Origin of the sequence: Actinosynnema sp. NPDC049800, from assembly GCF_040656635.1 — a bacterium.
In the GTDB taxonomy this organism is placed as follows: Bacteria; Actinomycetota; Actinomycetes; order Mycobacteriales; family Pseudonocardiaceae; genus Actinosynnema.
In genome coordinates this window covers 57,672-115,342 of sequence record NZ_JBFAMT010000014.1, presented here as the reverse complement: position 1 = coordinate 115,342, position 57,671 = coordinate 57,672, and the positions used below count along the sequence as shown (strand labels likewise).

Sequence of the window (57,671 nt, the reverse complement as noted above, 5' to 3'; positions counted from 1 at the left end):
CACGTTCCCCGGCGGCGACGGCGCCTCCGTGTACGGGGAGAGCGCCTTCGTCGGCTACCGGTACTTCGACACGCTCGACCGGCCGGTCGCGTTTCCGTTCGGGCACGGCCTCACCTACACCCGGTTCGAGTACTCCGACCTGCGGGTGGCCGAGGTGGCCGAGAACGCGTGGGAGGTGACCTTCTCGGTGACCAACGCCGGAGACCGGGACGGGCAGGAGGTCGTCCAGCTGTACGCCGGACCGGTCGAGGAACACCCCACCCGGCCCCGCTCGGAGCTGCGCGGGTTCGCCAAGCTCGACCTGCGACCCGGCGAGACGACGGCCGTCACGCTCCCGCTGACGGCCGCCGACCTGCGGACGTGGGACGTGCGCGGTCAGCGCTGGGCCCTGGCCGCCGGTGACTACGCCCTCCGCGTGGGCGCCTCCTCGCAGGACGTGCGGCTGCGGGCCACGGTCCACAGCGACGGCGACCGCGTGCTGACGCCGCTCACCGCGCAGTCCACCATCGCCGAGTGGCGCGCCGACCCGGCCGGCCGGGAAGTGCTGGCCGCTCTGCTCGGACAGACGGCCTTGGGCGCCGCCCAGTCCTCCGTCGCGCCGGAACTGGTCCGGATGTTCCTGTCCATCCCGCTCGACAAGCTCCGGTCGTTCGGCCTCGGTGTCACGGCGGAGACCGTGGCGCGACTGGTCGAGCAGGCGCGGACAGGGCAGGAGCAGCTGCTCGCCGCCGGCGCGTACCGGCGTCCGTGAGCGTTCGACAACACCAGGAGACACCGTGAACGCCACCTTCCCCCGCGACTTCCTGTGGGGAGCCGCGACCGCCGCGCACCAGGTCGAGGGCAACAACACCGCCAGCGACCTGTGGGCGTTCGAGAACGCGCCCGACTCGTTCCTGCCGGAGCGCAGCGGCGACGCGTGCGACAGCTACCACCGGTGGCGCGAAGACCTCGACATCGTCCGCGACCTCGGGCTCACCGGCTACCGGTTCAGCATCGAGTGGGCGCGCGTCGAGCCCGCGCCCGGCCACGTCTCGCGGGCGCACCTCGCGCACTACCGGCGGATGGTCGAAGGCTGCCTCGAACGCGGCTTGACGCCCGTGGTCACCCTGCACCACTTCACGACACCGTTGTGGTTCCGCGCGGCGGGCGGCTGGACCGGGGCCGACGCCGTCGCCCGCTTCCGCGCCTACGTCCGCGCGGTGCTGCCGGTCCTCGACGGCGTCGAGTGGGTGTGCACCATCAACGAGCCCAACATGGTGGCCATGATGAGCGCGATGATGAAGCGCGGCGAGCGGCGGGAGAACGTGGCCGGCGCGATGCCCCCGCCGGACCAGGACGTCGCCGACGCGCTGGTCGCGGCGCACCACGTCGCCCGCGAGGAACTCGCCGCGTTGCCACGCGTCCGGTCTGGCTGGACGGTCGCGAACCAGAACTTCCAGGCCGTGGACGGCGCCGACGACCTCGCCGCCGAGTGGGCTTACTCCCGCGAGGACCAGTTCCTCGACGTCTCGAAAGACGACGACTTCATCGGCGTCCAGGCCTACACCCGGGTCGTCATCGGTCCCGACGGCCCGATCGAGCCCGCCGCCGACGCGCGCAGGACCCTCACCGGGTGGGAGTTCCACCCCGCCGCGCTGGAGGGCGCCGTCCGCCACACCGCCGACCGCGTCGGACCTTCGGTGCCGATCCTGGTCACCGAGAACGGCATCGCCACGGCCGACGACGCGGACCGGGTCGACTACACCCGCCGCGCCCTGACGGGTCTGGCCCACGTCATCGCCGACGGCGTCGACGTGCGGGGTTACCTGCACTGGTCGCTGCTCGACAACTACGAGTGGGGCTCGTGGACGCCGACGTTCGGCCTGGTGTCGGTCGACCGGGAATCCTTCACCAGGACGATCAAACCCAGCGCGCGCTGGTACGGCGAAGTCGCCCGCACCGGGACCGTCTGACACTTCACCCGCACCCTGCTCTTTCACCACAACGAAGTGGATTGACCCGTCGGGCGGATTGTCAACCACCTCCGCGACGCGGATCGTTGCAGCGAACCTGGCGAAGCGCGAACTCGGTACCCGCAGGATTGCGGATTTCCTATTCCGGCTTGAGTTTTCCGCGACGAGTGCTGCCGCGGATGACCCATGCCCGACTCGCCCGTCCCGAGGGGAGCTGCGGATGATCCGCTGATCGCGCCGCCCGTACGCCTGCCGTCCGCGTGGTGTCGGCAGAAGTTGCGAGGTCCCGTGGTGATTGCCGGAAGGCCGCAGCGCACGGCCACCTCGCGGGAAGGGAGCACATTTTGAGACGTACCGGTTATCGGATTCTGTCCGCGAGTCTGGCGGGTCTGCTGTTGTGTTCCACGACGTCCGTCGCGGAGGCTGACGGCGACGTCGTCTATTACGACTCGTTGCCGCCGGCCGCCGATGTCCAATCGTCCTACGTCCTCGATCCCGGGAAGTGGCCCGGGAGCACGATCACCTACTCGTTCGCGAACACCACGGGCGATCTGCCGATCGCGGCGCAGCGTGCGGCGGTCCGTGCCGCCCTCAAGATGTGGGCGGACGTGGCGCCATTGCGGTTCCAAGAGGTGACCGGGGCGGCCGACATCGAGTTCTCGTGGCAGACGGGCAATCACGGCGACCCCCTCGACCCGTTCGACGGCCCGGGCGGCGTCCTCGCCCACGCGTTCTTCCCTCCGCCCACCTACTCGAACCCGATCGCCGGCGACGTGCACTTCGACGACGCGGAGACCTGGACCGACGCACCCCGTGGCGACGACGGACAACCCTTCGACCTCGTCACGGTCGCGGCGCACGAAATCGGGCACGCGCTGGGCCTGCGGCACTCCGGCGACTCGTCGGCGCTGATGGCGCCGTTCTACCTCGGTTCGCACCGCTTCCTGGCTCAGGACGACATCGCAGGTATCCGGGCGAAGTACGCGCCGCCCACGAAGTGGTCGGACTACATGTGCCCCGGCACCGAAGTGTGCGCGATCGCCGACGTGAACGGCGACAACCGGGACGACGCGATCGCCGTGATCAAGGGGACCAGCAACGACATCTGGGTGGCGTTGTCGAACGGCACGACGTTCGGTCCGCCCACGATGTGGTCGGAGTACATGTGTCCTGGCGCCGAGGTGTGCGCGATGGCGGATGTGAACGGCGACAACCGGAGTGACGCGGTCGCCTTCACCAAGGGCACGACCAACGACGTCGCGGTCGCTCTCTCCAACGGCGCCGCGTTCGGTGCGCCGCAGAAGTGGTCGGACTACATGTGTCCCGGCAACGAGGTGTGCGCGATCGCCGACGTGAACGGCGACAACCGTGACGACGTCATCGCCGTCATCAAGAGCGCCCAGGGCGAACCGAACGCCAACGACATCTGGGTCGCGCTGTCCAACGGCACCTCGTTCGGCGTGCCGACACGCTGGTCGGACTACATGTGCCCCGGCGCGGAGCTCTGCAAGTTCGCCGACGTGAACGGTGACAACCGGGACGACGCGATCGCCGTCATCAAGGGGACCAGCAACGACATCTGGGTGGCGTTGTCGAACGGCACGACGTTCGGTCCGCCCACGATGTGGTCGGACTACATGTGTCCTGGTGTCGAGGTGTGCGCGATGGCGGACGTTAACGGTGACAACCGGAGTGACGCACTCGCCTTCACCAAGGGCACGACCAACGACGTCTGGGTCGCACTGTCGAGCGGCGCCGCGTTCGGTACGCCGCTGAAGTGGTCCGAGTACATGTGCCCCGGCAACGAGGTGTGCGCGGTCGGCGACACCAACGGCGACGGCCGGCACGACACCGCGGCCTTCATCAAGAGCACCCAGGCGGAGCCTGACGCGCACGACATCTGGGTCACGCTCAGCTGAGCCCGGCCCTTGGTCGGCGGCGGCGCGGGAACGCCGCCGGCCAAGGGCCTCTGCAGTTCCCGCACCTGTCACCAGTCTCTTGTAGACAGTGGCGAGATCGGTCGCCACCAGACGAGGCGCAGCCGATCGCGGATCCACGTCGCAAGCCGGCGCCGGGATCGGCCCGGCTCGTCGTCGATCACATCACGCGCGGCCCTGCTCGTCGGCGATCAGTTCGGTCAGCTCGGTGACGGTCAGCGGGGAGCGGTTCTCCAGCAGGGTGATCACCCGGTCCAGGCGATCCGTCCCCGTTGCGGGGTCGACCAGGGCGCGCAGGTTCCGGCACGCCGTGATGGCGTAGTGCAGGTTGCCCACCCGGTAGTGCAGCTCGGCGGCCGTGCGCAGGTGAGCGGCCGCCGAACGGGCGTCACCTGCCGCGAGTTCCAGGTCGGCCAGGCAGTCGGCCGTGTGCGCCAAGCCGTACAGGTTGCCGCACTCCAGGTACCAGCGTTGCGCCTGCCGGTGGTGGCGCACCGCGTCGGTCCGTCGTCCGGCGGCCTGGCCCACCCTGCCGAGGAGCCCGTGGGTGCTTGCCTGACCTGCCTCGTCACCGAGGGACGTGTAGAGGTCGAGCGCGTGTTCGGCCGTCTCCCGGGCTTCCCGGTGCGCGCCGCTGCGCAGCAGGACGCCGCCGAGCCCGTTCAGCGCGTTCGCCTGCCCGGGCAGGTCTCCGAACTCCTGAAGGATGTCCAGCGCCGCCCGGTAGTGCCGCAGGGAATCGGCGTGGGCGCCGGTTTCGCTCTGCGCGCGGGCCAGGGTCTGGAGCAGCCTCGCCTCGACTGGTCGGTCGCCGAGGTGCCGTGCGGCGGCCACGGCGTCGACGTGGGTGTCGGCCCAGTCCTGCCACCGCGCGGTCAGGTAGGCGTAGTTCGAGAGCACCCAGGGCAGTTGCCAGGTGTAGGGGTGGATTCCCTCGGCCGCCGCCGTCCTGGCCGCGGCCAGCAGGTCGTCGTACTCGGCGTCGAACCACGTCATGGCCGTCGCGCGGTCGGCGAGGTCGGGCAGCAGGTCGGGCCGCGCGCACGGTTCGAGGTCGACCGGGCGGCGGTGGCCGTTGACCAGCCGGTCGGCGCGGTTGGCCGCGTGGAGATGGTGGTTGAGCAGCGCCCGCAGGGCCGAGGACCGTCGCTCCGGCGGGTCGGCGCGCGCCTGCTCCCGGGCGAACGCGAGCGTGAGGTTGTGCGACGCGTAACGCCCGGCCGAGATCCGCGACACCAGGTGACGGCGGTCGAGCTCGGCGAGCGCACGGCGGGCGTCGTCCGGCCCGGTGCCGGTCATCGCGGCGACTGCCGGCGCGCTGACGCTCGTGCCTGGGTTCACGGCCAAGGTCCGGAACGCGGTCGCCGGCGACTCGGGGAGGTGGTGGTAGGACAGGGCGAACACCGCGCGGAAGTCGGCCGCGTCGGTCATCGTCAGTGCGTCCAGCGCGGCGTTGCGGTCCGCCAGCTCCCGCAGGATCGCGGCCAGCGAGTCGTCGGTGTCGACCGCGGAGCGCGCGGCGACGATGCTCAACGCCAGCGGGTGGCCCGCGCACGCGGCGACGACCTGCCGCACGGCCTGGCGTTCCACCTCGGCCCGCCTGCCGAGGTGACGCTCGACCAGGAGGGTGGCCTCCGCGTCGGTGAGCGGCGCCAGGGTGACGCGGTCCGCGCCGTGGTGCAGGTGCAGCCCGTCCAACCTGTGCCGGGCGGTCACCACCGTGAAGCTGCCGGGGGACCGCGGCAGCAGCGGGCGCACCTGCTCGCTCTCCCGCGCGTTGTCGAAGACGAACAGCAACCTGCGGTCGCTCACCAGGCTGCGGAACAGGGCGAGCCGTCCGTCCGGGTCGGCGGGCATGGTCGAGGGCGGCACGTGCAGCGCGTCCAGCAGCACCCGGACCGCGGACTCGGGGGTCATCGGCGGGCGTCGTGGGTCGAAACCGCGCAGGTCCAGGTAGACCTGCCCGTGCGGGTACAGCTCGTGCGCCGCCTCACCCCAGTGGACCGCGAAGGAGGTCTTGCCGATGCCGGGTGCGCCGTCGACCACGCAGAGCCGGCTGCCCTGCTCCGTGCGCGCGAGTCGGGTCAACTCCTCCGACTCCCGGACGCGGCCGGTGAACCGTGGCGTCGTCGGCGGCAGGTTGCGCGGGACGTGGCGGGGCGCCGGGTGGTCGTGCAGGTGCACGCCACCAGCGATCAGGCCGGCCTGCACCGCCACCGAGATGGTCTCCCCGGAGACCGAGTTCTCCGCGTTCACCCGGGCTCCCCTCGTCGACCACGAGCGCCGTCGACCCCCGGCAGGACGGGGGTGGCGAAGTGGACGGCGCCGGACTCGCTCCCGGCGGCGACCCAGCTCCCGTCGCGGGCCATCGCCGCCGCGGTCAGGCCCGTGTCGACGGTCAGGCGTGCCACCTCGGCGCCTTCCCGCACGTCCCACAGCCGCACGGTGTGGTCCAGGGACACCGACACCGCGAACCGGTCGTCCCCGCGCAGCGCGACGTCACCGATCCGGTCCGCGTGGCCGGTCAGGTGCTGCCGCCACTCCCACGTCCGCAGGTCCAGCACGCCCAGCCATCTGCGCCACGTGTCGTCGAGCACGCAAAGCGCGATGTCGCCCGAACCGGTCACGACCTGGTCGACCGCGCTGAACGGCCCGGCCGCGCTCGGGCGCGAGGACAGCGTCCGGAGGTCCCAGACCCGCACGCACTCGTCGGCGTTGCCCCCGGAGAGCAACGTCCTGCCGTCCGGGCCGATGGCCAGGGTCGCGATGCCTTCGGGGTGCTCCTCCCAAATCCTGAGCGCCTCACCGGTCCCCGCGTCCCACACCCGCACGGTCCGGTCCATCCCGGCCGAGACCGCGATGCGCCCGTCGGGGGTGATGGCCACGGCCGTGACCAGGCTCGTGTGGCCGCGCAGGACGTGCCGCCGGCCTTCCCGCAGGTCCCAGATAATGGCGGCCTCGTCGTACGCGCCCGAGACCGCGCGGGTGCCGTCGGCGCTGAGCGCCAGCGCGCAGACCCTCTCCCGGTGCCCTTCGAGGGTGTGGAGCAGCCGGCCGGTCCCCGCGTCCCACAATCGCAGGGTGTGGTCGGCGGAACCCGACAGCACCCGGCGCCCGTCCGGTGACGCGGCCACCGCCCAGACCGCGGCGTCGTGCCCGACCAGGCTTCGCACCCGGTGCCCCGACCGCGGCTCCCACACGTGCAGCGCGTGATCGTCGGACGCCGACACCACGAGCCCGCCGCGCGGCACCTCGGCGAGGGCGTGGACGGGTCCGGTGCGCCCGTCCGGCGTGGTCCGCGTGTTCGGCCGGTCGAGGGCCCAGACGCGCACGGTGCGGTCGATGCCGCTGGACACCGCCGTGGTGCAGTCGCGGGACAGCGCCAGCGCACCCACTCCGTTGGAGTGCCCGGTCGACACGTTCCCGCACTCGCCGGAGGGCACGTCCCACACCCGGACCGTGCCGTCCTGCGACCCCGTGACGGCGACGTTCCCGTCGGGGGAGAGGGCGACCGCGTTGACCCGGTCGCTGATGTCGGCGTCGATGTGGAGGCTGCGGTGCACCGCGCGGCGGCCGAAGTCCCACACGTGCGCGCTGCCGTACAGGTCGGGCACCAGCGCCAGCGAGCCGTCGGCGGTGAGGGCGACCGCCTGCCCGGACACGTCGGGCAGGTGCACCACGTCCGCGGGACGGCCCTCCGGGAGCTCCCACAGCCGAAGGGTCCGGTCCCACGACACGGAGGCCAGTCGGCGTCCGTCGGCGGACACGTCCAAGCCGCGGACGTAGCGGGTGTGGCCGCGCAAGGTGCCGGCCAGTGCGCCCGTGTCGAGGTTCCGGATCTCCAGCGGGTGATCTTCGCAGGTGACGAGGAGCGACAGCGGTGACGGCCCGGCCGGTGCGGGTGACCCCGGTGCGGACACCCCCGCGGCGACCGCCACGACCCCTCCGGTGATCGCCGGGTCGCCGAACCTGGCGAGCCTCGCGCCGGACGCCAGGTCGTACACGCCGACGTGCTCGTCGTCGAGGCAGACGAGGCGGTCGTCGCCGATCACGGCGACGGACCGCGCGGTCCCCGCGTCCGGACCGGGCACGGACGTCCCGCGCGTCAGGTCCCAGTACTTCAGCACCCCTCCGCCGTCGGTGGACACGGCCAGCCGCGCGTCGGCGGTGACCGCCATCGACGTGACCGCGTTGTCGTGGCGCCCCAACGTCGCCAGCAGTTCCCCGTTGTCCAGGGACCACACCCGCAGTTGCCGGTCGGCGGTGACCACGTGGGGCCTACCGGGCACCAGGCAGAGCGCACCGATTTCCTCTGCGTGGCCCCGCAGGCGCATCGACACCTCACCCGAGCCGATCTCCCACACCAGCACGAGCCGGTCCCGCCCGGCGGACACCAGCCGTCCGTCGGCGGTGAACGCGAGGCAGCGGATCAAGGACGTGTGCCCCGGTCGGGTCGTCGTGACGGCGCCGGAACCCAGGTCCCACGAGGCGATCGAGCCGTCGTCCAGCCCGAAGGCGGCGTGCCGCCCGTCCGGGGACAACGCCGTGCTCTCACCGACCAGGTCGTCGCGGTGCAGTGCCCGCACCTGCCGTCCCGTGGCCAGGTCCCACAGCCGTGCCGTGTGGTCCCAGCCGACCGACACCGCCCGTCGCCCGTCCCCGGTGACCGCGATGGCGCGGACGAGCCGGTCGTGGCCCGCGAGGGTCGCCGTGCGCCGGCCCGTGGCCGCGTCCACCACGGCGATCGGGTGGCGTTCACCGGCCACCACCGCCTGTCGCCCGTTCGGTGTCAGCGCCAGCGCGAGTGGGGACAGGGAGTGCGGTGCCCAGGTGTGCAGCAGGCTCCCGGTCCGCAGGTCCCAGACCCGCAGCGTGCCGTCCTCGGACGCGGAGACCGCCCGCGCCCCGTCGGCGGTGACCGCGACCGCGCGGACCAAGCCCGTGTGACCGGTCAGCCGCTGGAGCGTCTTCCCCGTCCGGGTGTCCCACACCCCGAGGGTGTCGCGGGCCACGGGTGCGACGACCCCGCTCCCGTCGGGGGTGAGCGCCAAGCACTCCCCACCGCCGTCGCCGGTGGACAGGGTGCGCACCAACGACGAGGAGCGGCGCAGGCTCGCGCGCGACGGTTTCAGCCACGGCCTCCCGTCGTCCGCGGCAGCCGCGGTGAGCAGGACGCCCAAGCCGTCCGGCGAGCCCTCTGCCGCGTCCAACCGCAGCAGGAGTTGCGCGGCGAACTGGCCCGGGTCACGGGCGAGGACGTGGGCGCTCGCGTTGACCGTCGCGCCGATCGCCGAGAGGTCGGCCAACCGAGGGCCGGTGCGGCCGTCGATTGCGGTGCCGTCCATGTCCGTCGACGCTAGCATCGGGAGCGGTCCATCGGGATGACCTTTCCGGAGCAAGTCGATGCCCAGGGCAACATCACTCTTTCGAGTGTTCGTCAGTTCCACGTTCGGTGATCTGGAGGATGAACGAACGGCGTTGCACGAACGGGTATTCCCGAGGCTCGGCGCTTTGTGCGCCAGCCGGGGCGGCGAGTTCCAGGCCATCGACCTGAGGTGGGGCGTCTCCGACGACGCCGCGGCCGACCGGCGCATCACGGAGATCTGCCTGAGCGAGGTGGACCGCTGCCGGCGGGCCACCGCGCGGCCCAACTTCCTGCTGGTCCTGGGCGACCGCTACGGCACGAGCCTGCTCCCGCCGACCATCGACGCGGCGACGTTCGGCGAGCTGCGGCGCGGCCTGACCGATGACGCGGCACGACGCGTCGTGGACCGGTGGTACCTCGAAGACCGCAATTCGGTGCCCCGGGTGTTCGTGCTGCAAACCAAACGCGGACCACTGGGCGGCGAAGCGTGGGACCGCGACAAGGAGATGCTCCGATCGGCGCTTTTCCAAGCCGCGAAGAATTCAGAGGACGCCTCGGTGCAGCAATTCCTCCGCACTTCGCTGACCGAACAGGAAGCGATGCGCGGAATTCCCGAGAACGACCCGGGGGCACCAGGCGCCGTGCACGTGTTCCGACGCGTCCTGGACGGCCTGCCCGACGACGCGTCCGCGGGCAGGTACCGCGACCTGGTCGACGACGAGGAGGGCAAGCGGCCGGACCCGGAGGCGGCCAGGTCGCTGCGCCGGTTCCACGACGTGGTCGCGGAGCGGTTGCGCCTCGGCGGTCGCGCGGTCACCGAGTACCGGGCGGTCTGGGACGCGTCAGCGGGCCGACCGCGCAAGGACCACGTCGAACCCTGGTGCGAGCAGGTCTACGCCGTGCTCGCCGCAGCGATCGACGACGAGTTCCGAGCGGCGGCACGGCTCGAGTCGCACCTGTCGGAAGAACTGGCCCACCAGGCGTTCGGCGCGGAGCGGCGCAGCGGCTTCACCGGCCGCCGGCGGGAACTCGACACGATCACCGAGCACATCCGGTCCGGCCCGGCGAAGCCCCTGCTGCTCGTCGGGGAACCCGGCATCGGCAAGACCGCGCTGCTGTCCGAGGCCGCCCACCGGCTCGCCGGCAGCCGCCCGGTCGTCGCCCGCTTCATCGGCGCCACACCGCGTTCCGCCGACGTCCGCACCCTGGTCGACGACCTCCGCCGCACCGTGCCCGGAGTGGCCGGGAGCGCCCGCCCGGACGGCGAGCCGCTGACGGAGGTGGCCGCCCTCGCCGCCGCCTTCCGGGAGGAACTGGCCGCCGTGCCGGCCGATCCCGGCGTCGTGCTCGTGCTGGACGCGCTGGACCAGCTGGCGGGCGCGCCCGACCTGAGCTGGCTGCCGACCGACCTGCCGGCCGGGGTGAGCGTGGTGCTGTCCGCCCAACGGGGCAGCGCTGCCGAGAGCGCCGCCGCCGCACTGGGCGCGGTCACCGTGCCGGTGGGTGCGCTGCCGACCGAGGACGGCGACGAGCTGCTGACCCGGTGGCTGGACGGCGCCGGCCGGACGTGGCTGGGCGAGGCCCGCCGGGAGCTGACCGCACAGCAGAGGGCGGAGGTGCTCGGTTGCTTCGCGGTGCACGGCAACCCCCTGCACCTGCGCCTGGCCTTCGAGGAAGCCCGCCGGTGGGCGTCCTACGCGCACGTGCTGCCCGGCACGTTGGCCACCGACGTACCGGGCATCGTCCAGCAGCTGCTGGACCGGTTGGAGGCCGAGCACGGACCCGCGTTGGTGCGCCAGGCACTCGGCCTGCTCGCCGCCTCGCGGCACGGGCTGAGCGAGGCCGAACTGCTCGACCTGCTCTCCACCTCGGCGGAGGTGACCGAAGAGGTCGCGCGCAGGATGCCGCACTCGCCGCCGCTGGACGTGAGCGGGAACGGCGCCGCGCCCGGCAAGCGGCTGCCCCCGATCCTGTGGGCCCGCCTGCACGCGGACCTGGAGCCCTACCTCAACGAGCGGTCGAGCGAAGGCAGGGTGCTGCTCGGCTTCTACCACCGCCAGCTCGCCGAAGCGGTCACCGCGCGCTACCTCACCCAGCACGAGTCCGCCGCCGCGCACCGCCGGCTCGCCGAGTACTTCGCCGCCCAGCCGCTGGACCTCACCGACGGCGGGCGTTCCGCCGCGAACACCCGCAAGCTGCTCGAACTTCCCTACCAGCAGGCGCACAGCGGCAGCTGGGACGACCTGGGCGCGACCCTCGCCGACTTCCACTTCCTGCAGCGCAAGGTGGAGGCGGTGGGGATCGAGGAGCACGTCGACCAGCAGGGGCGCGTCGTCGTCACCCACACCGGCGTGTACGCGCTCCAGGACGACTTCGACATGGCGCTGCGGCTCTGGCCGCAGGAGCGGGCGTGAGCGCGCGGGGCAGGCGACCACACCCGACCCGCGAGGTGCTCGCGCACATCGCCCGAGCCCTGCGGCTGGAGTCCCACCACCTCGCCCGTCACCCGGAACTCACCTGGCAGCAGCTCGCCAACCGGCTCCAGTGGAGCCCCACGACCGCCGCCCTGGTCGACGCCGGGCGCCAGGACCCGCCGCCCGGTCCGGTCAGACTGCGGCCGCGGACACGTCCCCGTGAGTCGGAGGCACTCCTGCGGCGCCTGGAGCACGGACCGCGGTGGCTGACGGCCTGCGCCTTCGTGCCCGGCCACGACCTGATGGTCTCCGCGTGCACGGACCGGACCCTGGAGTTGTGGGACACGGCGTCCGGCCGGCCGGTGCGGACGCTGACGGGGATGTCCGCGAGCCCGCAGTCGTGCGCGGCCACGCCCGACGGGAAGTTCGTGCTGGCGACGACCGCCGGCCCCGCGGGTACCCTCCACGTCTGGGCGGTCCGCGACGGCCGGGAAACAGCCCGGGTCACCGCGCACACGCCGTCGTGCACCGCTTGTGCCGTCCGACCGGACGGCAGCGCGGTGTTCACCTTCGGCACCGACCAGTGGGTGAGGGAGTGGTCACTGCCGGAGCTGCGACCGATCGGAGAGCCGTTCCTCGCGCCGGAACCGTTGACCTGCGGTGCGTTGAGCCCCGACGGGTCGGTCCTCGTCTACGGGGGACGGCGAGGTGTGCTCTACGTGCGCAACCTCGCCGACGGGGGCCGGGTGACCGAACTCGTGCACGGGGCGCCGCTGTACGGGTGCGCCCTCGGCGCAGGCGGGCGGCCGGTGGCGACGTGCGGTGCGGACGGGCGGCTCGTGGTCTGGGACCTGGCCGGCGGTGGTGGAACCGAGATGACTCCCGCCACGACGCCGATCATCCACTGCGACGTCACCGCCGACGGCTCCCTCCTCGCCGCGGCTTCGGACGACGGTCGCGTCCACCTGTGGGAACTCCGCTCGTTCAGCGAGATCGGCGTTCTCGAAGCCCACACCACCACGGCGGTGAGCACTGTGCTGTCCGCAGACGGCGAGAAGGTGGCGTCGGTCAGCGGGGACGGCACGGTGTGCCTGTGGAGCGTGGCGGCGGCGACCGGCTCGGCCCTCGGCGGCCACACCGGCCTGGTCGGCGACGTCACCTTCACACGTGCCGGCACGACGCTGCTCACCTCGTCGTCCGACGGGACGACGCGGCAGTGGAACACGGCGACCGGTGACGAGATCGGTCCCGCCGTGCGCCATCCCGACGACGCCGTCCGCCACCTCCTGCTGGGGGACGACCTGGTGGTCGCCGCGGGTGAGCGGGGCGGCGTCCTGCTGATCGAGGACGTCGGCGCGCCGCCCGGGGCGGGGCAGCCGAAGGTGGTCGAAGTGGGTGAGCACGGATCGCAGGTCTGGGCTCTCGCACCGTTGCCGGGCGCACGGGCCGTCACCGCGGGGGCCGACGGGACGTGCCGGGTGTGGGACCTCCACGGACGGGTCTGCTGCTCGTCCTACCCGGGTGACAGCGAGCCCGTCCTGGCCTGTGCCGCGGCCTCCGACGGATCGGTGGTGTTCTCGGCGGGTGAAGGCGGCAAGCTCCACATCTGGGACCCCGCCACCGGCGTGGCGTTGTTCGTCGGGGACGACCGCACGTCGTCCATCCGTGCCGTCACCGTCAGACCCGACGACGCGGTGATCACCGTCGACGCGAGCGGGACGGCAACACTCCACCACCCCGAGACCGCGTGGACCCCCCAGGTGCTGGGCGCCGAGGTGGGGGGAATCCTGCAGACCCCAGCCCTGTGGACGGCCTCGGGCGACCTCGTCACCGGCGGCGCCGACGGAACCCTGGCGCTGCGACCGACCTGGGGCCGAGCGCGGCGGTGGCGCGCCCACCAGGGCCCGGTGCTCTGCGTGGCCGCGTCCCGCTCGGGAAGCCTGCTGGCCACCGGCGGCGCCGACCGCATGGTGGTGCTCTGGGACAGCGCGACAGGCCGCGAACTGGCTCGCTTGCCCTGCGCCGGCCGAGTGCACGGCATCGCCTTCCACCCCGACGAACGCGTCATCGCCTACGTCGGCGACGGCGGACTGGTAGGAGTGGCTGAACTGGACCATCCCGGCACCTGCTGACCGTGTCGCGACCGACGCCGTAGTCCACTGTGGTCGACAACGTCGACACCTGGCCGTGGGCGCACCGTCGTCGCGCACGTCCACTGGGCCGGGCAGTCCGAATTCCAGCACGATCCCCCCGATAGCTGCCGCCGACGCGCCACGCAGGTTCGTCATCACCCGCGGCCACCCCACCAGGTCGTCCACGAGTCGGGCGTCAGCCACCTGACTCGCGGAGGGCTGCGTCGAGCACGACCAGGTCCCATCCCGTGCTGATGACGACTTCGCCGGCGGGACCGACCTGAACGTCGCGGAGGCCGTTCTGGTGGAGGAGGACTTCGCCGGTGTGGTTGTGGAGGTTCCACACCCGGACGGCGTTGTCGTTACCGGCCGAAATGGCGTGAGGTGTGCCGTCGATGACGGTGCAGGCGATGGCGCGTACGGCTTTGGTGTGACCGGCAAGCGTCGCCCACAGGGTCTGGTCGGCGAGGTTCCACACATGGATGGTCCGGTCGGCACCGGCCGCGAGGACGTGCGGCCGGCCGTGAACGAGCGTGCACGACACGGCTCGAACCGGTCCTGGTAGTTGGCCGAGCACTTTTCCCTGGGAGTCGCCGTGCAAGTCCCAGACGCGCACAGTGCGGTCGTCGGAGCCGGTGACGGCATGCGGTCGGCCGTCGATCGTCGTGCAGGCGATGGCACGCACTGGTTTTGTGTGACCGGCGAGCACCGCTCGGCACATCCGGTTGGTCAGGTCCCACACGCGGATCTTCTTGTCGTCGCCGCCGGTGAGAACGTGCGGGTGACCATCGAGGGTGGTGCAGGCGAGTGCCCGCAGGGGAGCGGCCTGTCCGGAAAGGGTGAGGCGCCACCTGCCGTTCGTGAGGTCCCACGCGGTGGCTTTCGCATCACCGCTGGTCACGATTGCGTGCGGTTGCCCGTTGACGGAGGTGACCGCGAGTGCGCGGACCTGACCGGCAGGACCGGTGTGACCGGATGGCCAGGGTCGGGTGGTGCCGTCGGCGAGGTGCCGCAGTTCGAACGTCCCGTCCCGGCGGCAGACCACCAGCATGTCCTGCCCGTCGACGGATACCGGGGCGGAAGCTGTCACGTCCGACCTCGCTGTGGCCGGACTCCTCGAGCTGGACGGGGTGCCGGGGAGGGGCAGGTTCCAGAGCCGTGCGGTGGCGTCGTCTCCCGCGGTCACAACGTGCGGGTGACCATCGATCGTGGTGCAGTCGACCGCGCGGACGGTTCCGGTGTGACCGGTCAGGGTGGCCCGGAGGTGACTGAGAGAAGTCCGGGAGTTCCAGACGCTGACGGTGTGGTCGGAGCCGCTGGTGATGAGGTGGGGCTGCTGGTTGATCACGAGGCTGGACGCCGACTTCACCAAGGATGAGGACTGGACACCGGACTCGCGCTCGACATCGGTGGAAGTGAGGTCCCACGAGTGAACGGTGTGGTCGGCGGTGCAGAGGACGACGTGCGGGCGGCCGGCAACGACGGTGGAGGTGACGGTCCGCACAGGGGACGGGCCACCGACTTCGGCGTAGCTGACCAGTTCGCCGTCGGTGAGGCGCCAGAGTTGGACGCTGTTCCCGCGCCCGGTCGTGACGACGTGCGGCCGGCCGTCCAGCGTGAGGACCGCGAGCGAGCGGGCGAGGAGCGCCGGGTCGTTGATGGTCGCGCGAAGGGATCCGTCGGTGAGGTTCCAGATCTGGATGTGCATGCCGCCGGTGGCGGTGAGCGCGTGCGGGAGTCCGTCGATGGTGGTGCACGCCACAGCGAGGACCGGCTTGCGGTAGCTGGTGAGGGTCACGCGAAGGGCGTTGTCGGCCAGGTCCCAGACGGCGATGTCCTTGTCGTTGCCGCCGACGACCGCATGGGGTCGGCCGTCGACCGCGATGCAGGCGATCGCGTGAACAGGTCTGGTCGGGTGGGGCGCGACCGAGCGCAACACGCCGTCGGCGAGGTCCCACACCCGGATCGTCCGGTCGTTGCCGGCGGTGACGGCGTGGCTGCGACCGTCCATGTCGAAGCAGGCCACGGCCCGGACCGAACCGGTGTGCCCGGTGAGGGTGGCCCGCAAGTGGGTGCTGGTCTGGTGTCCGGTCGCCCATCGCGGGCGCCAGGGGTGGGCACGTCCGAACGTCCGGGACAGGGTGCTGTCGCCGAACCGGAGCGCGTCGATCGACAGCACGAGTCGGCGTTGTGCCGGGGTGAGGGAACGGTGCGGCGTCGTTCGGTAGACGGCGCGGACAGTGGTCGCGGTCGGGGTGATCGCGTGGTGGAGCACCGGCAGGAGCGTGTCCGGGTCGGCGTGCACGAGGTACTCGGCGTCGAGGACGAGTTCGTCCATCCGCCCGGCCGCTGCTGCGTGGGTCGCCAGGTGCGCGCGGGCGTAAGGACTGGCACGTGCCCAGTCCATCCTGGCTTCCGGGCTGAGGGGGACGCGCTCGCGCAGGACGGTGGTGAAGGCATCGTGAACGCGGTGCGCGTCGGTGTCCTCGCGGAGGTGCTCGGCGAGGGCTTGGTGGTAGAGCCGGTAGGCGGAGCGGCCGTGATCGGTGTTCTCCACGATGTAGGAGCCCGCGTTCCGACGTAGCCACACGATGTCCTCGTCGGTGTAGCCGCGCCCGGAGATGCGGGTGGCCAGCGGAGCCCAGACGTCCTCCCACTGCAAGCCTTGGCCTTCGGCATGGGCCAGGGGGATGAGGAGGTCGCGGGCGCGGACGACGTCATCGCCGAGGCGGGCTTCCAAGTCGCGGCGCATGGCGTCACCGGGGACGCTGGGCAGGGATGCCCGCCAGACGCGGTCGCCGGGGTCGGTGACCGGGGGCTCGGCGGAGAGGGTCGTCGCGGTGATCCGGGCGACCAGGAACGATGTCCCGGCCGCCTCGGCGACGGCCTCCGCCACCTCGACGAGGCGGCGGCGTGGCAGCTCCCCGTAGGCGCTGTCGACGGTGGCGCCGAGCAGGTTCCGGATGGCGTACGCGGTGAGCGCGGGTCGGTCGGCGTACCGGGGTGCGTCGAGGTCTGTCACCAGTCGCTCGTCGGCACGGCTCAAGTCGGTGACCAGAACGGGCAGGAGGTGCGGGCGGGTTCCCACCAGGAAGCGGATCCGGCCCTGGGCGGACTCGACGAGCGAAGCCAGCAGCCCACCCGCGAGGTCCAGGGGTGCGGCGGCCTCGTCCAGGCCGTCCAGCAAGACGGTGAACGGCAACGTCCGCCCTGCCAGAGCCCTCAGCAGCTCCTCTGCTGTCGAGGCGTCCACGCGGGCGGCCGACGCCACCGCGTGCAGGACCTGCCCGGTCGTCAGGCCGCGGGCCGTGAGCCGCACGTCGACCGCTCCGCGAGAGGGCAGCAACTCGTCCGGAAGATCCAGCTTCTCCACCGGGACCGAGGGCCGTCGGTCGGGGTCGGAGAGCGCGGCCAGAATGCCGAGGACAGCGGACTTGCCTGATCCGGGCGCGCCCGTGACCACCCGCAGCGGTTCGGACGCGTCGGGGCGGTTCAGCCAGTCGGACAGGTCGCGGAGAGCATCACGACGCCCGGTGAACCACCACCCCCCTTCAGGCGCATCATGGCTGCCCATAGCACGCCGCAGCACGTCATTCCGGAAGGCGATCTCCTGTTTGTCGGCCGTGGCACGCCACTCGGCCGCTTTCTGGGATGCCAAGTCGACGCCGTCGAGTCCGTTGTCGTGCCGCGGATTGAGGAGGAACGGCGGTTCCGCACCGGTCATCCCGACCTTCGCGATCCCGATCCGCTGGTGCCCCGGTCGGTTCACGTTCTTGTTCATCTGCTCGACGAGGACCTGGGGGTCCAGGGTCGTGGGGCCGTGGCCCGCCACAGCCGCCGCGTCGACGGCGTCGCGCAGCAGCCTCGGGAACATCCCGACCACGGCTTCCTCATTGGGCTGAGAAGAGGCGACAACCACCATTCCCGCTCCGGGCTCCCGTCCCCACGTGTCGGTCAGCAGGCTCAGCGCCCGGGCGGCGATCTCGTTGCCGCCTCGACCGGAATGGCAGGTGTCCAGCATGAGCAGCAGCCGCCGCACCCGTGTGCCGCGGAGGAGCTTCGCCGTGAGGTCCGAGGTGGACAACGCGTCGCCGAGATCGTCCGGATGGGTGTCGGACGTGATCAGGACGTGCTCGCCGGTCTCCTCCAGCACATGCCCGTGACATGTGATGTAGACGGCCAGCATGTCCCGCTCGTCGAGCGGATCGGGCGCCCTCGGGGAGCACATGTCCCGCAACCCCGCCGCGAGCTCGTCCCGGGTCGGGTCGACACCGAGATCCGGCAGGTGCCGGTACCCGAGGCGCGTGGTGAACAGGTCTATGACGTCTCGACGGGCCGCGGTCAAGGTGGGCCGGTCCCACAGGTGGTGGTGCCGGTGCCGGGTCACCGCTGTCGCCACCAGCAAGCGCCTGCCCTCGGCGGGCCTCGGATCCCGCAGGTTCACGGCGCACCACGCTCGACCGAGGCGCGGGGTGCGCGGAACGCGGATGTGCAGGCGATCACGACGTCGGGCACCGAAAGATCGCGCACCGGTCCGCCGACTTCGGTGACGAGTCGTTGCCCAAGGCGGTTACTTGCCCTCGCAAGGCACCAACCACCTCTACCAGTTCGGTGCCTCGCCGTGCACGAATGCGAGAGCGGCTCGGCGAATCCAGGGTCACGATGCGCAGCGGCTTCAGCCTACCAATGTCCGTGCCCACTGCGCCGGGCACTGGTGCTTCGGCCGCGGCCGGCCAGGAACGTGAACCGAGTCGTCGTCATATTTCGTGTCCGGGAGTTCGCCGTTCGGAAATCGAGTACTGGCAACGGCGTGGCGCAAGGGGGAACAGGCCGGCGCGATGCCATGGTGATCAGGTACTCGCTCGAGGTTGGTTTGGAGTGCTGTGTGGCGTCAGTGGTGTGTGTTCACGGTATCGGGCAACAAAGTTCAGGCGAACGGTCGCTGTTGGCGTCCTGGGAACCGGCTCTGCTGGACGGGATCACCCGTTGCGCCGCCACCGTGAGTGGTGGATCGGCGGTTCGCAGCGACGGTGTGATGCCCACGTTGGCGATGGCGTTCTACGGGGATGTGTTCCGGCCCGCAGGGTCGTTCCTGGGCGTGGGTGACCCGATGCTGGGGCCCGGCGACGTGGAGTCGGGCCTGGAGCAGGAGTTGCTCGCGGCGTGGTGGGCCGAAGCCGCCGACGTGGACGAGCGCGTCGCTCGTCCAGACGGGGACACGCTGGCAACCACACCCGGATGGGTGCAGCGGGCGTTGACGCAGTTGTCGAACAGTCGGTTCTTCGCCGACGTGGCGTTGCGAGCAGTGGTGTTCGACCTCAAGCAAGTAGCCCGCTACCTCACCGAACCCGAGGTGCGGGCCGCCGTGCGGGCACGGGTGCTCGCCGCCCTCGACGATGAGACCCGGGTCGTGGTGGCGCACTCGTTGGGATCGGTGGTGGCCTACGAAGCGCTCTGCGCGACGCCGGGCCACGGGGTGCGGGCCCTGGTCACGCTGGGCTCGCCACTGGGCATCGCCAACCTCGTGTTCGACCGCCTCGACCCGGCTCCCGCCGGCGGAACGGGTGTGTGGCCCGGTGGCGAGGACCTGGTGTGGACGAACGTGGCCGACCAGAAGGACGTGGTGGCGCTGGTCAAGGACCTCCGTCTGCGGTTCGGGGCGCGGGTCCGTAACGCGCTGGTGCACAATGGCGCGAAAGCGCATTCGGTTGTCCCGTATTTGACCGACGAAGTCACCGGCGCCGCGATCGTGGACGGGTTGCGATAACACCGACCCTGTCGCGGACCTCCGGGTGGACCCCACATCCACCCGGTTCACCGACTCGGAGTACCAGGACCGGTGCTCCTCGCGGTTGTGGCAGCGGCAGGTGTGCGAGCGCTTGGTCGCCGGGCACGGATGGGCGTTGCGAGGCGGCCCGCTCACGGTTCAATGCCGATGACAGGACCCCGAGCACTCGGACCAATGCGCGCGAGGCGACGGCCGGAGTGCTCGGGGTCCTCACGTGAGCGCGTGATATGGGGTCGTGCTCAGTCTGGCCACCGGGACGGCCCGTCGAGCACGGTTGGTCGTGGACCGGTGCCCACTGCCGCGGTCAGGCTCGGGTCCAGCGCTGGTTGGCGCCGTCGTGGCAGGTCCACACGATCACCGGTGTGTTGTTCGCGGTGCCGTTGTTGTCCACGTCGAGGCACAGCCCGTTTCGCACGTTGCTGATCGTGCCGTTGCTGTTCAGGTTCCATTGCTGGTTCGTGCCACCGTTGCAGTCCCACAGCTGGGTTCGCGTGCCGGCGGTGGCGTTGGTCGGCGTTTCCAGGCACTTGCCCAGCAGTTGGAGGGTGTTACCGGTGCGCGTGAACTGCTGGTTGGCCGCGCCGTGGCAGTCCCAGATCACCGGTTGGGTGCCGTTGGCGGTGGAGCTCTCGGGGGCGTCGACACATCGGTTGGCCGACGCGCTGCGCAGCGCGAAGGTCGTGGGTGGCGTGGTGGTGCCGCCGCCGCTCACCCGGAACACGGCCGTGCCGTGGGCGGGGACGCTCGCCGAGATCGCACCCGTGGTCGTGGAGGTCGCGCCCGTCCAGAGGTCGCGCAGGGTGAAGGAGCTCCCGGTCTTGCCGATGGTGCTCGCGGTCGTCGAGATGGTCGTGGTGGTGCTGCCCTGGTTCAGCATGGCCACCGCCACGTCGCCGTTGGCCAACCGCTTGGCGAGCACGCGCCGGGTGCCGTCGAACGACACCTGGACGCCCTGCAGGCCGAGGGAGTCCTGGTTGACCGCGATCAGGTCGCTGTTGTTGAGGATGCTCAGCGTGGCCGCGGACGCGTTGCGGACGTCGTTGCCGGCGATCAGCGGTGAGGCCATGATCGCCCACATGGCGAAGTGGCTGCGCTGCTCGGTCTCGGTCATGCCGCCGTTGCCGACCTCCATCATGTCGGGGTCGTTGAAGCCACCGGGCCGGGCGTAGGAGGCCAGCGGGACGGTCCAGTCGATGATGTTCTTGACGCCCATGAACGAGTTGCCGTCGCTGCCGGTGTCCCACCGGTTGGTGATGTCCTCGGTGGTGCGCCACATGTTCGCGACGTCGCCCCAGTTGCGCAGCGGGCCGGTCTTGGCGTGGATGCTGTTGGGGTTGATGCTGTAGACGATCGGCCGGCCGGTGGCGGCCAGGGCGTCCCGCATCTTCGCGAAGTCCCTCACCTGATCGTCGATCGTGCCCTGCGGCGAGCACCAGTCGTACTTGAGGAAGTCCACGCCCCACGCGGCGAACTGGCGCGCGTCCTGCACCTCGTGGCCCTTGCTCCCGGTGGCACCGGGGAAGGCGTTGAAGTACTGCGCGCACGTCTCGGCCGCCGGCACCTGGTAGAGGCCGAACTTCAGGCCCTTGCCGTGCAGGTAGTCCCCGAGCGCCTTCATCCCGCTGGGGAAGCGGGTGGGGTGCGCGCGGAGGTTGCCCTGGGCGTCGCGGTTGGGGTCGAACCAGCAGTCGTCCACGACCACGTACTGGTAGCCCCGTGCGGCCATCCCGTTGGCGACCATGGCGTCGGCGGTCTGCCTGATCAGCTGCTCGTTGATGTCGCAGCCGAACGTGTTCCACGTGTTCCAGCCCATCGGCGGCGTGCGGGCCACGCCGTTCTCCAGGGCCTGGGCCGGAGCGGCAGCGGTGGTCGTCACGGCGGCCGCGCCCGCGACCACCAGGGCGGCGGCTGCCAACAGCGCGGCGAACCGCCCGCGGCGGGGGGACGGGAGTGCTCGGGTCATGGCGTTCCTTCGTCGTTGATGGATCGTTCCATGGATTGGCAATGGGGCGCCAGGGGGTGCAGGAGGGATCAGAACGTGCGAGGGCTGTCCGGACCGGATCGTCACGACGGGCGCGCGAACACGTCACGGGTGATCCGCGATCGGATGCCCGGGAAGCGGCCGCGGGCGGCGGTGTCAGCTAGGTGGTCGTCGAGATCCACACTGCGGAAGGGCGAAGAGCAGGGGATTCGCTGCCGTGGCCAGCTGCATGGCTCTCACGCCGACCATGCGGCGCGCAGCACCGACGCGACCCCGCGACCGGTTCTCGCAAGTGCGACGAAGCTGTGGACATCTCGGGCCTCTCCGCTGTGACAGGCGCAAGTTCGACACTTCGACGAGCGACCGACCGGCGGTGTCGGCGTCGACTTCGGTGTGGTGAAGCAGTGTGTTAGCGTTAACAACAGGTGGTAGACGACGGCACGTCGGCATTCGAGGTGGTAACCCGCCGGCGTCTCCCTGCGGTTCGCGGGGCTGGGTGGTTCCAGCACGCGCGCTGACGTGTCACAGGAGTTTCCCGATCGGGTGCCCGTCTGTCAATGATCGAGCCGGATCGCCACCTCGGCAGGCGGCCGCCGAGGCCGGTGCGAACACCGCGGTCAAGGCGGCTACCGTGCCGGCGGGGACCGGGTGGCCGTACGACCACGTGGTGTGCGGCTGAGGAGCTGGGAGTCAGGTCGTGGTCGCCGTGCCGGGGAGCGATGTGGTTCTGCGTGCGCACAACTTCCTCCCTGGTGGCGTCGGCCTGACGGGTGTTCGGTGTCGATCGAAGTCCATTGAGGACATTGCCGACCACGGGAGGACTCCCGTGCGCCGATGTGACCGGTCGTCATGACTTTCGGTGCTACAACCTGAAGTTTCGGGCCAATGTAGCCGCGCGAGGTGTGCGGGTCAACGGTGCCGGGCCCTGTCATGTGAGCGCTCACTACGTACTCGGGATGTAGGCGAAGGCAACTTGCCGTCTCAAAAGGGCCGCCAACTGGGTAAACCGCTGGCTTACCCCGATTGGGTCATTGGCTTCGAATCGATTCGAGAGTCATGATGTGAACGCGAACATGAGCGGGTGCACCTCCGACGCATCAGGGGCACGGTCGATCTGATCGGTGCTTCCAGCTGCCGCGGCGCTGCCGTGGCAACGCTGCCGCGGAACCTCTCGCCGTCGTGTTGCCGGAGTTCCGTCCGAAGTCGACGAAGCCGCCAGGTCCCGGTTGCGGGGCACGGTGGGGGGAGGCGGTCTCCAGCAGCTCGCTCAGCTCGATTGTGAGCGCTAACCAAGCGGGAATCCTTGACAGTCTCCATTGGTGCCAAGAGACTCGCAGACGCAGATCGCCGAGCCAGTTGCAAACTGTTAGCGTGCTCATCGAGCACTTCTCGTGATCGGTGGGAGCGCCTTCTCAACGACGAGCAGGAGGCACCGTGGGTGGGATCCGGAGATCATCCCTGCGGCGGGTGGGCGTGCTGCTGGCCGCCGCCGCGTTGTCCGTCACGACCTTGACCCCGGGATCGGAGGAGTCGGCGTCGGCGTGGGACAACGGAGTGGCCACGACGCCGCCACTGGGCTGGAACAGCTACGACTCGTTCAACTGGAACGTGACCGAGGCCCAGGTCAAGGCCAACGCCGACTACATGCGCGACAACCTCAAGCAGCACGGCTGGCAGTACATCGTCATCGACTGGGCCTGGTACTACCCCGGCCGGGGGACCGGCAGCCCGAACCAGGACGCGAACTTCCAGCCCCGGCTGCGCACCGACGCGGGCGGCCTGCTGCTGCCCGACACCACCCGCTTCCCCTCCGCCGCGGGTTCCAACGGGTTCAAGCCGCTGGCCGACTACATCCACGCCCAGGGCCTGAAGTTCGGCGTGCACCTGATGCGCGGCATCCCGCGCCAGGTGGTCGCCGACAACCTCCCCGTGCCGGGCACGAGCTGCCGCGCGAACCAGATCAACAACAACACCACCGCGGCCTGGTTGAACCTCAACTGGGGCCTAAACATGACCAACCCTTGCGCCCAGTCCTACCTCGACGCCCAGTTCAAGCTGCTGGCCTCGTGGGGCGTGGACTACGTCAAGGTCGACGACATCGCCGCGCCCACCTACCGCCAAGCCGAGATCGAGGGCTACAAGACGGCCATCCAGCGCAGCGGGCGGCCCATGGTGCTCAGCCTCTCGCCCGGCCCGACCTCCACCGGCAACGGTGCGCACGTCTCGGCCAACGCCAACATGTGGCGGATCGTCAACGACCTGTGGGACAACTGGTCAGCGCTGGACGCCCTGTTCGAGCGGCTGCACGCGTGGACGCCGCACCGCCGGCCCGGCGCGTGGCCCGACCCGGACATGATCCCGATCGGGCGCCTGTCGCAGCAGGGACCCGTGGGCTCACCGCGCTACTCGAACCTCACCGCCGACGAGCAGCGGACCCTGATGACCCTGTGGTCGATCACCCGCTCGCCGCTGATGTGGGGCGGGGACCTGACCCAGAACCGGGCCTCCGAGCTGGCGCTGATGACCAACACCGCCGTGCTGGCCGTCGACCAGCACAGCCTCAACAACCGTCAGCTGTTCTCCGGCACGCACACCGCGTGGACCGCCGACGTGCCCGGCAGCGATGACAAGTACCTCGCCCTGTTCAACCGCGGCACCGGCACCTCGACCGTGTCGGCCTCGCTCGCCGAACTGGGCATGGGTTCCGCCTCGGTGGTGGACCTGTGGACGGGCGCGAGCCTGGGCACCGTGAGCGGCACGCTGTCCCGCTCGCTGCCCGCCCACGGCTCCGGTCTCTACCGGCTCACCCCGCGCTCCACCGTGCCCGTGCCCACCGCCGAGACCTTCACCGCGCGGCACAGCGGCAAGGTGGCCGACGTCTACAACGCCTCGACCGCAGACGGGGGCAACGTCGTCCAGTGGGCGCCCAACGGCCAGACCAACCAGCGCTGGCGTGTCCGCGACGTCGGCGGCGGCTACAGCGAGGTGGTCAACGTCGGCAGCGGCAAGTGCCTCGACGTCTACGGCGGTGGTTCGGTCACCGCGGACGGGGCACGGGTCGTGCAGTGGACGTGCAACGGCCAGACCAACCAGCGCTGGCGCTTCGAGGACGCCGGCAGCGACCACGTGCGGCTGATCGCGCAGCACAGCGGCAAGTGCCTGGACGTGTCCGAGGCCGCCACCACCGACGGCGCCCAACTCGTCCAGTGGACCTGCAACAGCAGCAGCGCCAACCAGCAGTGGCGGCGGCAGGCCGCGTAGTGGGTCATCCGGTCGGGCCGTCCACCAACGGCCCGACCGTGCCGCTGCGCGCACGGCTACGGGAACGGCGACAGTCCATTCAGGAGGAACACATGAGACGAATGCTCACCACCCTGTTGACGATGGCGTCGCTGCTGTCGCTCGTCTTCGGCGTCGCGCTGGTGTCGGCGGGGCCGGCTTCGGCCGCCACGCTGACCCGCGTCACCGACTTCGGCGCCAACCCGACCAACCTGGGCATGTACGTCTACGTGCCCGACAACGTCGCACCCCGTCCCGCCCTGCTGGTCCTCGTGCACTACTGCGGCGGGTCGGCCGGCGCGATCTTCAACGGCAACGGGCGTGACTTCGCCACCGCAGCCGACCGGTACGGCTACGTCGTCGTGGTGCCCGAGGCGACCCGCGAGGGTCGCTGCTTCGACGTGTCCACCCGCGCCGGGCTGACCCGCAACGGCGGCAGCGACTCCACGGGCATCATGTCCATGGTCGACTGGACCCGCCAGCGCTACAACGTCGACCCGGCCCGCATCGTCGTCAGCGGGTTCTCGTCCGGGGCCATGATGACCAACGTGCTGGCGGCCCAGTACCCGGACGTCTTCGCCGCGGCCTCGGCCTTCTCCGGGGTGCCGGCGGGGTGCTTCGCCACCACCAACGGCTCGCTGTGGAACAGCCAGTGCTCCAGCGGGAACATCGTCAAGACCGCGCAGGAGTGGGGCGACCTGGCCCGGTCCATGTACCCCGGCTACACCGGCTCCTACCCCCGGATGCAGCTGTGGCACGGTGACCAGGACACCACCCTGGCCTACCGCAACTTCGGCGAAGAGATCAAGCAGTGGACCAACCTCCGCGGCTTGAGCCAGACACCCTCCTTCACCGACCGCCCGCAGTCGAGCTGGACGCGGACCCGCTACGGCGACACCGGCACCACGGCCACGGTGGAGGGCATCAGCATCACGGGCACCGGGCACACCCTGCCGCAGGCGGGGATGCTCGCCTACGCCATCTCGTTCCTCGGCCTCGACGGTGGCGGCGGTGGCGGCGCCACCGGTCCGCTGCGCTCGGTGAGCGCCGGGAAGTGCCTGGACGTGCCGAACCAGTCCACCACCACCGGCACCCGGCTCCAGGTGTGGGACTGCTGGAACGGGCCCAACCAGCAGTGGACGTCCACCACGACGCAGGAGCTGTCCGTCTACAGCGCCACCTCCCGGCGTTGCCTCGACGCCGAGAACGCCGGCACGACCGCGGGCACCCTGGTGATCATCTGGACGTGCCACGGCGGCACCAACCAGAAGTGGCGGCTCAACGCCGACGGCTCGATCACCGGCGTGCAGTCGGGGTTGTGCCTGGAAGTCGCCGGCGGTTCGACCGCCAACGGCGCGCCCGCGCGGCTGTGGACCTGCAACGGGCAGGCCAACCAGCGGTGGGCCCGCACGTGACGCGGTGACGAGCCGAAGGTCGACTCCACGGCCCGCACAACATCACCGGTGCGTGCAGGCGGCCCCGCGATGCCGCCTGCACGCACCGGCACCCCCCATCGAAGGAGACAACCGTGCAACGTCGAAGGCGCCTGCTCGCCTGGGCCGTGGGTGTCATGTCGGCCCTGGCGCTGTTCCCGGCCACGGCCAGGGCCGACAACCCCATCGTCCAGCACATCTACACCGCCGACCCGGCACCGATGGTCCACAACGGACGGGTGTACGTCTACACCGGACGTGACGAGGACGGCTCCACCACGTTCACCATGCGCGAGTGGCGGGTGTTCTCCTCCGCCGACATGGTGAACTGGACCGATCACGGCGTGCCGATGAACCTCGGCACGTTCGCGTGGGCGGACGCCAACGCCTGGGCGGGGCACACGATCGCCCGCAACGGCAAGTTCTACTGGTACGTCCCGGTCCGCCGCCGCGGTGGCGGGATGGCCATCGGCGTGGGCGTCTCGGACAGCCCCACCGGCCCGTTCCGCGACGCCATCGGCCGCCCGCTGGTGGAGAACGGCGAGATCGACCCGCACGCGTTCATCGACGACAACGGCCAGGCGTACCTGTACTGGGGCAACCCGAACCTGTGGTACGTGCGGCTCAACGCCGACATGATCTCGTTCTCCGGCAGCGCGACGAAGATCCCGCTGACCACCGCCGGGTTCGGCACCCGTACCGGTCACGCGACCAGACCCACGTTGTACGAGGAAGCGCCCTGGGTCTACAAGCGCGACAACCTCTACTACATGATCTTCGCCGCCAAGTGCTGCTCGGAGTTCATCGCCTACTCCACCGCCCCGAGCCCCACCGGGCCGTGGACCTACCGCGGCACGGTCATGCCGACCCAGGGCTCCAGCTTCACCAACCACCCGGGCATCGTCGACTACAAGGGCGGTTCGTACTTCTTCTACCACAACGGCGCCCTGCCCGGCGGGGGCGGCTACGCCCGATCGGTGGCGATCGAGAAGTTCACCTACAACGGTGACGGCACCATTCCCCAGATGACCATGACCACCGCCGGCCCGCCGCCGGTGGACGTGCTCAACCCCTACGTCCGCCAGGAGGCCGAGACCATCGCCTGGGGTTCGGGCATCGAAACCGAACCCTCCGCCGAGGGCGGCATGAACATCGGCTCCCTCCACAACGGCGACTACACCAAGGTCCGCAACGTCGCCTTCGGCGCGGGTGCCTCGTCCTTCACCGCCCGCGTCGCCTCCGCCACCTCCGGCGGCACGATCGAGGTCCGCCTGGGCAGTGCCGCCGGCACGGTCGTGGGCCGCTGCACCGTCCCCAACACCGGCGGCTGGCAGGCGTGGCGATCGGTGACCTGCCCCGTCAGCGGCGCCTCCGGCAACCAGGACGTGTACCTGCGCTACACCGGTGGGAGCGGCTTCCTGTTCAACGTGGACTGGTGGCAGTTCTCGTCCGGCGGTTCGTCCGGCGACGTCACGTCACGGCTGCGCGGTGTCGGGTCCAACCGGTGCGTGGACGTCGACAACGCCTCCACGGCCCTGGGCACGACCGTGTTGCTGTGGGATTGCGGCGCCGGCGCCAACCAGCAGTGGACGACCAACCCGAGCGGCGAGTTCCGGGTGTTCGGCGACCGGTGCCTGGACGCCTACGAGCAAGGCACGACCAACGGCACCAGGGTGGTGATCTGGTCGTGCAACGGCCAGGACAACCAGAAGTGGGCGTCGGGCTCGGACGGCTCGATCCGCAACGTGCGCGCCGGGCTGTGCCTGGACGCCGACGGAGCGGCCACCGCCAACGGCACGCGGTTGATCCTGTGGACCTGCAACGGCCAGGACAACCAGAAGTGGACCCGCGCGTGACGACACCGGGCCGACGGTGACGCAGTGCCGCGCGCCCGTCCTCGCCGACGGCGCGCGGCACTCGCGGTCAGGGACGATTAGCCAGACCGAACGGTCTCTACAGTCGACCACTCGCACGGTAGTAGCCTCCGAGCATGACCTCGAACTCGACGGGCGAGTCCCGCGCGACGCGCAACACCGAACGCACTCGCGCCGCGGTGCTCGGCGCTGCCGCGGCGGCGATGACCGAGCGCGGGACCGGTGTCTCGCTGTCCTTCATCGCCCAGCGCGCGGGGGTCTCCAAGAGCGGCCTGCTGCACCACTTCCCCAATCGCGACGCCCTGCTGACGGCGCTCGTGGAGGACGCCAACCGCAGGTTCCGCGCGGCCGTGGTCGCCCATCTCGACCTGTCGGAGAACACGCCGGGCAAGATGCTGAGGGCCTACGTCCGGGCGCTCTGCTCCGGCTCCGACGCCGTCACCCAGTACTTCACCTCGGCGCCTGCCTGGGCGGGCATCTACACCGTGCCCGGCGTGGTGGACCTCGTTCGTGCGGACGAGCGGTGGTGGTCCGAGCAGTTCGCCCTCGACGGTGTGGACGACGCCCGCATCCTGGTGGTCCGTCGCGCCGCGGAAGGAGTGGCGGCCGCCATCACCTATGGGGACGCCGAGGCCACGAGCGGCGCGCGCGAGCTCCTCCTGGCGCTGGCCAGCGGGGAGCAGTTGCCGGGCTGAGCGCACCGTCCCGGCCCCGGGGTGTCGCGGGCCGCCGAGCCCACACGCGCACATATGCGACCAAGCGCACTTCTTAGCCGACCGTTTGGTCTGTAAGCTGGTGGGTGTGACGCTCTCCCGTCGTCGACCGAGGGGGAGGCACGTGTCGTCGCGGCGTTCGCGTCGGAGGCACACGTGCTCCGGTGCGATGGCCGAGAGACCCCCGGACAGACGGAGCGCGACCATGAACAGTGCCGGTAATCGACCCGCCGATGTCGTCGTCGTCGGCGCCGGGCTCGCCGGACTGACGGCAGCGGACCGGCTCGCCCGAGCGGGGTATGACGTCGTCGTCGTGGAAGGCCGGGATCGCGTCGGTGGTCGGATCCGCAGGACCGAGATCGCGGGCGTGCCCGTCGACGCCGGAGCGACCTGGGTGGCGCCGCACCACGCGGCGGTGCGCGACCTGGCGAGCCGGCTCGGCTGCGAGTTCGTGCCCCAGTTCCACCAGGGGAGGGGTGTGATCTCCTTCGGGGGGCAGGCGCAAGGTCGAGGGCATCACCGCCCTGGCGCCCTGGGTGATGCTCGACATCACACGGATCATGGGCGCGCTGCAGAAGATCGTCGACGGCCTCCCGGTGTCGTCCCCGTGGGAGCACCCCGACGCCGCGCGGCTCGATTCGATGTCGCTCGGCGAGTGGCTGACCTCGAAGCACGCCTTGGCGGGCACCCGGAAGTTCATGACCATGTTCTGCCTGGTGCACTGGGGCGCGCCCGTCGGTGACGTGTCGCTGTTCAACGCGCTGCGCTACATCAAGAACCTCGGCGGCGTGGAGTTCATGCTCAAGGTCGAGGGCGGCGATCAGCAGGACCGGGTGCTGGGCACCACCCACGCGCTCGTCGGCGGGCTCGCCGACACGCTGGGGTCCCGCGTGATCGTCGACGCGCCGGTGAAGACCATCACCACCGTCGGCGATCGCGTCACGGTCGGGACGGGCGAGCACACGATCGACGCCCGGTTCGTCATCGTGACCGCGTCGCCGACGGACCGTTCGACCATCGAGTTCTCGCCCGCGCTGCCGGAGCGCCACTACGGTCTCGCCCGCAGCTGGCGACTGGGTGCGCTCAGCAAGGCGTTCGTCGCCTACGACCGTCCCTTCTGGCGCGACCGAGGGCTCTCGGGCGAAGCGGTGTCCGACGACGAGACCGTCTTCCTCACCTTCGACGTCAGTCCCGGCGCCGACGGCCCCGGCATCCTGATGGTGTTCTGCGACGCGCGCGGGTTCGACGCCTACGACCAGGACGAGCGCCGCAGGCGCGTCGTGGCGCACCTCGTGCACCTGTACGGGGAATCCGCTCGCCACACCACCGACTACACCGACTTCTCCTGGGGCAACGACGTCTTCGCGCCCGGCGGGCCGAACCCCGCGGTCGCACCGAAGGCGTGGACCACGTTCGGGCGGTACCTCCGCGAACTGGTCGGACTCGTGCACTGGGCGGGCACCGAAACGGCCGACGAGACGTCCGGGAGCATGAACGGGGCGATCCTGTCGGGTCAACGGGCGGCGGACGAAGTGGCTGCCCGGCTGGTGGGGTGACCGCGGAGCGCTGCTCGGTCTCGCCGCCGGGCCGTCGAGCCGGACGCCACCGAGGTTGTCCAGTCCGGCCGGTCGCCTTGTCCTCTACGGTGGCCGGGTGGCCGTGATTATGGTGACCGGCATGTCCGGGGTGGGTAAGTCGACGATCCTGGGCCACCTCGAACAACGCGGGTACCGGGTGGTGGACACCGACTTCGGAGAGTGGATCGAGGAAATCCCGACGGCGGACGGGACCGGGGTCGAGCGGCAGTGGCGCGAGGACCGGATCGACGGTCTGCTCACCGAGCACGAGCGGTCCGGGGAACCCCTGTTCATCTCCGGTGCGGTGTGGAACCAAAGCCGGTTCTACCCCCGTTTCACCCACGTGGTGCTGCTCAGCGCGCCGATCGAGGTGATGTTCGAGCGCATCGCCGGACGTTCCGACAACCCGTTCGGCAAGACCGACGACCAGCGCGCTCGCATCGCCGCGGACACCGCCGAGGTGGAGCCACTGCTCAGGGCGACGGCCACGATGGAGATCGACACCCGGAAGCCGATCGCCGAGGTGGTGGACCAGTTGGCCGCGCTCTGCGGTCCGCCCCCGTCCCGTTGAGCCCGGTGGCATCCGCTCCACCGCAATTCCCGATGAGGGCGAAACTTCACTCGAGCAAGGGAGCGCGGCGCACAGCGGAGACCGCGGCAGTCGAAGTCGAACCGTCGAGGACCTGGTCAGCCCGGTCAGCGGCCACAACGAGTGGGATCCGCTCCCCGCCTCGACGAGCTGTTCCCCGCACCGGGCCCGCACCGCCCCAAACCCGCCCTGAGGTCTACGCCTGGTAGCCGCCGCGGCCGTACGATCCCGGGACCTGCGTCTTACCCGGGAGGCGGCGTGCGGATCCACTTCACGCGTCGAGATCTGGCGCTGACGGTCCTGGCCGACGATCCGGATCCGTTGTGGGAGCTGGTGAACAGCGTGCAGGCGCTGCAGGGGCGGTACGGGCAGGTAGTGCTGGGGCACTGGCGGCGGCAGGTCGCCGATGAGCTGCGCCGGGCCGAGCTGAGCGCGCTGGTCCGGGCTCGGCTGTTCCCGCTGGTTCCGCACGCGTCCTACTTCCCCGACTTGCTCACCCCGCCCGAGGGAGCGCTCGGCCTTGAGGAGGCCGTGATGGCGATCCTGGGCACGCCGAGGGCACGACTGGGGGCCGAGATCGAGGGGCTGGGCGGCGCCCCGGGGGCGGGGGCGTGGCTGGCCGATCTCGCCGCCGGGCGTCCGAGTGCGCTGGGGGAGCTCGGCGAGGTGCTCCGGGCCTACTTCCGGCACGCGGTCGCGCCCTACTGGGACCGGCTGCGCACCCACGTCCACCGCGACCTGGCCATGCGCCGGCACGTGCTGCGCGAGCGCGGGGTCGAAGGGCTGCTGGACAGCTTCGCGCCGATGATGCGGTGGCGGCGGCCGGTGCTGGAGTTCGCCCGGCACCCGTCCGACCGCGAGATCCACCTGGACGGGCGCGGGCTGCGGTTGGTGCCGTCCTACTTCGCCCAGCTCAACCCGCAGACGATCATCGATGGCGAGCTGCCGCAGGTGATCGTGTACCCGGTGCCGCACGATCCCCGGTGGCTGGCACCGGGCCGCTTCCGTCCGGACCACCCGGCGCTGGCCCGGTTGCTCGGCGAGACCAGGGCCGCGATCCTGCTGGCCACAGTGGACGGTTGCACCACGACCGAGCTCGCCCGGCGGGCGAGCACCTCGCCGGCGTCGGCGAGCCGGCACGCGACGGTGCTCCGGGAGGCCGGCCTGGTGATCACCCGGCGGCACGGCGGATCCGTGCTGCACAGCGCCACCGCCCTGGGCCTCGATCTGGCCGCCGGCCAGCCGCACGCGCATCGTGACCACGCCGCCACACAACCCCCACGCAGCACCTTTTCGCCTGGATGAAAAGGGAATGGTCGACGGCACCCCGGGCTGAGAGCCTGTTCCGGAACGTTGGCGTTGGTGCCGGCCGGCGGTGGCTACCGGGGGGTGGCGTGGAGATCCTCGTTCTGGGATCACTGGTCGTGACCAGTGATGGTGTGCCCGCCTGCATCCCGACGGGGCGCAAGCCCCGCGTGGTGCCGGCGTCGCGGGCCGGACGGAGCGTGGCTTGAGCGCCTTCCCCCTTGGCCGCATCGATGGTGCGGCAGGAGCACGTTACACGCGGCACCCACCGGCGCGAGGACGAACCGAGGACGTACCGAGGACGAACCGAGGACGTGACCGGCCAATCTCTCCACAGCGTCGGTAGTCATCACCAGCCGGAGCACTTCCGGCGAAGTCCGATTACGGAGGTGGAAATGAGAAGCAAATTGGGGGGCCGGCTGCTGTTGGCAGGTGCGATCGCCCTCGCGACGCTGGGCATCGCGCCGGCCGCGCATGCGTGGGGTACCGGCTACTACGTGGCCGCGTCGTGTTGGCGACCGTGGGGTTCGGCCACGTTGACCTGGGGTTTCGATGCGAAGAACGTCACGAACGTCGCGGGTAATACGTACCCGCACTACGTGTACGCCTACGCCGATCTGAAGTACCAGGGCAGCAGACAGGACAACATCTGGGAAGAAGGCACCGGCTGGGTCGACGGCCGCAAGGACCGGGGCGGCGTGACCGGTGGACGCGTCTGGAGCGTGTTCGCCAACGCCAGTGACGGCCAGACGTGGTTGAACGGCAACGAATGCTGGGTCACGTGACGATCCGGCACCAGGTGCTCCGCGAGGGCGTCGCGGTGCGGACATTCCGCCCCGGCGCCCTCGCGCTCCCGCTGGCCGCGTTCCCCCTGGCGATAGGTTGGTCGACGGGAACCTACGGGCAGCCGCCTGTGGGAGTCACGAGCTTCCAGTTGGGAGCACACTGGGTCGTGAGTTGGCTGATCCCCGTCACCTCGGCGTGCGTGCTCTCGTTCGGGATGGCCCGGTTCGGCGCCGATCGACGGCTGGTCGCAGCCGGGTCGACGGATCCGCGCAGCCGCTGGTGGCGGGATCGCGGCGGGCTGATCGCGATCTTCGCGATCGTCACCGCACTGGCCGCGTTCAGCCAGTCCACGACCGCGGACGAGCCGTACCTGTCGCTCCTGGTCCCGTCTCTGGGTGGCCTGGTCGTGGCGGTCGCGGCGTGCCACGTCGTGGTGGCCCGGTTCGATCCGGGCCCGGGGGTCGCCGCCGGAGCGGCGGGCTGCATCACGACTGCCGTCGTCGTGCTGCCCTACCTCACCGGTGGCCCCTCGCTACTGGTGATCGACCCGACGCTGGCCGACTGGATGCGGCACGTGCCGGGGCGGTCGCACCCGATCTCGGCCGGCCTGCTGCTGTGGACGTCGGTGGCGGCGGCCGCGATCACGGCCGCGCGCCTGCTGCCGCGGGACGTGTCCCGGCTTCGCTGGATCACAAAGGAGGCAGGCGATCATGATTAGCGTCCGCGATGTGGGCAAGGTGTTCGGCGCCGCCACGGCCCTCCAAGGCGTCACTTTCGATCTCGAGCCGGGGATCGTGGCGCTGCTCGGCCGCAACGGCGCCGGCAAGTCGACGCTGCTGGGCATACTCGCCGGACTGGCGGTCGAGTCCTCCGGCGTGATCGCCGTCGACGGAGCACCGCTCGCCGCCGACCGCAGGGCGCTCCGCGCGGCGGCGACACTGCTGCCCCAGGACCCCCGCCTCGATCCCGAGGTGTCGGCCAAGGCGTTGCTGCGCTACCTGTTGACCGTGCGCGGCCTGGACACCGCGCCCATCGAAGGGCTGCTCGACCGGTTCGGGCTGGGCGGGGCGCTCGGGGACCGGGCGATCGGCACGCTCAGCGGCGGCATGCGCCAACGGGTCGGGCTTGTCTACGCGTTCGCGACCGAAACCCGGATGCTGTTGCTGGACGAACCGACGACCGGTCTCGATCCCTGGGAGCGGCTGCGTTTCACCAGCCACCTCGCCCACGCGGCGACGAACGCCACGATCGTCTACTCCACCCACGTCGTCTCGGACATCGAAGCGATTGCGAACCGGGTGCTGGTGCTGGAGCGGGGACGGCTGATCTTCGACGGCAGCCCCGACGTGCTGGTGTCGATGTCACCGCCGGTCTTCGTCGCTGAGGGGGACGAGTCGACCGCGGCGCGGCTCCACGGGTCGGGGGCGCTGACCGCGGTGACCCGGGTCGGCCCGAACCGGTACCGCGTCCGGTTCCTGGGGGAGTCCCTGTCGGACGAGGCCAAGCAGGTGGAGCCGACGCTCAACGACGCGTACATCGCGCTGACCCGATCGGCGGCGTGATGCTCACCTACCACCTCCGGCGGTCCATGACCCCGCGGATGCTCGTCGTGCTGGCCGCGGTCACGCCGATGATCTGGATCGGGTTCCGCTCCGGTGGAACGGAAGTCGGCGACGGCCTCCTGGGACTGCGGGGCATCGGCCGCTACTGGACCGTGCTCACCCCGATCGTCCTCGTCGTGACCGTGCCGCTTCTCGGCCGGGCGTGGCGGCGACGACGGCAGCAAGTCAATTGGATGCTCGCTCCCGCCGGCCCGGCCACGACCTCTCGTGACACGCTGTGGAACTTCGTTGCCGGTTACCTGGCCTACGCCGCACTCGTCCTTGTCTGTTCCTGCTACCTGCTCGTCCGCGTCGACGCGGCGGCGACACCGCTGGTCGCCGTCGCGGTCGTCACCGTGGTCGGACCACTGATGGGCGGCTACACCACCCTCGCCCTCGGCTACGTCCTCGGCGAACTCACCGGCCAGGAGGCAATCCGAATCGTGGTCGTCGTCGTGCTCGCGATTCTGGACGCTGTCAACTACGTGCCATCCGCGCTGTCCGCGTCCGGTACAGGTCGCACCGTCGAGGAAGCGGGTGGCTGGGAACCAGCTCTCGACAACGGCCCCATCACCACCGTCGCGTGGCCCACGGCGGATTTCGTCGGGACCCGCGCCGCCCTGGTGATCGTGACGAGCCTCGGCCTCGCCTTCTGCGGTTGGTTGCGATATCGCAGGTTGTCCGGGCCAAGCAGCGACCGCCGCCGTGGCTGACGGCAAGGGTGCTCAACGTGACCGTCGTCGGCGTCACCTCGGACACCTGTGGCACCGCGAGGCCCGCCTGTGCCCGCGTGAATTCGCCGAAAGGTGCTGTGCCGTCGGGATTTGAGCGGTAGCGTCCCGCGCGGGTCGGGGGATCCGTGACCTTGGGGGTGTTCGATGCGGTTGCTCACCGCTGTTCTGTCGGCGGTTGCCCTGGTGGCGGTCGTTCCGGCCGGTTTCCCCGCGGTGGCCCAGGCGCAGGCCGCCGCTGGGTCGACTTACACGGCGTTGTCGCCGACCCGGGTGCTGGACACCCGTTCGGGGAGTGGGCCGATGGGGACCGCGGGCACGATCTCCCTCGACCTGGCCGGGCGGGTGCCGGCGTCGGCCACGGCGGTGGTGTTCAACCTGACCGGCACCGAGCCGACCGCGAACACCTACGTCACGGTCTCGCCGCACGGCCGGGCCCGGCCGGCGGTGTCGAACCTGAACCTCCGGGCGGGCGAGACGCGGGCGAACCTGGTGACCGTGGCGGTCGGGGCGGACCGCGTGGTCGACCTGTACAACAACGCGGGCAGCACGCACGTCATCGCCGACCTGGCCGGGTACTACGCGACCTCGGGCGGGTCGAAGTTCATCCCGGCGCGGGCGTCCCGGGTGATGGACGAGTACCGCGGCGGGCACGTCGGGCCAGGGGGCACGACGACGCTGGACCTGTCGCGGACCGTGCCCGCCTCGGCGACCGCGGTCGTGCTCAACGTGACGGCCGCCCGCGCCACCGCGAACACGTACGTCACGGCGTGGCCCGCGGGCGCCGCCCGGCCGACCGCCTCGACGGTCAACGTGCCGGTCGGCGGCACCAACCCGAACCTCACGACCGTCGCGCTGGGCGCCGGACGGCTGGTGAACCTGTACAACAACGCCGGTGAGCTCGACCTGGTCGTCGACATCCAGGGGTTCTACACGCCGGAGTACGGAGCGGTGTTCACCCCGGTCGCACCGCGGCGGATCTTCGACACCCGCAACGGCACCGGGAACGCCAACCAGAACTCCACGCCCATCGGGCCGCAGCGGTCGCGGGGCGTCATGCCGGACGTGGCGGTGCCGGCGGAGGCCATCGGCGCCGTGGTCAACATGACCGGGATCGCGCCGACGGCCGACACGCACGTCACGGCCTGGCAGGTCGAACGCGATCGCCCGGAGACGTCCAACCTGAACCTGGCGCGCGGCCAGACGGCGGCGAACCTCGCCGTCGTCGTGATCCAGTACGACGTCGACGAGTCGCGCTTCTACGCCTACAACAACGCGGGTGAGACCCACGTCGCCGTGGACCTGGCCGGGTACTTCTCGGTGCCGCCCGTGCCGTGCCTCCGCGACTGCGCCTACGTGTGGGGCGGTAACCACGGGCAGCTCGGCAACGGGACGACGACGTCCTCGTCGTTGCCGAAGCCGCTGCACGGGTTGTCGGGCCTGGTGTCGCTGGCGTCGAACACCGCGGCGCTGGCCGACGGCTCGGTGTGGGTTTGGGGCGGCAATGGCCCGGACTTCGGTGAAGCCTGGTACGCCTCCGCCGTCGTCCCGATCCCGGTGCGGGTGGCCGGGCTCACCGGGGCCGTCGCGGTCGCCGACGCGTTGGCCGGCAACCACTACGCGTTGCGGGGCGACGGGACCGTCTGGTCATGGGGCAGCGACGGCTCCGGCGCGCGGGGCCTCGGCGTGGGCGCCCACCCGGTGGAACCCCGGCAGATCCCCGGGCTCACGGGTGTCACCGCCATCGCGGCCGGTTGGGAGAGCGGTTACGCGTTGCGCAACGACGGCACGGTCTGGGCCTGGGGCTGGAACCACCGGGGCCAGCTCGGCACCGGGTCCACCTCCGAGTCGTCGAGCGTGCCGACCAGGGTCAGCGGGCTCACCGGTGTCGTCAAGATCGCCGCGAGTGGGGCGACCGCGTTCGCCGTCACCGCGGACGGCGCCGCGTGGGCGTGGGGCGACAACTACGAAGGCGCCCTCGGCAACGGCACGACCGGCGGCGTCTCCCGGGTCCCGGTGCGCGTCTCCGGGTTGACCGGGGTGGTCGAGATCGACGGTGACAGCTACAACGGCTACGCCGTGCGCAACGACGGCACGGTGTGGTCGTGGGGCCACGGTTCGTCCGGCGCGCTCGGCGACGGGAGCGACTGCTTCGACTGCGTCAAGACCGTGCCGGTGCGCGTTGACGGCATCACCGGCGCGGTCGACGTCGTCAGCCACATCTACGGCGGGCAGGTGCTCGACGCCTCGGGTCGGCTCTGGATGTGGGGCTCGAACTCCAGCGGCGACCTCGGCACCCAGCCCAGCGGCATCCCCGCGCTGCGGCCCGTCCAGGGCCCGGACCTCGGCACCGTCACCGCGCTGGGCGACGGTGGGCAGGCCTTGGTGCCGAACCCGTGAGAACCGGGTGGGTGCCGGCGATCACCGGCACCCACCCGCCTCTTTGGACCCACCGTCGGCGCAGCCGAGCACGATCCGGCACCGCTGCGCCAACGCCTGCGACGACTCGGCCCGCCGAGCCCGACGTGTCAGGGTCTCGCGTTCCTCGTCCGTCAACACCACCACGGCCGGCTACGGCACCATCGTCTCGCCGACTGTGCGCCAGTGGATAGCCGCCCTGGACCTGGGCCGGCGCCCGCACGACTACCTGCCGCCGGCGGCCACGCCCACGGCGGCCGGATCCCCTCCGCACCCGATGCGGCTGCTTGCCGACAGACGATCTCTACTGCTTTACTATCTCACTAGTAAAGCAGGGAGGGGTTCATGTTCGTCTTCCGGATCGACAACCGCTCGGGTGTGCCGCCCTATCTCCAACTCGTCCAGCAGGTGCGTCAAGCCGTGCTGCTGGGCTTCCTGCGGCAAGGTGACCGGTTGCCGTTGATCCGCGAGGTGGCCGAGACCTTGGCGATCAACCCGAACACGGTCGCCAAGGCGTACCGGCAGTTGGAGCAGGAGGATCTCGTCACCGGTCGCCCCGGGCAGGGCACGTTCGTCAACGAGGCGCCGACGGCGGGGATGTCCGCCGCGACGTACACCTCGTTGCGGCGCGGTCTGGAGACCTGGTTGAACCGGGCCCACGCCGCCGGTCTGGACGAGCAGGCGGTCAACGCGCTCTTCACCGCTGTCGTCAACCGAGCGAAGAATGAGAACATCGCATGACAACAACCGAGTACGCGCTCCGAACCGACGGTTTGGGCAAGCGCTACCGTCGGACGTGGGCGCTGCGCGACTGCACCCTGTCCGTGCCGACCGGCCGGGTGATCGCGCTGGTCGGCCCCAACGGTGCGGGCAAGAGCACGCTGCTGCGCCTGGTGGTGGGGTTGCTCGCGCCGACGTCCGGCACCGTGGAGGTGCTCGGCCAGTCCCCGGCCGCCAATACCCCGCAGGTGCTGTCCCGCATCGGCTTCCTCGCCCAGGAGCACCCGCTCTACAAGCACTTCACCGTCGCGGACCTGCTCCACCTGGGCCGCTCCTGCAACCTGCGATTCGACCAGGGCCTCGCCGAACGGCGGCTGGCGCAGCTGGACATCCCGCTGGACCGCAAGGCGGGTGCCCTCTCCGGCGGCCAACAAGCCCAGGTGGCGCTGGCACTGGCGTTGGCCAAGCGGCCGGACTTGCTCGTCCTGGACGAGCCGATGGCCAGCCTCGACCCCGTGGCCAGACTCGAGTTCCTCCAGGCCCTGATGGGCGCGGTCGCCGCCGACGGCATGACCGTCCTGTTCTCGTCCCACGTCGTGCCCGAGTTGGAGCGCGTCTGCGACCACCTGATCGTGCTCAACCACAGCCGGGTCACGCTCGCCGGGGACATCGAGACGCTGTTGGCCGAGCACCGGCTGCTCGTCGGTCCGCGCACGACCGCCGATCTCGACAAGGCGGGCACGGTCGTCGAGGCATCCCACAGCGACCGGCACACCACGCTGCTGGTGCGCGATGGCGGAGGGCCGACCGCGCCCGGCTGGCAGGCCGACCCGATCGGGCTGGAAGACCTGGTGCTGGCCTACCTGCGTCGACCGACCCGGCACGACATCGAGGCACCGGCCGTCTCAGAGGTGCCGGCATGACGTGGCTGACCTGGCGGCAACATCGCGCCGAAGTGTTCACGCTGAGCCTGCTGGTGGCGGCGATCGGCCTCTTCCTGCTCGTCGCCGGGTCGTCGATGCGCTCCCTGTTCCCCGACGGCGCCGCGGCCTGCGCGGGCGGGCTGGCCGACGGTTCCGACGCGTGCTCGACCGCTATCAGGCGGTTGAACGAGGAGCACGGGTACGCGTCCAAGATGCTGTCCCTGTTCAACCTGGTGCCGTTCCTGATCGGCGCGTTTCTCGGCGCGCCGTTGGTGGCCCGTGAGCTGGAAGCCGGCACCTGGCAGTTCGCCTGGACCCAGGCGGTGCCGAGGATGCGCTGGCTGGCGGTCAAACTGGGTGCCCTGGGCGCGCTGACCGCGACGCTCGCCGTCGCGCTCACGGCGTCGATCACCTGGTACCGGCAGCCGTTGGACGTGCTCAACAGCCGGTTCACGACCGACGCGTTCGACCTGGAAGGACTCGTTCCGGCGGGGTACGCGCTGTTCGCGTTCGCCGCCGCCACGGCGGCGGGTGCACTGCTGCGGCGCAGCCTGCCCGCGCTCGCGGTCGCGCTCGGCGCCTACCTCGCCGTCCGCGTCGTCGTGGCGGGTTGGTTGCGCCCGAACGTCCAGGCGCCGCTGAGCACCATGGAACGCGTGGCCGCCGACGACGCGACCCTCGACGCCGGAGGTTCCCGGATACCGGCAGGTGACCGCGCCGACTGGATCATCGCCTCGGGCTACGCGGATCCGTCCGGCCGTCACCTCTCGGTCTACGACGCCGTGGAGATGGAGGTCGCGGCACGGGGCGCCGGAGTGGACTTCAGCGCGTACCTGCACGAGCGCGGTATCCAGCAATGGGTCCTGTACCACCCGGCCGATCGCTTCTGGATGTTCCAACTCGTCGAGGCGGCCATCTTCGTCGGCCTCGCGGCAGCCCTGCTCGCACTCGTCGTGTGGCGGATCAAACGCCGCGTTTTCTGAGCGCACCGTGCTCGCCATGCGCGCCCATCGCAGCGAGGTGCCGGCCGCCGGGCTCGACGAAACCGGGACGAGCCGGCGATGCCGTGCCAGGGTGGAACGCGCCGAAGTGGCCGTCCGGGCGTGAGTCGCGGACGCGGGCACACCAGGGTCAGGTCTGCACAGGGGCTCCTAGGGTGCGGCAGAGCTTCGTGCAGGCGGTCAGGAGAGGGAAGCGAGAGCGGTGTGGCCCGGGTAGGCGACCTGGCGCCCGGCGTCGGGGCCACCGCGACCCGGCAGTTCCGACGGTCGCGGCCTGGCCGACCACGACCGGGCCCGACAGCGGTGCCGCCGCTGTCGGGCGCCAGGCCCGTGGTGGCATCGGCTGTGCGGCCCCGGCCGGGCGGTCGGAGGGGAACGAAGCCCGGCGGCGACGTCCGGTCAACCGCGTAGGCCCCATCGTTGGTTCGCGCCGCCGTGGCACGACCAAAGGATGATCTTCGTGCCGGCGGCCGTCCCGGCGCCGTCGGCGTCCAGGCACAGGCCTGACTGCACACCGGTGATGGTGCCGTCCGAGTTGACGTTCCACTGCTGGTTTGCCTGGCCGTTGCAGTCCCAGATGATCACCTGGGTGCCGTTGCCGGTGCCCTGACCGCTGGCGTCGAGGCACTTGCTGCCGTAGATCTGGAGCCTTCGGTCGGACGTGTAGGTCCAGCGCTGCCGGTCGACGCTCTGGCAGTCCGCCAACTGCACCTGGAGCCCGTTGGCGGTGGAGCCGTTCGGCACCTCGACGCACCGGTTGGACTGGCTGCCCACGACCTGGACGTTCTGCCGCGGGTTGCCGCCGCCGGGCGGGGCATACCCGGCAGCCGCGATGTTGGCCTGCACGGCCTCCTCGGTGGCGTTCGACGGGTATCCGGAGGTCAGCACGCCTTCGTAGAACGTACCGGCGCCGGAGACGCTGTTGTCGCCGCCGATGCCCAGCAGGATCGCCCCTTCCTTCTTCATCGGGTGGTAGCCGGCGGGGCGCGGCCCGTCGAACACGGTCGTCAAGCCACCCGACTGCGCGTTCCCGCTCCGGATCGCCCAGTGGTTCGACTCGCCCTTGACGATCGCCGTCACGAAGCGGTGGTTGATGGGCGGGTTCCGGTTGTACCCCGCGTTCACGCCGGAGAACAGGCCCCACTCCAGGTCGGCCATGACCCAGGGACCTGTGCCGTCCCCGTAACCCCACTGCCGGTTGGCGCCGAAGTAAACGGTCTCCATGATGGCGCGCTCGTCGGCCTGGCCGTCGGTCTGCGCGTTGCCGTAGTCGAAGCAGCACCACTGGTTGTAGTGGGTGCCGTCGACGACGGCGTAGATGCCCTCGGGCTGGTCGCCGGTCGCGACGCCGTTGGTCCGGTTGTTGCGGTAACCGGTGCCGGGCGAGATGTAGACGCCGTAGGCCTTCTGTCCACCGACGGTGACCGGGGCGGCCGTCGCGACGGCGAGGTTGTCCCACCCACCGGGGAGTGGGCCGGGCCAGTGGCCTGGGGGTGCCTGCGTGAGGTGGTTACCCCGGCCGCTCTGGTCGTAGATGATGCTGATGAGGCAGGTGGCGCCGGCGCAGAACGAGTCCTGGGTGGCGGCACTGGCCACACCGCCCGCACTGAGCACGCCGACGTCCCGCGTGGTGTTGTCCGTGGACCGCTTGACTTGGTACAGCGCTCCGTTGTACGCGCCGTACAGCGCCCGGGTCGTGCTGTGCGCGGCCACGCACGGTGTGCCGCCCGAGGCGTAGATGTCACACGGTCCGGATGCGGCTGCCTGGGCGCTCGGTGCGTCGGGAAGCACGGTCGGTCCGGCTGTGATGGCGAGTACGAACGTAGTTGCGACGGCCGCCGTGAGGCGGCCGGATCGGCTTCTCATACCAATCTCTGCCTTTCGTGTGCACCACGGCGTGGGTGCCGACCGAGGCCGGAAGCGCTGCTGTGGCCCCAGGTCGGCTTCTCGGAATCAGGTTGGGCACCGCCGGTCGACTCGTCCGACCGGGTGACGACGGAGTGGGCCGTGGTCCTGCAAGCCGTGTCGTCGATGTCGAGGTGTGCCTGGGTCGGTCTGGACAGCAGGCGTCCATGGACTCCTCCAGAAGAGGGAGGAAGGCGCGGATCGGCGAGAAAACCGTATCGAACCGGTTCGCGTGAGCGTAGATTATGATCGCGAAAGGTGTCAACGGTGCCCACGAGCGTTCCGAGATCGTCCCAGCTTTGTGCTGTGGCGGACACTGCGACGACCCTGGCGACGCGAGTCGAATCGGTTCGACTGTCGTGCAACAGATGCGGTAGCCGGCCAACGGGGCAACCTCGCCAGTCGACCGCCGACCGCGGCGCCGACTCCAGCGGGCCGGTGCTCCGGGTGATGCGACTGGTCGCGGCGGAGGAGGCGGTGGCGCTCCGGCGGCGCTGGACGCGGCGATCGCCGATTTCCGGCAGAGGGCCGGACTGCTCGTCGCGAGCCTCCGCACCGGCGTCCTTCCCGATGACACGCTCTGAGCCGCGTGCGTGCACGGCTTCCACGACCTGTGCCGCATGCTCGACCTGGCCGGGATCAGCTGCCGGTAGCGCGTGCGAGGCGGTGGTCGCGACAGTCCATAATGGATGGTGCCGGTGACCGGATCTCAGTGAACCCTCAGTGTCGTCGTGCGACCGTCACGGGCGAAATCCGACCGTGACCCGCACGGGCGCGCCGCCCGTCCCCGCCAGAGAGTGGAACGACCATGTCTTCTGCACTGCCGGCGGTGCCGGCCCGGGTTCCGCCGCGGTCGGGCGGGGCACCGGTTCCCCGGCTCGGCGCCGACCGCCGACTCGCGTGGCTGCTCGCGCTGTGGGCGTTCGCCTACGCGTGCTACCGGGCGTACTACGCGTTCGGCGGCAAGGTCGGCATGATCGGCGAGCCGGTGTCCGAGACCACGTTCCGCGCCATCAACGCCATCGGCGCGGCGATCATCCTCGTCGCCGCGGTGCTGCCGCCCGTCGCCGTGCGGGTGCCGCTGCTGCGCCGCGCGCTGCCCGCGCTCGGGTGGCTCACCGCCGTCGGGTGCTGCACCCACGCGCTGGTCAACAGCACGCTGCGGGTCTTCAGCCTCACCGGCGCGCACCCGGTGGTGCTGCCCGCGGAGGTGTGGCGGTGGTACGACCAGCGAGTCGCCGACCTCCAGGACCTGCTGCTGAACGAGCCGTGGTTCCTGGCCGAAGGGCTGCTCTGGGCCGCGCTCGGCCTCGTGGTCGTCACGGCATCACGCCGCCGTGCGTGGGTTCTGTCGGCCGCGGTGACGTGCCTGGCGCTGTCGGTGGTCGGCGTGCTCAGCGGACTTGGCGTGATCGGGTCCTTCCGCATCGGCTGACACCGGCTCGCCCCGGACGTGCGGGTGAGAGCCCGTCGTTCGACGCGGTGGCGCTGTTGCGGTCGGTCGACGGGGGTCGTTGACGGGTCCGCCGGTTGTCGGGTGTTCGCCCGACACAGACGAAATCGCCGGCCTGACACCATGGGGATATATCGCAGCGACGCCGGGGGTACCCGCTCATCAGCGGGGGCGGCGGCCAGGTCTTCAACACGAGTGCGGCAATGGACCGGGGGGATTCATGGCACTACAACCTGGCGTGGCCATCGTGCGACCGCTGAACGTCGCGGATGGGCGTTCGTAGTCTTCCTTGCCAATCCACTGTCCTGGCCGTTGCTTGGCACCCTTTTTCGGTGTCGGTCGCGGTCGATGTTATCCACGGAACAGAGGGGGTGAAATCCAATGGAGGCAGCTGTGGCGATCGAGGTGGCCAACGAGGTCGAGGAGACGGCCGAGTACGAGGTCATGCTCCTGCAGGCCGACGCTTACTGATCGGTCAGATAGGCGGGCATGGCCGATCATGTCAACGTGGTCGGCCATGCTCCGCCCTGAAGCCAATGTCGAACCAGTTATGAGGGGGGACAATGCTCGTGCGGCTCAGCCCGGCGGCCCGGATCATTCCGCCAAATGACGCCACGGGGAATCGCTGGGTCGTCGACGACCTTCTTCGCAAGCGCCGGTTCACCGTGACGCGGTCGATCGCGGCCGTGCTCGCCGCGGCTGCGGAGCCGACGGAACCGGGTGCGCTGGCGGCCAGGTTGGCGCGGTTCGCCGGGGTTGACGGTGGTGTGGAGGCCTGGTCGGCGCGCATCTCGGACCTGGTCGCCCGCAGCCTGCTCGTGGACGCGGAGTCGATATCGGCGGATCCCGACCAGCAATGGCTGCTCGAACTTGTCGAGGAGTGGGACCGCGCCGGTTGGCGGGAAGCCGCCGAGTACCACTTCCTGGCGTTCGACTATCCCTGCGTGGATTATTCGGAGGCTGCTGCGATCGGTATCGATCAGTCGCGCATGCGCGATTACCAGGCCGTCGAGCCTGACGACGACCGGTACAAGGAAGACTACCTCGAACGGCCGGGTATCGACGTTCCGGAGCCGCATAAAGACATTATCGAGAGCACGCCCGCCTCGACCTTCTGGACTGGGTCGGCGCTCAAGCGCCCCCTGAGTGAGGATGCGTTCCTGGCCACGGTATCCCTTGCTTTCGGCGTCATCAGGGAACGTGTTCCGATCACCGATTCCGCGCCTTTGCTGCGCCGCACGTCACCGTCCGGTGGTGGACGTCATCCCACGGAAGGATATGTCGCCGTCCGCCAGGTACCCGGCATGCGTTCCGGTTGGTACCACGTGACCACGCGGCCGTTGAGCCTTCGCCTCGTCCGGTCCGACGGGGTGGACGAGAAGACGATTCGGTCGGTGTTTCCGAACATCGCCTCCGCCGCCGCGATCGTCGTCGTCACCAGCGTTTTCGAGCGCAACATGTACCGCTATCGCGAGCCGAGGACGTTTCGCACCGTGCACATGGACGCCGGGCACGTCGCAGGCACCGTGCGGCTCGCCGCCGAGTCCGCGGGCCTGCGCGCCGTCGTCGACGACGCCACGGATGCGCCGACGGTCGAGTCGCTGCTCGGACTCGACGGCATGGCCGAGGGATACCTGATGAGCGTCGGTCTGTGGGGCGGTGTCGAGTCGGAGACCACCGAGGCCCGCCCCGCCGAACCCGCCGAACCCGCCATCATCCACGCTCTCCCGCCCGAGCCGATCAGGCCTGATGGCGTCCACTGGCCGGTGGGCACGCGCATCCGGCCGGTGGCGCAGGTCGACAAGGCCGAGATCGAGGTCGCCGACACGGTGACCGGCCGGACCACCCGCCACCTCCCGGTCGACCTCGCCGAGGCGATCCTCCGCGACGAACGCCCGCACGCCGACCTGGCCGACCCCGCCGACGAGGTCCGTCGGGCGGCGCTGGTGCCCGGCCTGCGGCACTGGCAGCGTCGCGGGTGGCATCCGTCGGATCAGCTCTACGTCGCATCGCGGCGCCCGGGTGGCCGGCCCGCCGCAGCGGACGCCGACCCCTCCGGCGCACCTGCGCCCACCGAACCGCCCGGCGGTCGCCAGGTAGCGCTGCCCGACCCCGCCGACCCCGCCGACGTCCCGATCTCGCGCCTGCTGTTGAGCCGGCGGTCGGGTCGGAGCTACGTCCGGCGTCCGGTGCCCGCGGCCGTGCTGTCCGGCCTGCTGAGGTACGGCCTGGCACACCTGCGTGACGGTGACGACGCGATCGGCGCCGGTTGGGTGATCTGCGTTGCCGCGTACCGGGTGAGCGGCGTCGAGCCGGGCGCCTACCGGTACCACCCGCGCGAGCACAGCATCGAACTGGTGCGCGCGGGCGACCTGCGCACCGACATGATCGCGGCTCTCCAGGGGATGCGCTCCCCGTCATCGGCAAGCTGGACGCTGGGTCTGGTCGCGGATTTCCCGGCCTACCAGCGCCGGCGGCCCGGCGAGACCGGGCTGCGCAGCCTGTACACGTGGTCCGGCGCCGTCGCCCAGGACCTGATCGTCCTCGGCGCCGGTTACGGCCTGAGCACGCTGGTGACCCCGGCTCAGCAGGACAGCGCCTACCTGGCGATGCACGGCTTGTCCCGACGTCGCCACGGCCCGATCTACACCCTCACCATGGGCGTGTCCCGCGGTGCCGCCGGGGTGTACCCCGACGAGGACCCGCTGGGCGACGAGCTGACCGGGGCATCGCGATGACCCTCGACGCACCGCGCCGGCCGCCGATCTCGCCGGTGCTCAGGTCGGCGCTGCGGGCGCTGGAGACCAACACCTCGCCCAGGCTCTCGCCGGACGGCACCGCGGTCGTGTTCGTGCGGCGGACCGAGTCGAGCGACGCCGTGTGCGTGATGACGTCCGTGGCCGACGGTCCCGGCCCCGTTCGGGTCGTTGCCACGTATGACGACGGCGCGGTGCGCGACCCGCGGTGGACACCGGACGGCAGGTGGCTGACCTTCCTGCACGCACCGCGTGGCCGGGAGACCTGGGCGCTGACGGCTTACCACCTCGACGCCGACCAGGTGGTTCCGGTGGCCACCGGTCCGGTTACCGAGTACTGGCTGGGGGACGCCGGTGTCGCTTACAGCGCCCGCGAACCCGGTAGCCGGGTGACGCGGCTTTGGCACGTCGACCTGGACGATCCCCGGCCAGTCCTGCTCGACGAGCCGAACCCCGGGTACCACCGCTGGCTCGTCGACCGGCAGTCCCGTCCGCGCGGCGGGGTGCGCCTCGGTCGTGACGGCGCCTCGACGGTCGTCGTCGTCAGGGCGTCCGGCGGGGCGCGCGAGACCACGATCCCGATCGAACCGGACGCGGTCGCCGACCTCGCCGTGCCCGGGTTCAACGCCGACGGCACCACGCTGTACCTCCTGACCAGCACGGACGCCCCGACCAGGAGACTGCTCGGGATCGACACCGAGACGGGCGAGATCACCGAGATCGCCCGGCACGACGAACTCGACCTGGCCGGCTATCCGATCGGCCCGGACGGCGTGTGGTTCGACCCGATCACCGCGACGCCCGACCTGTGCGCGGTGTTCGGCGAGCGGTTCCAGCAGCTCCCGCTGTCCGGCCGGATGGCCGAGAAGATCGCGGCCGTCGCCGGCCACCTCGGTGCGGCGGACGGCGCGGAACCGGTGGTACTGGACCGCGACGCGACCGACGAGGTGTGGCTGGTCTGCGTCGTGCACGACGACGGGCCGCTGGAGTACGTCCGGTGCCGCCCGGCGACCGGAGAACACGCCACGCTGCTGGTCAACCGCCCGGATCTGCCACGAGGCGAACTGCCGCAGCTCACCTCGTTCTGCTACCGGGCCACCGACGGGAAACCGATCGTCGGCTACCGCCTCGCGCCCCGGGACGCGCCGGCCGAGCCTGCCGCCACCGTGGTGATGGTGCACGGGGGACCCGCCGCACGGGACTACTGGCGGTTCCACGCGGATGCCCAGTACCTGGCGTTGCTGGGGCTCTCCTCGTTGCACCTGAACTTCCGCGGCTCGCGCGGGTTCGGCAGGGAGTTCCGGCGGGCGGGGCTCGGCGAGTGGGGCGGCGCCATGCAGCAGGACCTCTACGACGGCGTCGCGCACGGCGTCGCGAGTGGCCTGGTCGACCAGGACCGGGTCGGTTTCTTCGGCTCGTCGTACGGCGGCTACGCCGCGCTGGTGGCCGCCACCACGCGACCCGACCTGGTCCGCTACGCGATCGCGATCAGCCCGCAGTGCGACCTGGTGCGGCTGGCGACTCGGTCGCCTGCCTTCTTCAGCCCGATCGCCGGCTCGCTGAGCAGGCAGATCCTCGGCGCCGTACCTCGCGAGGACGCCGACGAAGTGCTGCGGGAGCGGTCTCCCCGTCACCGGCTGACGGAGGACTGCCCGCCGCTGTTCATCGCCCACGGCGTGCGCGATCCGCGGATCCCGGTGGACGAAGTCGACGAGTTCGTCGCCGCCGCCCGGAATCTCGGCGTCGACGTCACCTACCTGCGGTTCGACGACGAGGGTCACCAGGTGAAGTCGAACCGGAACCGGGCAGTGTTGTTCGATCACATCCAGTCCTTCGTGGAGAGTCATGGCCGCGCGAACTGAGCCGGCGATCAATCCGGTGTACGACCGGACCGATCCGCGCGGCTACTTCCCCTGCCCGACAGGGCTTCCCGACATCGAGCACAACCGGCTCGCCATCTTCTGGCGACCGCTGATCGACATGGCGCCGAGTCCGTACGCGCCGATGCGGTTGCAGGCCATCGGCTACGTCAACGACTGGCTCGCCGACGGGGAGTCGACCTCGTGGGCGTGGTTCGCCCGCCACTCCGTCGTCGGCCTGCGCACCCAGGTGATCCGGCACGCCGGCCTGGCGGAGTACGCCTGCCGTGACCCGCGCGAGCTGCCCGACCGGTTGCGCACCAGGCAGTGGCAGGTGCTGGTGGACGCGCTCGACCGGTTCGCCGACCTGCCGCCGCTGCGCCGGCGGCTGGTGATCTTCCAACTCGTGCAGCTGTCGTTCAACGGCGTCGCCGCGGCGCTGTCCGCCGACCACCGGCCGGACGGGTCGGTGGAGACCGACCACTACCTGTACGAGGTCGCCAGGGCCAACGTCTACCTGTCCGCGCCCACCCAGTCGCCGGCCGACCTGTTCGAGCACCTCGCCACTCGGTCCGACGATCCGGTCCTGCGGCTGGCCGCGGCCGGACAGGGCATCAGCTACGCGGTGCGGATGCGGCGCGACCTGGAGTTGGCGCGGCGGTTCGAGTCCTACGGCGAGCCGTCCGCCGGCGCCGACGCCACCTGGCTCGACTTGTTGATGACCAGCCGGTTCCACCGCGCCGCCGCCCTGCTGCGCATGCGGGAGCGGAACTTCGCCGAAACGCACACGGAGGTCATGCAGGCCTGGGAACTCAGCGAACGGCTGTTCTCCTCCGCGCCGGAGAACGGCCCGGACCAGTACGTGGCGGTGGAGAACCGGCGGATCGTGCTGGAGTCGTTGATCAAGGCGGCGAGCCGGGCACCCGACCCGGAGCTGACCGCGCAGGTCCGCCGGCGGTGCGACCAGCTGCTCGCCATCGATCCCCACTGCCTGCAGGCGCGGATGGTCGTCGCCGACGGGTACGCCGCGATCGGCTCCTACGAGGAGGCGGCACGCTGGTACACGCGGGTCGGCGAGCTCGGCACCGGCGCCGGTGCGATGGCGTGGTACCGGGCCGGGCAGTGCTACCACATCCTCGGCCGGTTGGGCGACGCGGTGAACGCGATGGGCCGGTGCCTGGAGCTGGACACGACCGCCGTGCAGCCGCGGGAGTACCTCGAACAGGCCGGCGTTTCCGCCTGACCCGACGAACCGGACGCGGGAGCGACATGAGCACCAATGCCACGGACGCGGCACCGGACTCCGACCGGCGCGCGATCCTCCGACTCGGCCTGCCGTTCGTGGTCGGAGTGCTGTCCTCGGTGCTGGCCGGGGTCATCGACACGGCCATGATGGGCCACTACGGCGCGCTGCCACTCGCGGCGGTCGCGAGCGCCGCCGCGGTCTTCGACGTGTTCAGCACGCTCGCACTCGCGACCGTGGCCGGCCACCAGATCCTCGCCGCGCGGTTGGCCGGCAGGGGCGACGGCAGGCGGATCGCCGCGTCGCTCCGGTCGACCGCGAAGTTGTCCGCTGTCGTCGTGATGCTGGTGGTCGCGGTCACCGTGCTGTTCGGCCGTCAGCTGACCCGGCTGGTCGCGTCGGACGCCGGACCGGACGCCGCGGTCATGGGCGGGCAGTACCTCGCCGCGGTCGCGCCGACGTTGGTGTTCGGCGTGATCTTCGGCGCCGTCGCCGCCACGTTCAACGCCTACAAGCTGGCCCGGCTGCCCATGTTCGCCGGACTGCTCACCGCGGGAAGCAACATCGTGCTGGACTGGCTGCTGATCTACGGCCCCGGACCGTTCCCCCGGCTCGGCGCGGTGGGCAACGGGTTGGCGACCAGCCTGTCCTCGCTGCTGGGCCTGCTGCTGCTCGTCACCCTGGCCGTGCGCGCGAAGCTGTGGCAGCGGCTGCGCACGAGCAATCCCGAACCGGTCGACTTCGACACGTCGATCCCGCGCCTGGCCGTCCCGGCGATGGTGTCGACCGCTTTGGACTACGCGAGCACGGCGGTGTTCTTCGCCATCGTCGGCGGGTTGAGCACGGCAGCGCTCGGCGGTGGCCGGATCGCCTTCCACGTGATGGTGCTGTGCTACGGGCTGGGCACCGCGTTCTCGTCGGCGGTGCGGATCCTCGTCGGACGTGCGATCGGGGCCGGTGACACCAGCCGGGTGCGGGGGACGTGGCGGGCCGGGCGGTCGACGTTGCTGCTGCCCGGGTTCGCGGTCGGCGTTGCCCTGATCCTGCTGCGCGAGCAGATCGCGGGGGTGTTCACCACGTTCCCCGAGGTGCGGACACAGGTGGGTCAGGCGCTCATCGTCATCGGGGTCGTGATCCCGCTGATCGCCTGGAACCTCACCAACGTGAGCATCGTCCGCGCGTTCGGGCACACGAAGCTGGACATGTACGGCAACCTCACCGCCGCGATCGTCGCGCAGCTCCCGATCGCCTGGCTGCTGGGTGAGCTGCTCGACTTCGGCGTCGTCGGGGTTTTCTGCGGGGTCGTGGCGTACTGGCTGCTGCGCGGCTCATTGCTGGAGATCTGGGCGCGGCGGTTCGTCCGCGAGTCGGAAACCGCGGCGGCCAAAGAAACTGAGACAGCGGAGGAAAGCAGATGACGAAACCAGCCACCGACGCGGTGGTCGTGCCGGAACCGCCGCTGGCGGCACGGGCACGGGACCTCGCACGTCGGGCCAACCTGACCCTGGCGTCCACGCCGGAGACCGGCGCGTTCCTGCGCACGATGGCGGCGAGCAAACCGGGCGGCCGCCTGCTCGAGCTCGGTTCGCAGACCGGTGTCGGCACGGGCTGGATGCTCGACGGCATGGACGAAGACGCCACGCTCACCACCATCGAGCGGTCGCCGACAATCGCCGACGCCTGCCGGAAGACCTTCGCGGGTGACCCGCGGGTGCACGTCGTCACGGCCGACGCGACCGAATGGCTGGAAACCTATGACGGGCCGCCGTTCGACCTGGTCTTCGTCGACACCACCACGGCCAAGTTCGAACGGCGCGACCTGGTGTACCGGCACCTGACCGACGGGGCGCTCTTCCTCGCCGACGACCTGCTGCCGCAGCCCAAGTGGACCGACGAGCACCTGCCGCGGGTGCACCGGCTGCGCGAGGAGATCGTGCGGGAACCCGAGCTGGTGGCCACGCTCGTCGACTGGGCCTCCGGTCTGCTGGTCGCCACCTACCGCCGCCCGTCCGGTGACTGAGAGCACGGCCGGCAGGCCGGCGGGGGCCTTCCGACGCGTCTACACCCGGTCGGACTCGCGGGGTTCACCGCCCGCGGTGACCGGTCGGCCGGCGCCGCCGCACAACCGGCTGGAGCCGTTCTGGCGCCCGCTGGTCGACATGGGCGCCAGCGACCTGGCGCCGGTGCGGCTGCGGTTGATCCGGCCGGTCAACGAGTGGCTGGACGAGACGTCCGACCGGTGGTCGTGGTGTTCCCGGGTGAGCGTGCCCGGGCTGCGGCACCAGGTCATCCGGCACGCCGGCCTGGCCGGCTACGAAGCCCGCACGCCGAGCGAGTTGCCGCCCGAGCGGCGCACACCCGCCTGGCGGACGTTGGTGCGCTCGATCGAGCGGATGGACGCGCTGGACTGGCGGCGACGCAGCCTGGTCGTGGTTCAGCTGGCGCAGTTGTCCTATCACCGGCTCGCGTTGGACCTGGCCGACCTGGACCGGCCCTCCGACGGGTCGGCGGCCCACCAGCGATTTCGGTACGACCTCGCCAAGGTCGCAGTGGTGACGCCCGGCCTGCGCGACCGTGCGCTGGCCGTGTTCCGCGAGCTCGCGGAACACGCTGAGGACCCGGTGGTACGCCTTGCGTCGGCGTTCCAGGGCATCGGGCACACGCTGCACGGCGGGCTCGACCTGACGGTGGGGTGGCGGTTCGAACGGACCGGCCGGTCGGTGTTCCCCGCCGTGCCGGCGGCGGAGGACGACTGGGAGGCCGCGCTCGTGCGGAGCCGGTTCCACCGCGCGGTCGCGCTGTTGAGCGCCGCAGGACCGGACCGGGCACGTGCCGCCGACGAGGCGGACCTGGCGGAGTCCTGTCACGCCGAGGTGGTCTCCTCGGGCGGTCGGGACGCGGCGGACGAGCTGATCGCCCTGGAGAACGAGCGCTACCTGGTGGAAATGCGGCTGCGCCTCGCCCTCGGGGTCGAGCCGGCCGATCACGACGAGGTGACCGCGCTGTGCGGGCGGCTGATCGCTCTGGACCCGTACTGCGTGCAGGCCCGGTCCACCGTCGGCGACGCCTACCTGGCGATCGGCCACGTCGAGCAGGCCGCGCGCTGGTACGAACACGCCGGGGAACTGGCCACCGGCGCCGGCGCCGTCGCCTGGTACCGCGCCGGACAGTGCCACCTGGCCCTCGGTGACGGAGGTGCGGCGCGCCACGCGATGGGCCGTTGCCTCGAGTTGGACGCGACCGCCGTCGAACCGCGCGAACTGCTCGAGGCCGACTAAGCCTGGTAGGGCTTGGTCAGGTCGAGGGATGGGATGTGTGGGCCATGTGGGCTCCTTCGGTACCGGCGGCGGTTCCTGGCCCCGCGGCGCCGGTCCAGCTGCCACTGCGCCACGAAAGTGACGGCACCACCGCATCTCGGTCACGACCGGACGAGGCGCAGGCCGGTCGCGAGCAGCCAGACGAGCCAGGCGGCGAACCCCAGGAGCCCGAGATAGAGCAGCGGCGAGCCGTCGGCGATCGCGAGGTTGCCGAGCCCCGCGGCGAGCAGCAGGCTCCCGCCCACCAGGCCCAGCAGGCGCTGCCAAGCCGGGGTCAGCCCGCTCGCGTGCGCGGCGAGGGCCGCGCCGATGAAGGTGGCGCCGAGCGTTGGCAGCGCCAGCGCGAACGCCGCCGCGTGAACCTGCCAGACGAGCTCGAACGCGGGCGTCGGCTCGGCGAGCCCGACGGCGGACAGCGCGAGCCCGATCTGCAGGACGTTGACGAGCACGAAGACGGCCGACAGCGTCGCGCCGGCGGCCACGGCGAGGCGCGACCAGTCGGCGCCCGCTCCGCCGCGCCGCTCCACGAGGCCGTGCAGGCCCGTCGCGAACACGAGCAGCAGCGGCAGGTACAGGGCCACCAGACTGGACGCGATCGCGACCGAGTCGCGGTTGGCCGCGTAGTAGGCCAGCACGTCGTCGATCGGAGCGTCGAAGGTCGGCGCGCCCGTTACCGCGAGCACCGCGTTCTCCACCACCACCGACACCACGAACGCGATCGCCGCGGCGCCGAGGAGCCGGCCTCGAACGAACCAACTGCGGGCCGGCGCGGTGGCGGTGTCCTGCGGTGATCTCATCTCTTGCTCCTTCGTCTCAGTCGGATGGCGGGTTGTCGAGCAGGTTCGGGGTGTTCGTTCGGGTGTCGGGCCGTCTGTTCCGGTCAGGTGGAACAAGGTTGCCGATGCGTCCGCACGCGCCGCTACGGGCCGAGGTCGATGGCGGCGGGCCGAAGGTCTACACCCCGGGTTCGACTTTGGTCGGATGCCGTGGGGCCCGACCCGGCCGTACGCTTTGATCATGACGGCCCCGGCGGACCCGCGGGATCGGAGCCCGCTGCCGGCGGGCGTGATCAGCGATGCCGACCACGATCCGGCACGCCCGGCCGAGCGCACGGCCCGCGGCCGGGTGGTCGACGCCGCGTGTTTCGTGCTGGCCCTTGGCGTGGTGGTGCTGACCCTGGTCGACAGCCGCGCGCAGCACGTCGCGCCGGGTCTGCTCACCGTCGACCTCGTCCTCGGCGGCCTGTGCAGTCTGGGGGTGTGGCTGCGCCGGCGCCGGCCGGTCGGCCTCGCTGTGGCCGCGGGTCTGGTCAGCATCTACGCGACGTCCGCCGGGGGCGCGTCGCTCATCGCGCTGTTCACCGTCGCGGTGCACCGGCGCTTCGCGGTGGTCGCCCCGATCGCGGCTGGGTGCGCGCTCGTACCGTTCCTGACGCTGCTGGTTCGGCCCGACGTCCCAGTCGGGTCCCCGTCGGAGATCGTGCTGGGCGTCGTCGTCGGCGTCGCGGTGCTTGCCTGGGGCATGTTCGTCCGGGCCCGACGCCAGTCGCTGCGGGAGCGGGCCGGGCGGGTCGAGGCCGAACAGGAGCTGCGCGTCGCCGAGGCCCGCCAGGGCGAACGCAACCGGATCGCCCGGGAGATGCACGACGTGCTCGCCCACCGCCTGACCCTGCTGAGCCTGCACGCCGGGGCGCTGGAGCTACGCCCCGACGCCGCGCCCGAGGAAGTCGCCCGTGCCGCCGGGGTGGTTCGCGACAGCGCCTACCAGGCGCTGGAGGACCTCCGGGAGGTGATCGGCGTCCTCCGCGCCGGTGTCGACCGGTCCGACGAGACGCCGGAACGGCCGCAGCCCACGCTGGCCGACCTCCCTGACCTCGTCGACCAGTCGCGGCGCGCCGGGATGCGGGTACGGCTCGACTGGCAGACCGACGCGCGTTCCGCCGTACCGGCTGGTGTGGGGCGCAGCGCGTACCGGATCGTGCAGGAAGGGCTGACCAACGCCCGCAAGCACGCCCCCGGCGGCGAGGTGGCCGTCACCGTCCGGGCAACCCCGCGCGACGGCGTGACCGTCGAGATCCGCAACCCGTGCCCGATGGGCACCGGCGGTGCTACCGCGATTCCCGGCGCCGGCATCGGCCTCATCGGGCTCACCGAACGGGCCGCCCTCGCCGGCGGACGCCTCGAACACGGACCCACCCCGGCCGGTGAGTTCCGGCTCTGGGCCTGGCTACCGTGGCCTACCCTCTGATCGCGGCCAGGGTCGGTCCGCGGCCCGGCTGGGCGGAGAGAAGGAGCCCGACGTGAACGCAGCGGTGCGGGTCCTCGTGGTCGACGACGACCCGCTCGTGCGGGCCGGGCTGGCGATGGTCATCGGCGGCTCGCCCGACCTGACCGTGGTGGGCGAGGCCGGCGACGGGAGCGAAGTAGCCGCCGCCGTCGACGCCTGCGCCCCGGACGTGGTGCTGATGGACATCCGCATGCCCATCCTCGACGGCCTCGCCGCCACCGAACAGCTGCGTGCCCGACCCGACCCACCCGAGGTCATCGTCCTGACCACCTTCGACGCCGACGAGCACGTCCTGCGCGCGCTGCGCGCCGGGGCCAGCGGCTTCCTGCTCAAACACACCCCACCCGCCGAGATCCTGCGCGCGATATCGCGGGTCGCGGCCGGCGAACCCATCCTGTCGCCGACCGTGACCCGACAGCTCATCGCCCACCTCAGCGACACCGGCGCCGCCGCCCGGCAACGGCACGCCACCACCGCGCTGGATCGGCTCAGCGAACGCGAACGCGAGGTCGCCGTCGCCGTCGGGCGGGGCAAGTCCAACGCCGAGATCGCGGGCGAGCTTTTCATGAGCGTGGCCACCGTGAAAGCCCACATCTCCCGCATACTCACCAAACTCGATCTCAACAACCGCACCCAGGTCGCCCTGCTCGCCCACGACGCCGGCCTCACCGGCTGACACCGGAGCCTTCCGCCCCCCCGCCCGCACCTGTCGAAGACGCTGAATCGCCGATCGTGGGACGGATTCCGGACACGTCGTCAGTGCGTGGTGGCTGCCTCGGTCGTCACGCGGTTGTTGAGTTCGCGTAGTTCGGTCTCGGTGATGCGTTCGGTCTGATAGGCCCTGCCGTGCACCCAACGGGCCGTCACCCGGGCCACCCGGGCGCCGTAGCGCCGCGCGGTGACCATGTCGCCGTGGCTTCCGGCCAGTTCGGCGCCTTGGTCGACGTTGCTCTGGCTCATCACGCCGAGCCAGGAACCAAGCCTGTTGACGTCGTCGCGGCTCCCGCCGCTCCAGTTGTTCCCGGGCGGGTCGCCGACGGGGATCCAGAACATGTTCATCTGGGCGGCGAAGACGGCCAGTTGCTGCAACGACATCAGCTTGTCGCCGCTCTGGGAGGCGGAGTTGGTGAAGCCGCCGGCGAACTTGTCCTTCCAGCCCTGCACGAACCACTCGTCGAAGGCGGACTCCATGAACGCCTTGAACACCCAGGACAAGCTGCCCATGTACGTGGTCGAGCCGAAGATGATCGCGTCGGACTCGGCCAGGCGCGCCTTGATGCGGGCATCCGCCCAGCGGCCGTCGGTGACCTGTTCCGGGAGGAGTTGCAGGAGGTGGACGTCGGTTCCGTCGACGTCCTCCGCCCCGGCGGCGATGTGCTCCGCGAGTGCCTGTCCGCGGCCCTGCCGCGAGTGAACGACGACTGAGACGGTTGTCATGAGTTCCTCGAGTGGGTCGATGCCATGCGCGACCGCGTCTGGTGGCGCATCCCCAGTCAGCCTGGTGCGGAGCCGGCGAGCAACGCGTCTTTGAAGACCACAGCGATCGGTGCGGCCGATCGATGACTGCGGGTGCATCGACTACCCTCCGAGCGTGGAACTCGATCTCCGTCGGCTCGAGTGCTTCGTCGCGGTCGCCGAGGAACTCCACTTCGGTCGTGCCGCCGAGCGCATCTTCCTGGGGCAGGCCACGGTCAGCGAGGCCGTTCGCAAGTTGGAGGCGCAGATCGGCGGCGGGTTGTTCGACCGCACCAGCCGACAGGTGCGACTGACCCCACTGGGCGAACGCCTCCTCCCCGAGGCACGTGCCGCGCTGCTGCAAGTACGCCGCGCCTACGAGGTGGGCACGACATTCGCGCGAGAGGCGACCGAAGTCCTCTCCGTCGCCTACGCCGAAGACATCGGGCACGACCTACTACTGCGCTGCCTACCGGAACTACGCGCGCAGTTGCCCAACGTGACGCCCGTACCACGTCGCATGGACACCGCCGCCCAACTCGACGCCCTCGAACGCGGAACACTCGACATCGGCATCGGATGGGGTCCCGTCGCCTCTACCGGCGTCACGGCCACCAGACTCTCCAGAGAACGATTCGTCGCCCTGATCGCCGACAGACACCCCCTCGCCGCGCGACGCTCACTACGAACCGACGACCTCTCCGGCCTCGGCGTCCTCACCTGGCCCCACCAGGTCAACAGCGGCCTCTGCGACCGCCTCATCGCGGCATTCCAACGGTCCGGCGCCACCCTGCGGATCGTCCGCACCGCACAGGACATCGACACGATCGGCACCCATGTCGCCGCCGGAACCGGCATCGGCATGGCAGTCTCCTCTG

General features: G+C 71.0%; 38 protein-coding genes and 1 pseudogene (2 of these 39 cut by a window edge). 32 read left to right on the top strand and 7 right to left on the bottom strand.

What is annotated here, in order from left to right; all coding sequences use genetic code 11:
* The 3 genes from AB0I91_RS19115 to AB0I91_RS19105 form a co-directional block, all read left to right on the top strand.
* Positions 1–751 carry the 3' portion of a glycoside hydrolase family 3 C-terminal domain-containing protein gene (locus AB0I91_RS19115; protein ID WP_499637880.1) on the top strand. Its footprint begins 1,526 nt before the window's first position, so 751 of the gene's 2,277 nt are visible here — the last part of the coding sequence; its start codon lies beyond the left edge, outside the window; its stop codon occupies positions 749–751.
* A gap of 25 nt (positions 752–776) precedes the next feature.
* Positions 777–1,952, top strand: coding sequence for a glycoside hydrolase family 1 protein (locus AB0I91_RS19110; RefSeq protein ID WP_499637877.1), 1,176 nt, complete (start codon positions 777–779; stop codon positions 1,950–1,952).
* A 395-nt stretch (positions 1,953–2,347) separates the two neighbouring features.
* Positions 2,348–3,871, top strand: coding sequence for a matrixin family metalloprotease (locus AB0I91_RS19105; RefSeq protein ID WP_499637874.1), 1,524 nt, complete (start codon positions 2,348–2,350; stop codon positions 3,869–3,871).
* 183 nt (positions 3,872–4,054) lie between these two features.
* Here AB0I91_RS19105 and AB0I91_RS19100 read toward each other — a convergent pair whose 3' ends face one another.
* Both AB0I91_RS19100 and AB0I91_RS19095 read right to left on the bottom strand, forming a co-directional pair.
* Positions 4,055–6,145, bottom strand: a complete 2,091-nt coding sequence (locus AB0I91_RS19100) for a tetratricopeptide repeat protein (protein ID WP_499637871.1) — start codon at positions 6,143–6,145, stop codon at positions 4,055–4,057.
* On the bottom strand, positions 6,142–9,234 hold the full coding sequence (locus AB0I91_RS19095; RefSeq protein WP_499637868.1) for a WD40 repeat domain-containing protein: 3,093 nt from the start codon (positions 9,232–9,234) through the stop codon (positions 6,142–6,144). Before AB0I91_RS19095 ends, AB0I91_RS19100 begins: the two co-directional genes overlap by 4 nt.
* Positions 9,235–9,292: 58 nt before the next feature.
* Between AB0I91_RS19095 and AB0I91_RS19090 the strand changes: the two genes are divergently transcribed.
* Together AB0I91_RS19090 and AB0I91_RS19085 are read left to right on the top strand one after the other, a co-directional pair.
* A complete protein-coding gene (locus tag AB0I91_RS19090) occupies positions 9,293–11,668 on the top strand; it encodes an AAA family ATPase (RefSeq protein ID WP_499637865.1) in 2,376 nt (791 codons plus the stop codon).
* Positions 11,665–13,800, top strand: a complete 2,136-nt coding sequence (locus AB0I91_RS19085; RefSeq protein ID WP_499637862.1) for a WD40 repeat domain-containing protein — start codon at positions 11,665–11,667, stop codon at positions 13,798–13,800. Before AB0I91_RS19090 ends, AB0I91_RS19085 begins: the two co-directional genes overlap by 4 nt.
* A gap of 196 nt (positions 13,801–13,996) precedes the next feature.
* On the opposite strand, the gene AB0I91_RS19080 is transcribed toward AB0I91_RS19085, so the two are convergent.
* Positions 13,997–18,244, bottom strand: a complete 4,248-nt coding sequence (locus tag AB0I91_RS19080; protein WP_499637859.1) for a hypothetical protein — start codon at positions 18,242–18,244, stop codon at positions 13,997–13,999.
* A 441-nt stretch (positions 18,245–18,685) separates the two neighbouring features.
* Here AB0I91_RS19080 and AB0I91_RS19075 point away from each other — a divergent pair, with 441 nt between their 5' ends.
* On the top strand, positions 18,686–19,567 hold the full coding sequence (locus AB0I91_RS19075) for a hypothetical protein (RefSeq protein WP_499637856.1): 882 nt from the start codon (positions 18,686–18,688) through the stop codon (positions 19,565–19,567).
* Between the two features lie 325 nt (positions 19,568–19,892).
* Here the strand turns inward: AB0I91_RS19075 and AB0I91_RS19070 are convergent, their stop codons facing one another.
* Positions 19,893–21,551 (bottom strand): glycoside hydrolase family 27 protein, encoded by a 1,659-nt coding sequence (locus tag AB0I91_RS19070; RefSeq protein ID WP_499637853.1) that lies wholly within the window; start codon positions 21,549–21,551, stop codon positions 19,893–19,895.
* 1,452 nt (positions 21,552–23,003) lie between these two features.
* Here AB0I91_RS19070 and AB0I91_RS19065 point away from each other — a divergent pair.
* The 16 genes and pseudogenes from AB0I91_RS19065 (at position 23,004) to AB0I91_RS18990 (ending at position 40,501) form a co-directional block, all read left to right on the top strand.
* Positions 23,004–24,830, top strand: coding sequence for an alpha-galactosidase (locus AB0I91_RS19065; protein WP_499637850.1), 1,827 nt, complete (start codon positions 23,004–23,006; stop codon positions 24,828–24,830).
* 92 nt (positions 24,831–24,922) lie between these two features.
* Entirely contained in the window at positions 24,923–26,263 is a 1,341-nt protein-coding gene (locus AB0I91_RS19060; RefSeq protein ID WP_499609291.1) for an extracellular catalytic domain type 1 short-chain-length polyhydroxyalkanoate depolymerase, read from the top strand.
* Between the two features lie 113 nt (positions 26,264–26,376).
* Entirely contained in the window at positions 26,377–28,137 is a 1,761-nt protein-coding gene (locus AB0I91_RS19055; RefSeq protein ID WP_499637847.1) for a family 43 glycosylhydrolase, read from the top strand.
* A gap of 134 nt (positions 28,138–28,271) precedes the next feature.
* A complete protein-coding gene (locus tag AB0I91_RS19050) occupies positions 28,272–28,850 on the top strand; it encodes a TetR/AcrR family transcriptional regulator (protein ID WP_499637844.1) in 579 nt (192 codons plus the stop codon).
* Positions 28,774–29,337 (top strand): annotated as a pseudogene (locus AB0I91_RS19045) (flavin monoamine oxidase family protein); the annotation flags it as partial. The gene AB0I91_RS19050 and the pseudogene AB0I91_RS19045, both read left to right, overlap by 77 nt.
* Positions 29,338–29,407: 70 nt before the next feature.
* Positions 29,408–30,424 carry a flavin monoamine oxidase family protein gene (locus AB0I91_RS19040; protein ID WP_499637841.1) on the top strand — a complete coding sequence of 339 codons (1,017 nt, stop codon included), beginning with the start codon at positions 29,408–29,410 and terminating at the stop codon, positions 30,422–30,424.
* A gap of 109 nt (positions 30,425–30,533) precedes the next feature.
* The gene (locus tag AB0I91_RS19035; protein ID WP_499637952.1) at positions 30,534–31,016 is read left to right on the top strand and encodes an AAA family ATPase; all 483 of its coding nucleotides are present in this window, start codon (positions 30,534–30,536) and stop codon (positions 31,014–31,016) included.
* Between the two features lie 276 nt (positions 31,017–31,292).
* Positions 31,293–32,339: an ArsR/SmtB family transcription factor gene (locus AB0I91_RS19030; RefSeq protein WP_499609302.1), complete on the top strand. Its 1,047-nt coding sequence runs from the start codon at positions 31,293–31,295 to the stop codon at positions 32,337–32,339.
* A 395-nt stretch (positions 32,340–32,734) separates the two neighbouring features.
* The gene (locus tag AB0I91_RS19025) at positions 32,735–33,124 is read left to right on the top strand and encodes a hypothetical protein (RefSeq protein ID WP_499609305.1); all 390 of its coding nucleotides are present in this window, start codon (positions 32,735–32,737) and stop codon (positions 33,122–33,124) included.
* A 167-nt stretch (positions 33,125–33,291) separates the two neighbouring features.
* Positions 33,292–33,843 carry a hypothetical protein gene (locus AB0I91_RS19020; protein ID WP_499637838.1) on the top strand — a complete coding sequence of 184 codons (552 nt, stop codon included), beginning with the start codon at positions 33,292–33,294 and terminating at the stop codon, positions 33,841–33,843.
* Positions 33,836–34,687 carry an ABC transporter ATP-binding protein gene (locus AB0I91_RS19015; RefSeq protein WP_499609311.1) on the top strand — a complete coding sequence of 284 codons (852 nt, stop codon included), beginning with the start codon at positions 33,836–33,838 and terminating at the stop codon, positions 34,685–34,687. Before AB0I91_RS19020 ends, AB0I91_RS19015 begins: the two co-directional genes overlap by 8 nt.
* A complete protein-coding gene (locus AB0I91_RS19010) occupies positions 34,684–35,439 on the top strand; it encodes a hypothetical protein (RefSeq protein ID WP_499637835.1) in 756 nt (251 codons plus the stop codon). Before AB0I91_RS19015 ends, AB0I91_RS19010 begins: the two co-directional genes overlap by 4 nt.
* A gap of 204 nt (positions 35,440–35,643) precedes the next feature.
* Positions 35,644–37,857: an RCC1 domain-containing protein gene (locus AB0I91_RS19005; RefSeq protein ID WP_499637832.1), complete on the top strand. Its 2,214-nt coding sequence runs from the start codon at positions 35,644–35,646 to the stop codon at positions 37,855–37,857.
* A 363-nt stretch (positions 37,858–38,220) separates the two neighbouring features.
* A complete protein-coding gene (locus tag AB0I91_RS19000) occupies positions 38,221–38,616 on the top strand; it encodes a GntR family transcriptional regulator (RefSeq protein ID WP_077005197.1) in 396 nt (131 codons plus the stop codon).
* Complete coding sequence (locus tag AB0I91_RS18995) at positions 38,613–39,518, top strand: ABC transporter ATP-binding protein (RefSeq protein WP_498777913.1); 906 nt, start codon at positions 38,613–38,615, stop codon at positions 39,516–39,518. The genes AB0I91_RS19000 and AB0I91_RS18995 overlap by 4 nt, the downstream gene beginning before the upstream one ends.
* The gene (locus tag AB0I91_RS18990; RefSeq protein WP_499637829.1) at positions 39,515–40,501 is read left to right on the top strand and encodes an ABC-2 membrane transporter-related protein; all 987 of its coding nucleotides are present in this window, start codon (positions 39,515–39,517) and stop codon (positions 40,499–40,501) included. The genes AB0I91_RS18995 and AB0I91_RS18990 overlap by 4 nt, the downstream gene beginning before the upstream one ends.
* A 417-nt stretch (positions 40,502–40,918) precedes the next feature.
* On the opposite strand, the gene AB0I91_RS18985 is transcribed toward AB0I91_RS18990, so the two are convergent.
* The gene (locus AB0I91_RS18985; protein WP_499637826.1) at positions 40,919–42,385 is read right to left on the bottom strand and encodes an arabinofuranosidase catalytic domain-containing protein; all 1,467 of its coding nucleotides are present in this window, start codon (positions 42,383–42,385) and stop codon (positions 40,919–40,921) included.
* Positions 42,386–43,232: 847 nt separating this feature from the next.
* Between AB0I91_RS18985 and AB0I91_RS18980 the strand changes: the two genes are divergently transcribed.
* The 7 genes from AB0I91_RS18980 (at position 43,233) to AB0I91_RS18950 (ending at position 53,013) form a co-directional block, all read left to right on the top strand.
* Entirely contained in the window at positions 43,233–43,859 is a 627-nt protein-coding gene (locus AB0I91_RS18980; RefSeq protein WP_499637823.1) for a hypothetical protein, read from the top strand.
* Between the two features lie 581 nt (positions 43,860–44,440).
* A complete protein-coding gene (locus AB0I91_RS18975) occupies positions 44,441–46,615 on the top strand; it encodes a SagB/ThcOx family dehydrogenase (protein ID WP_499637820.1) in 2,175 nt (724 codons plus the stop codon).
* On the top strand, positions 46,612–48,495 hold the full coding sequence (locus AB0I91_RS18970) for a S9 family peptidase (RefSeq protein WP_499637817.1): 1,884 nt from the start codon (positions 46,612–46,614) through the stop codon (positions 48,493–48,495). Before AB0I91_RS18975 ends, AB0I91_RS18970 begins: the two co-directional genes overlap by 4 nt.
* Positions 48,479–49,735, top strand: coding sequence for a hypothetical protein (locus AB0I91_RS18965; protein WP_499637814.1), 1,257 nt, complete (start codon positions 48,479–48,481; stop codon positions 49,733–49,735). The genes AB0I91_RS18970 and AB0I91_RS18965 overlap by 17 nt, the downstream gene beginning before the upstream one ends.
* 26 nt (positions 49,736–49,761) lie before the next feature.
* A complete protein-coding gene (locus AB0I91_RS18960; protein ID WP_499637812.1) occupies positions 49,762–51,153 on the top strand; it encodes an MATE family efflux transporter in 1,392 nt (463 codons plus the stop codon).
* Positions 51,150–51,755, top strand: coding sequence for an O-methyltransferase (locus AB0I91_RS18955; RefSeq protein WP_499637809.1), 606 nt, complete (start codon positions 51,150–51,152; stop codon positions 51,753–51,755). The genes AB0I91_RS18960 and AB0I91_RS18955 overlap by 4 nt, the downstream gene beginning before the upstream one ends.
* A gap of 76 nt (positions 51,756–51,831) precedes the next feature.
* Positions 51,832–53,013, top strand: a complete 1,182-nt coding sequence (locus AB0I91_RS18950; protein ID WP_499637806.1) for a hypothetical protein — start codon at positions 51,832–51,834, stop codon at positions 53,011–53,013.
* Positions 53,014–53,153: 140 nt separating this feature from the next.
* On the opposite strand, the gene AB0I91_RS18945 is transcribed toward AB0I91_RS18950, so the two are convergent.
* Positions 53,154–53,849, bottom strand: a complete 696-nt coding sequence (locus AB0I91_RS18945; protein ID WP_499637803.1) for a hypothetical protein — start codon at positions 53,847–53,849, stop codon at positions 53,154–53,156.
* 220 nt (positions 53,850–54,069) lie between these two features.
* Here AB0I91_RS18945 and AB0I91_RS18940 point away from each other — a divergent pair, with 220 nt between their 5' ends.
* Positions 54,070–55,299 (top strand): sensor histidine kinase, encoded by a 1,230-nt coding sequence (locus AB0I91_RS18940; RefSeq protein ID WP_499637800.1) that lies wholly within the window; start codon positions 54,070–54,072, stop codon positions 55,297–55,299.
* Between the two features lie 76 nt (positions 55,300–55,375).
* The gene (locus AB0I91_RS18935) at positions 55,376–56,014 is read left to right on the top strand and encodes a response regulator (protein WP_498783757.1); all 639 of its coding nucleotides are present in this window, start codon (positions 55,376–55,378) and stop codon (positions 56,012–56,014) included.
* An 80-nt stretch (positions 56,015–56,094) separates the two neighbouring features.
* On the opposite strand, the gene AB0I91_RS18930 is transcribed toward AB0I91_RS18935, so the two are convergent.
* On the bottom strand, positions 56,095–56,775 hold the full coding sequence (locus AB0I91_RS18930; protein WP_499609351.1) for a flavodoxin family protein: 681 nt from the start codon (positions 56,773–56,775) through the stop codon (positions 56,095–56,097).
* 154 nt (positions 56,776–56,929) lie between these two features.
* On the opposite strand from AB0I91_RS18930, the gene AB0I91_RS18925 reads away from it, so the two are divergent.
* Positions 56,930–57,671, top strand: the 5' portion of a protein-coding gene (locus AB0I91_RS18925; protein WP_499609354.1) for a LysR family transcriptional regulator. 149 nt of this gene lie beyond the right edge of the window; only the first 742 of its 891 coding nucleotides appear in the window; its start codon is at positions 56,930–56,932; its stop codon lies beyond the right edge, outside the window.

Coding starts and splice junctions, on each gene's coding strand:
- AB0I91_RS19095 (WP_499637868.1), bottom strand. CDS start 9,234: ATGGACGGCACCGCAATCGACGGCCGCACCGGCCCTCGGTTGGCCGAC.
- AB0I91_RS19090 (WP_499637865.1), top strand. CDS start 9,293: ATGCCCAGGGCAACATCACTCTTTCGAGTGTTCGTCAGTTCCACGTTC.
- AB0I91_RS19070 (WP_499637853.1), bottom strand. CDS start 21,551: ATGACCCGAGCACTCCCGTCCCCCCGCCGCGGGCGGTTCGCCGCGCTG.
- AB0I91_RS19060 (WP_499609291.1), top strand. CDS start 24,923: ATGAGACGAATGCTCACCACCCTGTTGACGATGGCGTCGCTGCTGTCG.
- AB0I91_RS19050 (WP_499637844.1), top strand. CDS start 28,272: ATGACCTCGAACTCGACGGGCGAGTCCCGCGCGACGCGCAACACCGAA.
- AB0I91_RS19040 (WP_499637841.1), top strand. CDS start 29,408: ATGCTCGACATCACACGGATCATGGGCGCGCTGCAGAAGATCGTCGAC.
- AB0I91_RS19035 (WP_499637952.1), top strand. CDS start 30,534: ATGGTGACCGGCATGTCCGGGGTGGGTAAGTCGACGATCCTGGGCCAC.
- AB0I91_RS19025 (WP_499609305.1), top strand. CDS start 32,735: ATGAGAAGCAAATTGGGGGGCCGGCTGCTGTTGGCAGGTGCGATCGCC.
- AB0I91_RS19015 (WP_499609311.1), top strand. CDS start 33,836: ATGATTAGCGTCCGCGATGTGGGCAAGGTGTTCGGCGCCGCCACGGCC.
- AB0I91_RS19000 (WP_077005197.1), top strand. CDS start 38,221: ATGTTCGTCTTCCGGATCGACAACCGCTCGGGTGTGCCGCCCTATCTC.
- AB0I91_RS18995 (WP_498777913.1), top strand. CDS start 38,613: ATGACAACAACCGAGTACGCGCTCCGAACCGACGGTTTGGGCAAGCGC.
- AB0I91_RS18990 (WP_499637829.1), top strand. CDS start 39,515: ATGACGTGGCTGACCTGGCGGCAACATCGCGCCGAAGTGTTCACGCTG.
- AB0I91_RS18985 (WP_499637826.1), bottom strand. CDS start 42,385: ATGAGAAGCCGATCCGGCCGCCTCACGGCGGCCGTCGCAACTACGTTC.
- AB0I91_RS18980 (WP_499637823.1), top strand. CDS start 43,233: ATGTCTTCTGCACTGCCGGCGGTGCCGGCCCGGGTTCCGCCGCGGTCG.
- AB0I91_RS18975 (WP_499637820.1), top strand. CDS start 44,441: ATGCTCGTGCGGCTCAGCCCGGCGGCCCGGATCATTCCGCCAAATGAC.
- AB0I91_RS18970 (WP_499637817.1), top strand. CDS start 46,612: ATGACCCTCGACGCACCGCGCCGGCCGCCGATCTCGCCGGTGCTCAGG.
- AB0I91_RS18965 (WP_499637814.1), top strand. CDS start 48,479: ATGGCCGCGCGAACTGAGCCGGCGATCAATCCGGTGTACGACCGGACC.
- AB0I91_RS18960 (WP_499637812.1), top strand. CDS start 49,762: ATGAGCACCAATGCCACGGACGCGGCACCGGACTCCGACCGGCGCGCG.
- AB0I91_RS18955 (WP_499637809.1), top strand. CDS start 51,150: ATGACGAAACCAGCCACCGACGCGGTGGTCGTGCCGGAACCGCCGCTG.
- AB0I91_RS18945 (WP_499637803.1), bottom strand. CDS start 53,849: ATGAGATCACCGCAGGACACCGCCACCGCGCCGGCCCGCAGTTGGTTC.
- AB0I91_RS18940 (WP_499637800.1), top strand. CDS start 54,070: ATGACGGCCCCGGCGGACCCGCGGGATCGGAGCCCGCTGCCGGCGGGC.
- AB0I91_RS18930 (WP_499609351.1), bottom strand. CDS start 56,775: ATGACAACCGTCTCAGTCGTCGTTCACTCGCGGCAGGGCCGCGGACAG.